The sequence below is a fragment of the Campylobacter sputorum subsp. sputorum genome, from assembly GCF_008245005.1.
Lineage (GTDB): Bacteria > Campylobacterota > Campylobacteria > Campylobacterales > Campylobacteraceae > Campylobacter_F > Campylobacter_F sputorum.
In genome coordinates this window covers 346,029-403,699 of sequence record NZ_CP043427.1, presented here as the reverse complement: position 1 = coordinate 403,699, position 57,671 = coordinate 346,029, and the positions used below count along the sequence as shown (strand labels likewise).

The window sequence follows — 57,671 nt, the reverse complement described above, 5'->3', positions numbered from 1 at the left end:
AAGCACATTGTCGCTTAATTTACCTTTTAGCAATAACACTTGTATTTTTAAAAATACAGCACTTAGCTCACCAAGAGGCTGTTTCCACTGATGAGCTATGCTAGATATCATCTCACCAGCTAATGCAAGCTTGCTTTGGTGCATCAAAATACGCTCATTTTGTAGATACTCTTCTTCTTTTTTCATTCGTCTTTTTATCTCATCTTTAACGCGTATTTCTAGACTTAAATTTAAATCTTCAAGGCGTTTTATAAGCACATTAAAGCCATAATTTATAACAAAAAATATCGCCAAAAGCACACAAAAAACTATAAAAAGTGTGCTATAAATCATATTTTTAACAACTTGCCTACTTTCATTTTTATCATAAGCTACTGCTATATAATTTTTATCATCTAGTTTTATTATTATGTCTTTGGTGTTTATAAATTTATCAGAAAACACAGCACTAGTATTTGATATAGATGATATTTTTTCTAAGAAATATTTTGCATCTAAAATAAACTCTATATAGCCTTTTATCATACCATTTTCAACAAGCGGTGTGCTAACTTTATAATATAGCTTTTGTTTAAATTTAAAAAAATCGCTAGTAAATTTTATATCTTTTAACTCATCGTTAAAACAATATATCAAATATAATTTTTCATCATAAAAACGCATATCTTTTAAAAAAGGATTTTCTTTTTGCAATATTTCCCACCTTTTAAAAGAGAGATTTTTGAGTGCATTTTGATCTTTGCTAATTATAGCTTGAGATATGCCTTGCGAGTTTAAATTTGCATAACCTCTATTTGTATAAAAAATGTTTGTATCGCTTAATGTTTTTTGTATTATGTTTTCAACTTGTGAGAGTAATTTTTGTTCTCTTATCGCGTCTAACTCGTTGATATCTTTATATAAAAAATATATAAAAATAAATGATTGCAATAAAAAAAGCACAATGACAAGTATCATTGTTTTAGCTTTTACGCTAAAAATTCTATCAAGATTTTGTTTGAAATTTATAACCGACTGCAAAAACATTTTCTATCTCAAGTGGAGCAATTTTTTTTCTTAATTCTTTTATCAATGTTTTTAAACTATCTTTAGAGCCGCTTTCGTATCCATAAATTTCTAAAATCAACTCATCAAATGTTAAAATTTTATCTCTGTTTTTTAGAAAATATTCAAACAAAATAAACTCTTTTTTGGATAGAATTTCACATTTTTGATTTGATATGATGCATTTTTTTATAGAGTTATAACTAGTATCTAATCCTAAATTTATCTCGCTTCCACCCATTTGTGAAATTAAAAATTTAGCAACCTCTTTTAGTGCATCTAAAAACTCATTTCTTGCAAATGGTTTAGATAGATAACGAAAAATATTTAACTCAACAGCCCTTTTTAGGCTATTTCTATCATCGTGTGCCGTTATCATTATGGCAGGAGTATTATAATCATTTTGACGAATTTCTTTAAGCATATCAAGTCCATCAATAACTGGCATTCTAATATCAAGGATTAACAAATCAGGCTTATTGGCATAATAAAGCTCAAGTCCGTCACGACCATTCGTAGCATAATCAACTTTAGAAAAAAGTAAATTTAAAATTTCGCAAATTTCTCTTGCTATATTTTCATCATCTTCAACATATAAAACATTTTTTGTTTCAAAATAATCTATATATTCCATTTAAGCCTAATATCATTAAATTTATTAATACCAAATACAAAAATCTATAAATCTATATTTTACTATGCATTTGCTAAATTAAAATATAAATAATGTTAAAAATAGACATTACTATGAGTATTTGAATAAAGTCAATAATACCATTTAAACTTTTTAATAACCATTTATTGATAAAATTAAGATAAAAATATAGTTAAATTTAGATGTGTGGTTGATAAGGAAGAGGGAGCACAACCGTCACGTACCTCTTCCTATAAATCAATTATAACATTCTACTCTGATAGAAATATTAATGAATAAAATGAAATTTAAAATCATCAAGTATAAGGATATTTTTCTAAAAAATCAATCATTTAAGAAATTAAATATTATAAAATATATTAGTTTTATAATATTATCGGACGACATTAAAATAGGAATAAATAATCAAAAATAGTTTAAAAGTCCCATTTTAAATACAAAACTATATATACAAATTGTTATAAATTACATCAAGTTACATAAAATTTAAACAGATTTTTTCAAATTTTATGTTATAGTATATTTTCAAAATTTGAAAGGAGCAAAAATGAAAGCTTTAGATGTATCAAAGTATATACTAACAAAATGCAATCTAGAAAACAATCCTATTAGCAATCTTCAGCTTCAAAAAACGCTCTATTATATACAATATGAGTTTTTAACAAAAATGGATAAACCACTTTTTGAGGATGATTTTGAGGCTTGGAAATTTGGACCAGTTATACCTAGTGTATACTATGAATATTCGCATATAGGTGCATTTAAAATAGGTGCAAACTATGAGAACTATGATAGTATTTTAAAAAACATGTCTTCATATGAAACTGAACTATTAAATAGTATCATAGAAGATAAAAGAACAAAAGATGCATGGTTTTTAGTTGACGATACTCATAAAAAAGGCAATGCTTGGGATTTGGTTTTTAAAAATGGCATAGGTTTTAGAGATACAATCTCTAAAAAACAAATAAAAGAAAATGCTTTCTGAAATTGACAACTTTTTAGATGAAGAGCATATAATAATAAAAGATGTTATATGCTCTCTTTCCAAATTTGGTTCTCTTGATAAAAAAAATGCACAACATAGACTAAATGGTAATTTAAAAAAATTAAGTAGTATTTATAAGCTTGATAGCTTTAGGCATAAATATTCAAAAATATTCATCATTATATCCGCTATAGATAAAGACAATGCATTGGGTCTAGATTTAGATTATTTAATGCAATCAATGGAAATCGCTATAGAACATGTATCAAAAAATTCTGCTATGTATTCAGAAGAGTTTAATAAAAATTTTTGCAAACTATATGACCATGTAATATTAGAAATTTTGCAAATTAAATATATGAAAGAAATAGAAATCAAAGGCGACCAAAATAATGAAAAAACAATTAAAGAACTTAAAGATGCAAAAAATATAGCCGAAAAAGCTAATAAAAATTCAGAAGAAGCTATTATAAATATTAAAAATGCAAAAGATAAATTAGACAATATACAAAAAGACTATATAACAATTCTAGGTATCTTTGCAGCTATTATAGTAGCTTTTGTTGCAAGTTTTACATTTTCAACATCAGTGTTAAATAACATTGATAAGGCAAGTATTTATAGGCTAATTACTGTTATATCAATATTAAGCATTTTTATAGTGAATGTATTAAATTCACTTTATATTTTTTTGAAACAAATACATTATCGCGAAGAAGCCAAAATAAACTATAAGTTTTTATTTATTTTTAATTGTTGTATGTTATTAATTATGATAGCGACGCTTTTAATATGGGTTGATTATCATCCATATAAAATATAAACTACATTTTATCTCTCCTATGGCTTTTCAATTTACTTATAGATATCCTTTCTATCGTCAACTCTTAAAATGAGTATGATTAAGCTATCAAATTCTTTTTTATAAAACACTCTATAACTTTTAAGTCTTAAGCGGTAGAAATCTTTGTATTCATCTCCTTTTAACCTTTTTATAGTCTGATTTATAAGTGGTTTTTCTTCATACTTATAGTTTTGTATTTAAATGTGACTTTTAAACTATTTTTGATTATTTATTCCAATTTTAAATACTAGTTAATCCCATTTTAATGTCGTCCGATACAATCCAAAGTAAGAAGACATAGGTAAAACAATGAAAAAAGACTATTTTTATTAATTATAAGCTTCACTTTTAGTTTTGCAAATTCCCCTAGCGCTTTATCAAACTTGACTTCAGAACATAAACAAGTTAATACTACTCACAATAATTTATTTGAGTTAGATAAATACAAATTTTTTTAAGCGACATATATAGCAAAAACTAGATTTGGGCACGTATAAATTTCTATTTAAACCCGCATCGTTGCGGATACAATGATAAGACACAAGCTTGAAAAATATATCCAAAACACCCTTCCAAAAGTCATCACAGATTTGCAAGGCTTACGTAATGAAACAGTCCACGCCAAGGCACCATCTCATAAAGATGTCAAAGAACTAAGAGAGAAAATCCTAGGTGTTGGTAGAGAAAGTGTGCTGATAAAACTTGCTAAGGCCAGAGTTGAGATTGGCAAAGGAATATATTAAAAAAATAAAATGGTGGCTCCGAATGGACTTTATATCATATTATACAATACCGATTTTATTGGCTTTTGATTATATAATATTAAAAAATAATTATTTGGTAACCCTACAGGCAACCTTAAAATTATATTTTAAAATTAAGTTTTTGAGTATATAAAAAATAGTTATGAAAATTACACTTTTCAAACTTTTTTTAATACAATCCCAATAAATCCATCTTTTGGAATGGTTAAGCTTTTTATTTTAAGTTTAGCAAACTTAAACATGCTAAAAAGTAGTTTTTTTATTTAAGAATTGATAAAAAATGAGTGTATTTTTATATAAAACTTAAATTAAGGTTTCCAAATGTTATTTTTGTAAATTCCTAATATCTCTATACAATTATTTTTTATAGCAAATGGTATAACATAATTTTTAAATATCAAATCTCTTATATTTTCATCATTAATAATTTTATTTTTGCTAAATCTATAAGGCATAAAAGTAGCATCTAAAATCCTATTATTTAAATCCCTTGCAAAATTAACGGCTCTTTCTTTGCTGTCAAGTGATATAAAATCAAGTATATTTTTAAGTTCAGTATTAAACTTCTTTGAATATCTTATTTCCATTTGTAGCCATTAGCTAATAAATCATTTTTAAACTCATCACTAGACATAAAATCTAATTTATTTTTTTTGTAAAGCTCGTAAGTGTTTAAAAAGTCTTGTGTATCATCTTTACTTAGTTTATAATCGCTTTTAAACTCGTTAATAATAGCTTCTTTATCACTTGCAAGGATAAGCGTTTTTATAGCTTCTATTATGCTTTTATCTGCATTTGTGTGTATAGTTATAGTTTGCATTGTAGTCCTTTTATTATTTTTACTTCCATAAATTAGATTTAAAAATACCTAATATAATAATTACCTCATCATCTACTAAGTAAGGAATTGTATAACCTTTGAATATCAAATCTCTAGCATTTGGGTTGTCAATGTAATAACTAGCTCGATACTCTTTAGGATTGTCTTTTAAATTATCTATTTTTGTAAATAAATCACTTTTAAATTTAACAGCTCTTTGTCTGCTATCTTTAGCGATGTAATCAAAAATGCCTTTTAACTCTGTTTTAAAGCGGTCATCTTGCTTTATTACCATTTTTCAGATTTCGCCTTTAACTCTTCAAAACTTGATGTTTTTAGGGTGCCTTTGTAGTATGCCTCCGCTCTTGCATTCATCTCTTTTTTTATGACTTCTAAGCTCGAGGGGTTAAGATTATCAAAATAATCGCCTTTAGTATCTATGTTTAGCGTTTCGCCTTTTGTTTTTGCTAGTGCTTGAGCTACTGCGATAATTTCAGTTATTAGGCTATTATTTGCTTGTATGGTTATGGTTTTCATTCTACACCACCTTAATAATTTTGTCTGATTTTATCAAAATAAAATAAATCTATTCTTTTGCTTAAAATTTGTGCCATTTAGTGAAATATTTCATTTTACTTTCATTTTGCATTAAAAATCTCTGTTATATTCTTGCTAAGTATTTCACTTAAATTATTTATTAGACGACTTAATTTTAAAGGCTGTAGGGTTACCTAAATCATTATAAAATAGATGATTTTTTATTCTAGGCAACCCTAAATCTTATATTTGGTTGAATTAGTTTATATTATATTAGCTTATAAAAGAATTATCAGTGGCTTTTTTGTATTTGTTTGAATTGTGTTGAATTTGGATTGGTGGCCCCGAATGGACTCGAACCATCGACCACTACCATGTCAAGGTAGTGCTCTACCAACTGAGCTACGGGACCAAAATTTGGATTTTACCATATACTTTTTTAAACTATCCTTGTGTGCGAACTATAAGACTTGGCGGCAAGTTAAAATGCTCTATAATTTTAGCTTCTTGTTGTCTCATTTCGCCACTATCTATCTCGTGATCAAAGCCTAAAATATGAAGTAATCCATGTATAAAAAGAAGTGCTATTTCATCATCATTTGTATGTTTTAGCTCACTTGCCTTTTTGCTAACTAAATCCAAATTTATAACTATACTTCCTAAAACTGAACCATAAACAAACTCCAAAGGAAAACTCAAAACATCCGTAGTTTTGTCTATATTTCTATTTTCTTTGTTTATTCTACGCATTTCATCGCAATCAACAAATACTAATTCGACATCATCATTGCTTAAAAATTTTAAAATTTCATCTAAAATTTTAGGGTATTTATCATCACAAATAATCATTTTTACACCTTTTAAAGTAAATTTTACTATAATTTTTATTAAATTTAACAATAGGAATAATATGAAAAAAGCACTTTGTATTATAAGTGGCGGAATGGATAGCACACTTTGTGCATATATGGCAAAAAATGAGGGTTATGAGATAGTTGCACTTCACTTTGATTACAATCAAAGAACTATGAATAAAGAAAGAGAGTGTTTTAACAAAATATGCAATGATTTAAACATCAAAAAAAGAGAAATTTTAGATGTTAGTTTTATATCACAAATCGGTGCCAATGCATTAACTGATACAAATTTAGAAATCCCAAAAACAGGCATTAGTGATGATATACCAATAACCTATGTCCCTTTTAGAAATGGGGTTTTTTTATCTATCGCAGCAGCACTTGCTCAAAAAGAGAATTGCGATGCGATATTTATAGGCGTTGTTGAAGAAGATAGTAGCGGATACCCTGATTGTAGTGAAGAATTTATAAAAAGTATGCAGCTTAGTATAAATTTAGGAAGAGGCACAAAAGATACAAAGATTGTTACACCTCTTGTTCATCTTAGTAAAGCAGATATCGTAAAAAAAGCAATATCTTTAAATGTGCCATTAGAATTAACTTGGAGCTGTTATGAGAGTGAAGATAAGGCGTGTGGCAAGTGTGATAGTTGTAGGCTTAGACTAAATGGCTTTAAAAAAGCTGGTTTTAAAGATAAAATTCCATACAAAGAGTAAAATAAATTTTTACTCTTTGGATTCTAGTGTTTTTGCTAGATTTTTAGCGGCTTTTAAATCCACTTTTCCGCTTCCAAGAAGTGGCATCTCTTCAAGATTATATATAGAAGATGGAAGCATTAATGGAGGCACATGTGAAGCCCTAAGTTTTAAACCTACTTCATTTGGCAAAATTTCCCCTTTATATAAAAGAACTATCTTTTCGCCCTTTTTATCATCTTCTACGCTAACACAAATAGCCTCTATATCTTCTCCTAATGCATTTGATACCTTTTCTTCAACACTAGCTAAACTTATCATCTCGCCGCCAATTTTAGCAAATCTTGAAACTCTATCTGTAATTTTTAAAAAACCGTCTTTATCAAGCAAACCTATATCGCCGCTTTTATAGTATCTAATCCCATCTATCTTAACAATAACATCTGATGTCTTTGCCACATCATCATAATAGCCTTCCATTACTTGATGACCGCCTATAAGGATTAATCCTTCTTCGCCTATGTCTAATTCTTCTAATGTTTTTGGATCAACTATCTTTATAACAGTTCCAGGAAGTGGCAAGCCAACAGTTCCAGGCTTATTAAAGACAAGTTCGGTAAAAAAGTCAGGATCTAATGAGTTTGGCATATTGCAACTAACTACAGGCGTAGTTTCTGTAGTTCCATAACCCTCATAAATTTCATGACCAAATTTCATCTTAAATTCTTTTTTGATATCTTCTTTTAGCTTTTCAGCTCCTGCTACCACTATCCTAAGATTGGCAAACATTAAAGGATTTATTTTTTTGCTTTTATTATAAAGTCTAAAAAATGTTGAAGTTCCAAGAAGTATAGTTGCGTTATATTTTGCAGCCATATTACCGATAGTTGAGCTATCTGTTGGATCTGGTATATGCACGCTCATTATACCTTCTGTTAGTGGTAAAAATGTAGTAACTGTTATACCAAAAGAGTGAAAAAGTGGTAAAGTAGCCATCATAACATCACTTTTTTGTTTGTTTAAAACACCAGCAATTTGCTTAATATTTGCCATTAAATTTCTATGTGTTATTTTTATACTCTTTGGCTCACCCTCACTGCCGCTACTAAAAACAATTGTGGCAGTCTCTCCTATATCAACTGGCTCAAAATGTGTAAGTTTTATAAGCCATGCTGGCATAAAAAATGCTTTTAAAAATGATAAAATTTTATCTTTTTTCTCTATACTTTTTGCAATATCTTCAAGATATATTAGTTTATCTCCAATGCTATTTTGCAGATTAAACCCACGATCTGCTAGTTTTTCAACAAATTTTTTAGAAGTTATAATACTTTTTATACCGGCTTTTTGGACGCATTTTATCATCATTTCTTCACTAACTGTATAGTTTAAATTTATAACAACCTTTCCTTTTATTAAAAGAAGTAAATTTATAGCACTTCCAAAAACCGAACTAGGCAGTATAACACCTATATGTTTTTCATTTTCAAATGAGTTTTTAAATTTAGAAAATAACACCAAAACAAGTGTTATAAATTTAAGATTATTTAATTTTAAACCCGTAGAATCAACAATAGCTCTTCTAAAAAGATGAGATTTTGCAACATTTATCCAATTAAAATGAACTGGATCTAGACTATTTACATACTCGCCCCAACTATAAAAAGAAAGCTCACTTACAGCTTTTTTAACGGCACTAGCAGTTGAGGTATTACTCATTTGCTTTCCAAAAGTTACACTTATTTGCTTATTTCCATCAATATTTGCTAACTCTTTGTATCCCTTACTAGCTCTTGAAAAAGTTGAACCCCAAAGTCCTCTTATAAAAAACGGGATAATAACACAATTTGCATTTTTAGCAGCTAACTCAAAACCTTGTTGAAATTCGCCCAAATGGCCATTATATGATATCCTGCCTTCTGGAAATAACGCAACTACTTCGCCATTATTAAGCCTTTGAGTTATAGCTTTTATGGCACTCTTGTTTATTCCATTTCCTATTGGAATAACTTTAAATAAATTAAAAAACCATTTTATATACCAGTGATCATAAAAACTTTTAAACATTACAAATTTAATAGGTCTTGGTGTAGCAATTTGCAAAACAAGCCAATCAATCCAACTAATGTGATTACCAAGAAGGAGAACACCGCCTCTTAATGGTAAATTATCAAGTCCATTAACATTTACTTTATAAGTCTGCTTTAGTATAGGCAAAAGCAGTATTCTGCTAAAAAGATGAGGCAACTCTTTTACACAATAAATTGCTGTAAAAAGCGTAGCTATGGCACAAATCAGATATAAACCAATGGTTGTAAGCCCAAATTTAACAAAAAATATTGAAAATATTATTGCAAAAACCATAGTTATATTTTGTAAAAAGTTATTGCCAGATAAAATTTTTCCCATTTGCTCTTCTTTTGCAAAATACTGAATAGCTGCATTTAAAGGAACAATAAAAACACCTCCGCTTATACCAAAAATTAGTGATGATAATACAAATAAAAAAATGTCTTTACTTCCCGATAATAAAAAAAGAGCTATAGAAATACCCAGTGCGCCAAATGGAACAATGCCAAGCTCTATATGTTTTTTAGAATAACTTGCCGCTATTGCCGAGCCTATGATTATTCCTATTGCACTTACTGAAAGTATTACTTGGATTATTACTACATTTGAATTCATTGTCATAGCTTTATAGTGTGCAGGAAAAGTCGCGACTATGATTTGTGAAATAGCCCAAAATACGGATAATCCAAGTATGCAAAGAAATATAGATTTATGAGATTTTATAAATTTCAAATTTTGATTTAAATATATTAAATTAAGATATTTTTTAATTTCAAAATTCTCTTTGGTAGAAACTGCTTTAAAATATGGTATTTTAAATGTAAAATATGCTTCTATAATCGATAATACAAATAAAATAACTCCTATAAACCATACAGAACTCATAATTTCACTAGGATTTGTGCCACTATATAGCATTTCAAAAAATATAGAAAACATAAATGAATTTAAGAGTATAGATACTATGGTAACGGCTTGTACAACGCCATTTCCACTACCTAAATTTTGAGTTCCTAGTAAATTTTTTATAAGACCGTATTTAGCAGGAGAATAAATTGCACTTTGCATAGCTAAAAATAGCGTAAAGATGAATGCAATATAAAACCATCCAAAAATATAGCTTACTAATATACAAAATGTCAATAACACCCCGATAATAGCACAAACTCTAGTAACAATCGTTTTGGAAAATTTATCGTTTAAAAAACCAGATGGTGAAAATAAAAATATAAAAGGAAGTAAAATCATCGCATTTACTAATAGGCTTAAGTATAACAAAGTATCGCCATCATAGTATTTTAAAATAATATTTTGTATTGTTATCTTATGACCTAAATCCACTCCCGCATTTATAAACATCACAACAAGATAAGGTATAAAACCCTTTTTTGAAAAAATAGAATCCATAATTCCCTTTACATTTTTATCTAAAAATTTATCCCCTTATTTGGGGATAAATTTTAATGCAAATCTTTCCAGATTTTTCTTTTCCAAAGTATAGCAAAAACAGAAAGTATAGCAAAATAAATCATGATTTTTATAGAAACAGATTCTCTTTCATCTTTTTTAGAATCTCCAACTTTTTGCATATATTCTACAACTTGTTTTTCTGCTTTTTCGTTAAGCCCAACTCTAGGCATTGCAGTTCCTGGAAGCATTTTTTGAGGATCATTTATAAATTTATGTAAATAAGTTTCACCTTTTGAGCGAATCATCATAGAAAGATCTGGTGGATTTGATCCTATATGGTTTTTAAGACTTAATCTATCTCCTAAAACATACATATTGTCATATTTTATATCATGACATCTTTGGCAAGCATTATCAAAGACTTCTTTATTGCTAGCTTCTTTTGGAGCAACTGAATTTAAATAAGCTATTATATCTGCAACTTCTTGATTTATATCTCCACCAAGACCAAAAAATTGAGTCATAGGAAAAGGCTTTTCATCATTAAATACATGTGATACTTTTAAAGCTACGGTTGGTTCTAGTATAAGAGCAGCTAAAAATTTATCATCATATAAATAACCAGCTAAACTAAGATCTGGCGGCACCACTCCCATAGCTTCACTTGCTGTTTTATCATCACCCATAGGATTAGGCAAACCTTTTACTTTTAAAGAGTGACAACTTGCACATGCCATAGCAAATGTTTGCTCTCCTGATGTAATATTTCCTTTTGAAAAGTCAATGCTATCAACTTTACCCCAAAGTTCATCATATTTTGTTTTTAAATTTGTAGCTTTTTCAAGCTCTTTATTTGCTAAATTTAGGTTAGCTTCATCATTGCCAGCTTTTTTAATATTAGCATTTGCTAAATCTACTTTTTTATTTACAAACTCTTTATCTGAAGATGAAAAATCATAACTTGCAGAAGATGTGTGCGGATTCATAACAGAGTGCGCCAAAGGCTCAACTCCCCAATATGTAACTAACACCATAAATAAAACTATAATTAATATCTTTAACTCTTTCATTTTCTACCCCCTTTTTCTTTCAGCTATAGTAATAAGAGGTAAAAATACAAGCAATAATGCTATATAGCTTATAGAAAGAACAAAACCTATATAAGTATTGCTAATGCCAAAAGTTACTCCATCGGCTGGCAACTTACCGTAAATAGTAAGCGCTATTAAAACTATCATTAATACCCAAAACCATATGAAATATGCTCTGTTTTTATGTGCAGGAGCAACAACACTACTTCTATCAAGCCAAGGTATAAATATAAGAGAAACTCCAGAAAATGCAAAAGCCATAAGTCCTATATCTGCGGCTTTAAGCGGTCCAACATCAAAGAAAAATCCGCGTAAAATTTCATACTGCCATAAAAAATACCATTCAGGATAAATATGTGGAGGTGTTTTTAAATGACTTGCAGGATCAAAATTTATAGGATCCATGGCAAAATTAAACTGAAATCCTACCAAATAGAAGAAAAATATCATAAATATGCAAACATACATGAAATCTTTTGCTAAAAATCCTGGCCAAAATGGTATAACTTTAGCTTCTTTCATATTGCCTTTTAGATATTTATCAGCTTCTAATTCAAAATCTATCTCTTCTCCATCAAGATTATTTACATGTGGAAAACGAAGTGCATAAAAATGTAGAGCAATTACGGCTATAATTACAACTGGAAGCAAACAAACATGAAGCATAAAAAATCTTGTAAGAGTTGGATCACTTACAGCATAATCTCCCCTTATCCACTCTACCACAGCTTCACCTATAACAGGAATACCTCCAAAAAGTTGAGTTATAACAGTAGCTGCCCAATAACTCATCTGTCCCCATGGAAGCATATATCCACTAAAAGCCTCGGCTGAAAATATCAAAAATAAAAGTATACCGCTAACCCATATCATCTCTCTGCCATTTTTATAAGATCTATAATAAACTGCAGTAAATGTATGAATATAAAGTATCAAAAATATAACAGAAGCGGCAACTGCGTGTATATGTCTCCAAAGCCAACCATATTCAACTTCTTGCATGATAGTTTTATTTACACTATCAAACGCCACAACAGCATCTGGTTTATAATACATTACTAGTAATAGTCCAGTAACAAAAAGCAGTATAAAAAGCGTTAATAAAATAACACCCATAGCCCAAAGGAAGTTTATATTTTTTGGTATCCAATACTCACTAACCATAACTTTCCAAAATTTATCTATATTCAATCTTTGATCAAACCAATCAAATAAACTTGTAGATTTTTTTATATGCGACATAACTTCCCCCTTATGCTTTAGACATCAGTTGTTTGTATTCAGGACCTTCTTCGCCAAGAACAAGCGTTGTTCCTTCTATTTTAAAAGGAGGAATATCCAAAGGTCTAGGAGGTGGTCCAAATTTATTTATGCCCTCAGCATTAAATACTCCTCCATGACAAGCACAAACAAACTCTTTTCTAGATGCACTCCAGCTTGGGATACAGCCTAAATGTGTGCATAGCCCAATTACGACAATATATCTAGCATCTCCAACAACAATATCTCTAGCTTCATTTGGTTTTGAATCAGCTGATTTTTTCATAACAAAAATAGGCTTTTTACGCCACTCTACATTATAAATTTCACCCTCTTTTATAGGACTAAGGTCAACAGTTGTAAAACCCGCTGCTTTTACGCTAGGGAGCGGATCCCAAGTTTTCTTAACAGCTCCAAGTGCAAATATACCGCCTATTGCGGCAACAGCACCAAAAGACATACCTATAAAATCTCTCCTACTGTTTTTTTCGGACATAATTTTCCTTTCTATAGACTTTAAACTCAAATATTTATTCTACAACAATTATTATTAAATTTAAATGATATTGTTTTTTTAATTACATTTTATGATTAAATTTATAAAATTAAGTTATTTTTTTTAATTTTTATTAATATTTTATATGATAGAATGAACGCTAAATAAATATTGTAATAATGGGGTTTAATAAACATTTCCATATATTATAAATTTATAAATATGCAACTAAATTCAACTTAATACTTACTAGAGGGGTTTTAATGACAGAAGGTGTTACTAAAATAGCTTTTGCTACTATTAGCAATGCAAACGAGATAACAACTATAAGCTTGGACTTTTATGCTACTTTTGTTATTGTATGTTTTGTTCTTTGGATTGGAACATTTTTAACTAAAAAGTCAAATTTTTTATACAAATATGACATTCCGGTGCCTGTAACTGGTGGTTTAGTTGTCGCTATATTTGTTTTTCTTTTATATTCATTAGGTGGTATAAGTATCAAATTTAACGAAGCTATAAAAGATCCGTTTATGCTTATGTTCTTTACATCAGTTGGTCTTGGTGCAGATTTTGCAAGTCTTAAAAAAGGTGGAAAACTTCTAGTTCTTTTTGGAATCGCTGTATGCTCATTCTTATTTGTTCAAAATGCTGTTGGTGTTGGACTTATGACTTTAATGGGCGAAAATCCGCTACTTGGTCTATTAGCTGGTTCTATTACACTTAGTGGTGGGCACGGAACAGGTGCAGCATGGGGTGATACTTTTATGAAAGCACCATATATGTTTGAGGCTGCAAAAGATATAGCTATGGCAAGTGCTACATATGGTTTAATAGCAGGAGGCTTATTTGGTGGTCCAGTAGCTGGTAGCTTGATTAGAAAATTTAATCTAAAACCTACAGAAAAAGAAAGCAATAGTCAAACTAGCGATGAGGTATTTTCAGAGCCTGAAAAACAACGACTTATAACAAGTTCATCATTTGTAAAAAGTTTGGGTCTTTTTGCCCTTGCTATGTTTTTAGGAACAACTATTAACTTTTTCTTAAAAGGCACTGCTTTTGCACTTCCTACATTTGTTTGGTGTCTATTTAGTGGAATTATAATTAGAAACTCATTCCATTATTTTGATATACATCAAGTTTTTGATAGAGAAGTTGGCGTTATAGGAAATGTGAGCTTAGCTATATTCCTTTCAATTGCTATAATGACTTTAAATTTAATAGAACTTACAAAATTAGCTGTTCCTTTGATAACTCTTCTTGCAGTACAAACAGTTGTACTTATTTTATGGTTAAGATATGTTACATTTAATATTTGCGGAAGAGATTATGATGCAGCTTGTTTGGTTGCAGGACACTGCGGATTTGGAATGGGTGCAACTCCAACAGCTATAGCAAATTTACAATCCGTAACAGATCACTTTGGCCCATCAAGAATAGCATTTATTGTAGTTCCTATAATGGGTGGATTTTTTGTTGATATAGCAAACGCTATAACTATCAAATTATTTCTATTTTTACCGGTATTTGGTGGTTAAAAAGAAATTTAGAAGCATTAATTTGCTTCTAAATTTATCTTACACTAAATTTACTTATATTAAGCTCTCCACTGCTCATATCTAGATAATAAAGCATATCTTTTTTTACTTCTAATCCTGCTAAATACCTAATAGCTAAATTTGCTTCAAAAGATGCCATAAACATTACTATAGGAGCAGCTATGCCGCCTGGCAATCTATCATTTATCTTTACAAAATCTAACTTTGCATTATGCATAAAACAAAGTTGTCCATTAAACCCCTCAACACTACTATATATCCAAGGTGTATTTGTATTTTTTGCAAAATCATCTATCAAAGCTCTTGTTGGCATATTATCAGTTGCATCTAATATAAGATCAAATTTAAGTCCTTTTTTACTCCAGGTCTCAAAATCTTGTAAATAAACATTGATTTTTACGCCATCATATCTTTTTTCTAACTTCTCTTTAAAAACTTCGGCTTTGTATTTTCCAATATCTTCCATACCAAAAAGTATTTGTCTATGGATATTATGCAAGCTTACTGTATCAAAATCAACTATAGAAATTTCTCCTATACCGCTTGATGAAAGTGCATAACCAAGAGAACTTCCAAGACCTCCACTGCCAATTATGGCTATTTTTTTATCTTTTAAAGAATTTTGCGTATCTTCACCCCAAAGTGCAATTTGTCTAAGAAAATACTCACTCATTAAAAAGCTCCAATATTTTTTAGCTGATCACTAAATTTCCACAAAGATCTAGCCTTATTTATTTCTTTTTTGTCTATATTAACTATAAGCATTTCTTCATCTTTTCCAAGTTCATTTACAATATCACCAAAAGGGTTTATTAGCATACTTTGTCCATAAAAATTCCATCTTTCATTTTCATATTTATGCTCTCCAACCCTATTTATTCTAAGAATATACACTAAATTTGTAAAAGCTCTTGTTTTTAAAAGTTCTTTCCATCTTGTTTCACTAAAAAATGTACAAGCACTAGGCACTATAACAACATCTACTTTTTTTTTCATAATCTCTTGCCAACATACATCAAAGTTTGTCTCATAAGCATTGATAATAGCAAATTTAGTCCTATTTATGTTAAATGTTGGAATATTTACTTTAGTTGGCGAATTTAAAAAAAAGCTCTTTTCATCCCAGTGAGAATAAGGCATAAGAAAATTTTGTTCATAAAATTTATTTTGGTTCTTAGAAAATTTAGCACAAACTTTTACAAAACCTCTGCCTTTTTGCAATATAAGCGGTGCGACTATGCTTATATCATATTTTTTACAAAGATCATTCATGATAGTTTTTCTCATATCACTTTGCTCTTTTATGAGATTTTTTGGCATTTTTACAAGATCTCTAAAAAAGTTATTTAAGACATACTCACCTATACAAACTAACTCTACACCCTCATTTGCACAAATTTGCAGATAATAATCCAACCTCGCTGAACTCATAGGAAGTGTTGGCAGTTGAAGAGCACAAATTTTCACTCTTCATCCTTATTTATATACTCAACTTCCAACTTTATATCTTCAAGTATTTTTCTACTTTCTTTTAAAAGTTTTATACCTTTTTTATAAATATTTACACTATCTTGTAAATTTATATCTTTACCATTTAACTCATTGAGTATTTCATCTATTTTTTTTAGTTTTTCTTCAAAATTATCATTTTCCATAGTTTTTTCCTTTTAAAACATTTTTTATATATGGCTCTATTTTATCTATCTCAACCAAAAAGGCATCATGCCCGTAATCACTATCTATCTGAACATAATTAACTCTGTTTTTATCTATTTTTTTCATAACTTCATACATTTCAAACATTAAATTTGGAGGAAATAAAATATCTCCTTTAAAAGAAATCAAAGTAAGGTATGATTCAATTTTACTAAATGCGTCATCAAGGCTATCATAGTGCCTTGTGCAATCAAAAATATTCATCATTTTTGCTATATATATGTAAGACAATGGATCAAATTTTTTTGAAAAACTAAATCCATTGTATTGCATATAATTATCCACTTGAAATCTTCCAAAAAGCTCATAAATGCCATCTGTTGGAACATAATTTCTACCAAATTTCTTATCCATTGAAGTTGGCGAAAGAAAGCTTATATGTCCAGCCATTCTACCAAAAGCAAGACCTTTTAAACCATTTTTTGATATCTCCTTTTCATCATAATTACCATCTTTAAACTCAGGATCATTTCTAATAGCTTCAATAGAAATTGTATTAAAAGCTATTGCCCATGGTTTAGTTTGATATGAACTAGCCAAAATGATAATATTTTTAGCAAATTTAGGATACTCTATAGCATAGCAAAGTGCTTGCATACCGCCTAAAGAGCCGCCTATAACTGCATAAACACTATTTATTTGCAATCTTTTAAAAAGATTGATTTGTGCTTTAACGACATCGCTTATAGTTAAAACAGGAAAGCTAAGAGCATATCTTTTTTTAGTATGCGGATCAATGCTAAGAGGCGAAGTTGAGCCAAAGCTGGAACCTAGTATATTTATACAAATAACAAAAAATTTATTTGTATTTATAGCCTTACCATCGCCTATTAAGCCATCCCACCAGCCAAATTTATTATCATTCTCATATTTACCGGCTGCATGATGAGATCCCGTTAAAGCATGACAAACAACTACGACATTATCTTTTTTTAAATTTAACTCACCATATGTTTCATAAACAAGATCATATGGTGCTAGTATTCGTCCACTCTCTAAATATAGCGGCTCTTCAAAGTGCTCTTTTTTAGTACGTAAATTTAGCACTAATTTACTCTATAATTCGGTGCTTCCTGTGTTATTATAACATCATGAACATGACTTTCTCTAAGGCCTGCACTTGTTATTTCTACAAATTCCGCTTTTTGTTTAAATGTAGCTAAATCTTTGCTTCCGCAATACCCCATAGAACTTCTAAGTCCGCCAATTAGTTGATGAACTATGGCTCTTATACTTCCAGCATAGGGAACTCTTCCTTCAATTCCTTCTGGAACTAGTTTTTCTTTCGCTGTTCCTTCTTGAAAATATCTATCACCACTTCCCCTTGTCATTGCAGCTATAGAGCCCATACCACGATAAACTTTATATTGCCTACCTTGAAGAGTAACAAGATCTCCAGGAGCCTCATCTGAGCCCGCAAATATACTTCCCATCATTACAGAGCTTGCACCAACTGCTAAAGCTTTGGCAAGATCTCCAGAGTATTTTATCCCGCCATCTGCAATAACTGGGATGCCGTATTTATCAGCTTCTTTTACACAATCATCAATAGCTGTAATTTGAGGTACACCAACACCAGCAACTATTCTAGTTGTGCAAATACTTCCAGGTCCAATACCAACTTTTATACCATCAGCACCAGCTTCCGCCAAATCTTTGATACTGGCATAATTTGCTACATTTCCTACAACTATATCAACATTACTAAATCTCTTTTTTAACTCTTTTAAAGTATCGATAATTCCTTTTGAATGCCCATGAGCAGAATCAATAACCATAACATCAACACCAGCTTCTACCAAAGCTTGTGCTCTATCATATTGTCCTACTCCAATAGCTGCTCCAACAACAAGTCTTCCAAATTTATCTTTATTTGAGTTTGGATATTCTATCCTTTTTTTAAGATCTTTTATTGTTATAAGACCGCTTAATCTACCATTTTCATCAACAATTGGAAGTTTTTCTACTTTATTGTTTTTAAAAATTTCCTCTGCATCATCAAGCGTGCAGCCCTTTGGTGCTGTTATTAACGGGGCTTTTGTCATCACATCACATACTAATTTATCAAAATTTGTCTCAAATCTTAAATCTCTATTTGTTAAAATTCCTATCAAAGTTTTGTTTTCATCAACAACAGGAACACCAGAAATCCTAACTTCTGACATAAGATCCAAAGCTTCTTTTATTTTAGCATCTGGTTTTATAAAAATTGGATCTATTATAACTCCACTTTCACTTTTTTTAACTCTTTTTATCTCTTTGGCTTGAGAAGCTATATCCATATTTTTATGAATAATTCCTATTCCTCCGAGTCTTGCCATCATTATAGCAGTTCTGTGTTCAGTTACTGTATCCATTGCTGCTGAAACCAAAGGTATGTTTAGTGATACATTTTTACTAAATTTAGTTTTTATATCAACTTGTTTTGGCAAAACATCTGAGTATTGCGGTACAAGAAGAACATCTTCAAAAGTCAAAGCTCTTTTTTCTCTTAATTTCATTTTATCCCCTTATAATTTTTTCAAGACTATATGCACCATCAAGAACGCTTTGTTCATCATAAGCTTTTCCTACTATTTGTGCACTTATACTTAAATTATCTGCATTTTTTCCAACAGGAAGACTAATAGCTGGAAGTCCTGCTAAATTTACGCCTATTGTATAAATATCACTTAGATAAGAAGTTAATGGATCACAAAGATCTCCAAATTTAGGTGCAACTTTTGGAGTTACTGGTAAATAAACAAGATCTGCGGTTTTAAATATATCTTCATACTCTTTTTTTATATAAGCTCTTGCTTTTTGAGCCTTTACATAGTAAGCATCATAATATCCACTACTTAAAACAAAAGCTCCAAGAAGTATTCTTCTTTTTACCTCATCGCCAAAACCATCACTTCTTGTTTTTATATACATATCAGATAAACTATCGCAATCAGCTCTATTGCCGTATCTGACACCATCATATCTACTTAAATTTGCACTTGCCTCAGCAGTTGCAATTATATAATAAGTTGCAACATCGTATTTTGAATTAACAAAATTTCTATAGACTATATTGTGTCCTGCTTCTTTTAGTTTATTTATGCTTAAATTCAGTGCTTTTTGAGTATCTTCGTCTGCTTCTTTTAAGTAATTTTCTATAACACATATTGTAAATTTTTTGTCGCTATTTAATTTATCAGAAGTGCTAATATGCTCTAAATTTGCACTTGTGCTATCTTTTGGATCATAACCAGCTATTATATCATACAAAATTGCAGCATCTTTTACATTTTGCGTAATTGGTCCTATTTGATCCAAACTACTAGAATACGCTGCTAAGCCATATCTACTTACTCTACCATAACTTGGTTTAAATCCAACGCAACCACAAAGTGCAGCAGGTTGCCTTACGCTACCGCCAGTGTCACTTCCAAGAGCAGCTATTGCAAGCCCTGCACCAACTGCAGCTGCACTTCCACCACTACTTCCACCAGGAACTCTTGAGCAATCAAGCGGATTTAGAGTTTTCCCATAAAATGATGATTCTGTCGTATTGCCCATAGCAAACTCATCCATATTTGTTCTGCCAAATGGAGATAAACCTGATTTTAAAATTTTATCTATAACAGTAGCATTGTATGGAGCAACATAACCTTGAAGTATTTTTGAAGCACAAGTTATACTCCAATTTTTTACTTGAATGTTGTCTTTTATAGCGATAGGAACACCATCTCCACTTTCATTTATAGGCTCATTTGTAAATTGCTCTATATAAGCACCGATTTCTTTATTTTTATTAATTTTTACAGCAAGTTCTTTTTTAAAGTTTTTTATATCTTCACTACTTAGTTTTAAAGCTTCTTCTAAAGTTATCACTAATTCTCCTTATGTTTATTTACAAACAATATGCCAAAATATATAATCGCAAATATAATTAGTAGCGTAAATACGATTATCCAGCTACTCATAGGCTTATCAAGCATTTTTCATCACTTTTTCACATCTATGACATAGCTCGCCTTCTTCTTTTGCTTGATATTTCCAACATCTTGGACATTTATGCAAGTTTGATTTTAGAAGTTTAAATTTATAATTATCTACTACAAACTCAGCCAACCCCTCGCTATTATCATAAGTTTTCATCTCACTAACCATAAACCAGTCCATTATCTCTTCTAAATCCAAACTCAAAAGCTCACTTGATGTTGTTTGCATACAAAGCTCTAGGGTTGAGCTTATAATTTTTTGTTTTTTTAATGAATCTATGATTTCAAAAAACTTAGCCCTTGCTTCTAGTCCTGAGCCTATATCACTATTAAACTCATATTCTAAAGGTTTATAAACTAGATCAAACGCATCATTTGCACCATTTTTTATGATATCTGGTGCATAATCCATAACCTCATCAACCGTGTATGTTAAAACAGGGGCAATAAGCGGTAATAAAGATCTAGTAATAATAGCCATTGTGCTTTGAGCACTTCTTCTTCTATCTGAATCTACTTTATCACAATAAAGCCTATCTTTGCATATATCAAGATAAATACCACTCAAATCAGAGCTTAAAAAATTTAAAAGAGCATTAAAACCTTTTGAATATTCATAATTTTTAAAACAGCTATATGTCTCATCAAAAACTACTTTAGCCCTAGTTAAAATCCACTTATCGAGTTCTGTAAAATTTGTATAAATATCATCTAAATCACAAACATTTGCTAGTAAAAATCGTATAGTATTACGCACTTTTCTGTATTGTTCGCTAATTTGTTTTAAAATATTATCGCTTATTTTTAAATCACTAGAATAATCACTCATTCCAACCCAAAGGCGTAAAATTTCTATACCGTATTGTTTAGCAACATCATCTGGAGCAACCACATTTCCCACCGATTTACTCATCTTTTGACCTTTTTCATCAACAGTAAATCCGTGAGTTAGTATGTTTTTATATGGCGCATGACCATTTATGGCACAGCTTACTAAAAGAGAGCTTTGAAACCAGCCTCTATGCTGATCACTTCCTTCTAAATACATATCGGCTTTATAACTTCCTGCATCATAATCATCTGTTGTTAAAACCGCATTCCAAGTTGAGCCACTATCAAACCAAACATCTAGTATATCAGTTACTTTTTCTAAATTTGAAGGATTGTAATTTGAATTTTTAGGTAAAAGTTCTGAAATTTCTTTACTCCACCAAGCATCTGCACCTTCTTTTTCAAAAATATCATAAACATGGTTTAAAATATCATCATCAAATATTGGCTCAAGCGTAGTTTTATCTATAAAAAATGCTATTGGCACACCCCAATCTCTTTGTCTTGATATACACCAATCAGGGCGGTTTTCTATCATAGAAGTTATGCGATTTTTACCAGCTTGTGGATAAAATTTAACATTATTAAGTTCGTTTAACGCAACCTCTCTTAATGTTTTACCATCTAATTTTGGCTCATCCATCGCTATAAACCACTGCTTTGTTGCTCTATAAATTACCGGTTTATGCGTTCTCCAACAAAATGGATATGAGTGTGTAAAGTTGCTTTGTTTTAAAAGATGATCTCCTAAAAGTTCCAAAATTCTCTCATTTGCTTTAAATATATGAAGTCCTATAAACTCATCACAAATATTTTCTGGTAAAAGCCCTTTGATTTTAAGAGTGTTATCATAGCGTCCTTCTTCATCAACAGGCATTATAACTTCTATGCCGTATTTTAAACTTACTTGATAATCATCTTCGCCATGTCCAGGGGCAGTATGAACCAAACCGCTTCCACCATCCATTAAAACATGTTCGCCTAAAATAAATGTTGATTTTCTTGCATTTAGAGGGTTGATAGCATATAAATTTTCTAGCTCTTTTGAAGCAAATACTTTTGCTACTTCGCCATTTGTGATACCTTCATTTTTAGCATTTTCAAGAAGTTTTTTTGCAAATATTAAATTATCAGATGTTAATACATACTCTTCATTAGGATTTAGTGATATTGCCTGATTTGCTACCAAAGTCCAAGGTGTTGTAGTCCATATGACGGCTTTTGCATTTTTTGCACCAATTTTTTCATTTGCTTCTTTTCCCAAATCAAATGCAACAAACACACTATAATCTTCTTTATCTTTATACTCAACTTCAGCCTCAGCTAAAGCACTTTTTGCAGCCCAACTCCAAAAAACAGGCTTACTTCTTTGTATCAAAAGACCTTTTTTTGCTATATCACAAAGTGATTTATAAATTCTAGCTTCAAATTTAAATTTAAGCGTCAAATAAGGATTACCCCAATCCCCAATAATTCCCATTGATTTAAACTCATCTTTTTGAATCTCTATAAATTTTTGTGCATGTTTTCTACAAAGTTCTCTTATCTCAACTTTTGAAACATCTTTTTTCTTTTCGCCAAGACTTACTTCAACTTGTTGTTCTATCGGCAAACCATGGCAGTCCCAGCCTGGTAAATAACGCACATTTTCACCAAAAAAGTAGTGAGTTTTTGTAATAATATCTTTTAAAATTTTATTTAATGCATGTCCGATATGAAGATGTCCGTTTGCATAAGGTGGGCCATCGTGGATATTAAATGTTACCGATGTTTTAGCTCTTTTTTCTTTTATTTTATCATAAACTTTTGGCTCACTATACCATTTTTTAAATCTCTGCTGCTCATTTTGAGGAAGATTTCCTCTCATTGGAAATTGAGTTGTAGGGAGCAAGAGTGTATCTTTGTACTCCATAATTTTACCTTTTTTTATAAAAATAGTAAATTTTATCCAAGTGGGCTTTAAGAAGTTATTAAATTTATATATTTTTTTATGTTTTTTGTTTTTTAAATACAGCATTTCCTATTTCACTTATCAAAATACCAATAATAATGAGAAATGCACCCAAAATTTGCCCTTTGCTTAAAATCTCTCCAAAAATATAACCAAATATCCCAGCACTAACTGGCTCAAATGTGAAAATCAGTGCTGTTTTGCTTGCTGTTGTGTATCTTTGAGCCAAACTTTGGATAAAAAATGCAAAAACAGTAGCAACAATGGATGTTAGCAACACAGCAAAAATAAAATTTCCATCTCTGCTTATTTCTAAGCCACCTAAAATTTTACTAGCTCCATAAGAGTTTTGAGAAAAAAGTATAGCCGCAAATAAACAAAGTATTGAAACTACGAAAAACTGCGTCGTAACCATACTATAAATATTGCATTTTTTGATAAATCTATCTGTAAAAGTTATATGAAGTGCATAAAAAATAGCACAAATAAAAGCTAGTGTTTCGCCTATTGCTAGACCTATTTCGTTTGCGCCGCTTAAAAAATACAAACCAAAAAAAGCTAATATCGCACCAAATATAGTAAATTTACTAACTTTAAATTTAAAAATTAACAGCATAAAAAATGGAACTATGATAACATTTAAACCAGTTATAAAAGCTACTTTTGAACTTATCGTGTATTTAAGAGCGTAAGTTTGAACGATAAATCCACCAAATAAAAATAAGCCTAAAAATGCACCGCAAATAAGACTATTTTTATCAAATTTTATACCAAATTTAAAAGAGATAACAAACATCAAAGCCGTAGCTAACAAAAATCTCCAAAACAAGAAACTAGAAACATTTACTAAACTTACAGCTTCTTGAACTATTAAAAATGTGCAGCCCCAGCTAATTGCAACAATTAAAAGTGAAATATCTGCAAGTAAGGTTTTATTTTTTATATTCATACTATTTTTTTAAATTTACCGCTTTATTTGCACTAAAACCAAAAGGATCGTTCATAAAATCTTTTTCATTAGTTTGTAAAAACTCAAAAAGTTCATTTAAAAAATCATCTATAAGATAATTTTCAAAGCCGCTTTTTGATTTATTTGCTAGCATAAAAGCGTGTTTATATTTAGGTTTTTTTGTAATGTTTTTTATGCTATTTTTAAAAGTAGTGTTTAATTTTAAATAGGTTAAATTTTTTAAATAAGTGCTTAAAAGTTCTCCATTCATAATTTTCATCGCTTGTTTATCACTCATAGAAGATATTGCATTTTGCAGTGTTTGTGAAATAAAAGGCACATTTTGTTTAAAAACTAAATTTAAAATTTCGCTAAATTTATCATTTAATCTTCCACTTTTATCAGTATTTTTCAAAATTTCATTAGATTTTTTTGGTAAATTTACTATAAAATCACCATTTTTTGGATTTAAAATCGCTTCTTCGCTCTGTTTTACAACTTCTAACAAAGATTTTTTATAATTTGCAACATCATAAGTATAGTAACTTTTTAGAGAAATCATTGCATTTGATATAGCCATATCCCAAGAAGCAAAAACCAAACTCTGAGCCAATATAAAAACGAATATCGGTTTTTTCATACAAGTTCCTTAAATTTAAAAATGGAATTATATCAAAATTTAAAAAATACTATAAATTTATCTAACGCTTAATCCTTCATCTAAATATTTAATAATAGGATAAACAAAAAGTTCTATAACTCTTCGTTTGCCTGTTTTTATCTCGGCACTTACGCTCATTCCAGGTTCTATACTTTTTTCTTCTCCATCCACTAAAAGCGTAGTTTGTTTTGGTTCTACTTTTATCTCATAAATTTCGCCAAGTTTCTCATCTTTTAAGGAATCATTTGATATATAAAATAATTTACCATCGAGTTTGCCATATTTTTGAAAATTAAAAGTATCTATTTTTATAGCAACTTCCTGACCTACACTTAAAAATCCAATGTCTTTATTTAATACATTTGCCTTTATTATAAGCGGTTCATTTGCCGGTATTACAGATAAAAGAGGCTCAGTTGAGTTTACGATACCACCTTGTGTGTTTATCATAAGTTTTCCTATATATCCATCAACTGGAGAAGTTATCTGCTGTTGTTTGCCTTGAAACATATAGGTATTGATTTGAGCTTTTATATCACTTGCTTCTTTTTGCTTATTTATAAGTTCATCTAAATATTTTGTCTTGATATTTTCTTTAAAAACACTCATTTCTTGTTTTATTTCGCCTATCTTTTTTGCTGATTCTAACTTTTGCTGTTTTGCAATATTAAGTTTTTCGGTAGTATCAAAAACCTCTTTTTGAGTATTTTCATAATCCTTGTAAGCTATTATATCTTTAACATTTTGAAGTCTATCAAGTCTATCGCTGCTTTTTTTTAAAAGTAAAGATAGTCTTTGTATCTCAGAGTCTATACCATTAGCTGAATGCTTTGCTTGAGCTAATTTAAATTCGTATTGTTTTATAGTGTCTTCATATGTATTTAATTGATGAAGATATAATTTTTTTTCATCCTGACTCAAATTATTCAACTCTTCATCGCTTAATTTTTTACCAAAACCAAGAGTTTCTAAACGCTTTATACTCATATTTATCGCATCTAATTCATCTTGTTTAGTTTTTAAATTTACCATAGAAACACTTGGATCTATTTGCATAAGAATTTCACCAGCTTTTACAACCTGACCTTCTTTAACAAATATTTTTGATACAACACCTGTTTCAAGTGGTTTTAAAATTTTTATCTCTCCTGTTGGTATAACTTTGCCTCTAGCACTAACTACAACATCAACTTTAGCAAAAAATAGCCATAAAATACAAGCTATAATAAGCGTTATGATTATCCATAAAACAGTTCTTCCAAGTGGATTTAATGGTCTATCTTCTATCTCAATAATAACGGGTTTAAATTCATAAGAGTCATCATCAATTTTTTTAAAAATTTTAAACATATTTATATTCCATCACATAATTTATCACTACTAATTATATCTTTTTTTACTTTTAACATATCAAGTTTTATCTTGCTTTGTATCAGTTCTATGTTTTTTCTCATATCTAAATTTATACTTTCTATTACGTTATTTAAATTTTCTTCGCCACTTTTGTTTAGTCTATTTGCGATGTTAAGTATATTTTTAGAATAATCTTTTGAATTAGCTAAATTTGATATTTTATTTTGCTCTTGATTGATATTTTCTTGCAAAGACTTAATATTTTGTTCATACTCTCTTTTTGCATCAACAAGTTCTAAATTTGATTTTAGATACTCAATCTTTGCATTTTCTATCCTAGATTCTCTTCTAAAGCCATCAAAAAGTGTATATGATATAACAAGTCCAAATTTATAACCATTTTTTTCTGCTTTATCTATAGATTCAATAATATCATTTCTATCATATCCGTAAAAATTATATCTAGCATATAAGCTTAAAGATGGAAAATAGTTTTTAAACTCACTATTTAAAAGATTTCTTTTTTCCTCAATTTGATAAAATAACTGTTTTGCCTTTGGTGTTTCATAAAAATTTATAAATTTAGTATTATTTAAAACATTTCTAAAATAAACAAGAACATTTATATCGGATATATTTGCGCCAGTTATATAATTTATATTTGAAAGAGTTTGGGTAATATCTTTTTGTATATAAGATAAATTTGAACTCTCATCGGCTATTTTCAAAGCTCCTTCAAAAATAGATGACTTTGGCAGTTCGCCTACTTCATTTAATCTCTTTTTATTTTCATAAATTTGTGTTAAATTTGAAAGCAAATCATTTGTGTATTTAAGGCGTTCTTTTAAAATCATTGCTTTATAATACTCATCGAGCAAATACAAAGCAACATCTTTATAAACCATGCATTCTTTTTGTTTTGAACTTTTTATTTTAGCCTTATAAGCATCTATCTTATCAAGAGTAGAGCCAAAATTAAAAATATTATAATTTAACCCTATAGACGCATAAGCTTGGTATCCAGTTGATTGTATTATACTATCATTACCAACACTTGTATTTCTTAATGGAAAATCATCATATCTTTTTGAATACTCTTCATTTAAAGACAAATTAAATGTCGGATAAAGCTCACTTCTAACAGATCTTAACTCAGCAGCAGATGAAGCAGTTTCAAGTTTTTGCAATAAAATCTTTGGGGCAAAAGTCTTTATATTATCTAATAAATCTTCGTAAGAATAGACATTTTTTTGTTTTAAAGTGTTATTTAAACTAGATTCTAATTTAAGATGATTTTGTTTAACATTATCATCAACACTCCAAATACTATCATCTTCACTTATTAAATCATATAAAGAATTTGAGAAATCATTTGCAAAAAGAGTACAAATAATCAAAAAATATACAATAAAAAACTTAAGCACAGAAACAACTAAATAAATTTAATAAAAAAGCTTGATAAAAATATCAAGCTTTTTTAAGTTAAGCATTTTGCCAACTATTCATAACCATATTCATCATATCTGCATTTTTTTGAATATTATCATGATTAGCAATAATCCAATGATCCCTACCATAAGCATTAAGATCTTGTGTAACTTTTGCAATTTGATCTTTTGTTATAAACTCGCCATCTGCAAGCTCAATTTTCTCAATAGCTCTTCTATCATCGCTAAACTGACCAAAAACAGTTATAGTTCCGCTATCTCCATCACCATATCTTATAGATAGGTTTCCAGCGCTTTTTACAAAAGTAATATCCTCCTTCTTAACACTTTCATCAAATTTGATAGTATCAAATCCGCCATCTTTACCAGAATGATTTATCAAAGGCATATCTTTTATGGTATCTACTCCATCATTTTTCTTAAAGAAATATGTATCATCGCCTATACCGCCTCTTAATATGTCTCTGCCATTTCCGCCATTTAAGAAATCATTTCCTCTACCGCCATCTAAAGTATCCCAGCCTTGACCACCAAATAGCGTATCATTATCATCTCCACCATACAATACATCTTGACCGGTTCCACCCATTATAATATCATTGCCGGCTCTACCATAAAGAGTATCATTTCCTCTTTCGCCAGCAATGATATTATCTCCAGCTGTTCCTCTAATTCTATCTGTATATTCTCCAGTTATGTCTTTCCATAATTGTTGTAAGCTTAGCGGAAGCTCATCTGGATTTATAAGGCTATTTGAAAAATCAACACCTTGAGATTCTAGAGAATTTACAATGTTATTAAAAATTCCAAGCGATGTATCTACAATATTTTGAACTATAGTTGTGTGTTTTAACAAACTTGCAGCTCCTGCAACACCTGCTGCAGCTAACCCTATGCTTATACCAAATATAGGATTTACTGAAGCAGCTGTATTTCCTATAGTACCTAAAACTCCACTAATAGCACCAAGTATATCTCCATCAGTAACTTTACCATTTTCATCAGTTAAAGCTTTATGTAAATCATCCATTCTACTATCTAAATCTTTGTAAGGAATATTTAGATCTTGAGCTGTTTTTTGAAGATACTTAAATATATCAAAAATTGTATTTACCACTTTATCAGCTGATGTTACGGTGCTGTTAACAGCACCTACTATATCTTTTAATGGAATACTTTCCATTGTTTTATCTCCTTGAAATATTTAAATTTAATTAAGCATTTTGCCAACTATTCATAACCATATTCATCATATCTGCATTATTTTGTACATTATTATGAGTAGCAATAATCCAATGTTCTCTAGCATAAGCATTAAGATCTTGAGTAACTTTTGCAATTTGATCTTTTGTTATAAACTCACCATCTGCAAGCTCAATTTTCTCAATAGCTCTTCTATCATCAGTAAACTGACCAAAAACTGATATCAAACCACTATCACCTTTGCCATATCTTATAGACAAAACACCTGCAATATTTAAAAATGTTATATCTTCTTTTCTAACACTTTTGTCAAATTTAATAGTATCAAATCCGCCATCTTGATTTCCTACATTTATCAAAGGCATATCTTTTATAGTGTCCATTCCGTCATTTTTCTTAAAGAAGTATGTATCGTCTCCAAGACCACCTTTTAGAGTATCTAGTCCATTTCCACCATAAAGAATATCATTTCCTTTATTTCCTTCTATATAATCCCAACCTTGACCACCATCTAAGATGTCATCACCTTCTCCGCCATATATTTTATCTTGACCAGTGCCACCTATTAGAGTATCATTGCCGCCTTTTCCACGCAATACATCATTACCTCTACCGCCATCTAAAACATTATCTTTATCATCCCCTATTAAAGTATCTTTATACTTGCCTGAAATTTCAAACCAAAGATCATTTAATGTTACAGGGAATTCTGCTGGATTTATAAGGCTATTTGAAAAATCAACACCTTGAGATTGAAGATTTTCTATAACTTTATAGAATATGCCAAGAGAAGTATCTACTATATCTTGAGCTATAGTTGTATCTTTTAAAAGAGTAGCAAGACCTGCTATGGCTGAACTTACTATACCAATTACATTTCCAATAACTGGATTTGCCAACATAGCAGCATTCGCAGCCATTCCAACTATATTTGAAAGAGCTCCAAGAATCTGGCCATCTGTTATTTTACCACCAGTTTCAAGAGTATGTTTCATATCGTCAAGTATTGAGAGAGTAGATCCAAATGGCCCTTTTGCTTTAGAAATAAGATCCATAAACTTATCAAAACTTATAGATGTATTATTTGCAGGAACTCCATTTGCAAGCTCTTTTTTGACAGAGTCAACCATATCAAAAATATTATTTATAGCTGAGATAGAAGTATCTATCACCTTACTTACATCAACATTAGAAGCATTTCTTGCTAGAACTTCAGTAGCTGTATTTACACTCATTTTGTCTCCTTTGTTTTATGTGTCAAACAACATTTTATTTAAATTATTATAATATTTTCATTAAATTATTATAATAATAAAACTCCATAAAAACAACCGTTACTTTTCGAACGAAAGTATACATAAAAAAGATATCTTTTTGGAAACATTTATCGCAAATCTTGTTTATCGTATAAAATTTTATAGTATCCATTAAGTGCAATAAGTTCGTCATGAGTACCTTTTTCTTTTATCTCTCCATTATCCATTACAATTATTTCATCGCAGTCTTTTACAGTACTTAACCTATGTGCTATAATGATAAATGTTTTATTTTCTTTAATTTGCGCTAAATTTTTTGTTATTATACTTTCACTTTCATAATCAAGTGCCGAAGTTGCTTCATCAAATATCAAAATTTTAGGATTATTGATAAGTGCTCTTGCTATTGCTATTCTTTGCTTTTGACCACCGCTTAAAGATGAGCCTCTTTCGCCGACTATAGTATCGTATCCGCTTGGAAGTTCTGTTATAAAATCATGTGCACCAGAAATTTGTGCAACCCTAATGATATGCTCCATACTAGCACCAGTTGAGGCAAAAGAGATATTATCTTTTATAGTTCCACTAAAAAGATAATTTTCTTGTAAAACTACACCGATATTTTGTCTTAATACATATGGATTTAGATGTCTTATATCTATGCCATCTATATAAATAGCACCTTCACTTTGTAAATAAAGTCTTTCTATAAGCTTAGTTATAGTGCTTTTTCCGCTTCCGCTTCGCCCAACTATACCTATACTTTTATTTGGCTTTATATGTAAATTTATATTTTTTAGTACCAAATTTGAACTTGTATTGTATTTAAAATTTATATTTACAAATTTTATGTCACCTTGAATTTGATTTAGAGTTATTGGCTTATCAGTAGTTTGTTCTGTTGGAGTGTTTAGTATATCACCAAGTCTATCAACACTTAAAAGTGCTTGTTGAAACTCATTCCATAAACCAACAAGTCTCATAATAGGAGCTGAAAACTGCCCTGCAAACATCTGAAAAGCTATTAGTTGTCCGACGGTAAGCTTATTTTCCATTACTAAATTTACGCCAAAATAAAGTATACTTAATGTCATTAATTTTTGAAGTGCATTTGCAAAGCCGCTTGCTACATTTGTTAGATTGCTAAGATTAAAACTTGATTTTACATATTTTCCAAGATACTCTTCCCACTGTTTTTGCATACTCCCTTCGATGGCAAGCGATTTAACAGTTTGCATACCAGTAACTGATTCAACTAAATAAGAATTTGAAGCAGCCCCCATTTGAAATTTTTCTTCTAATCTTTTTCTTAAAACTGGTGTTATAAAAAAATATATAGCGCCTATGACAACAACAAAACCAATTGCAATCAAAGTTAATTTTACACTATATAAAAGCATCATAAATACAAATACGAAGCTAAATAACACATCAAGCAATACAGTTACTGTTTTATTTGCTATAAAATCTCTAATAATATCAAGCTCTCTAACCCTGGCTACTATATTTCCAACTTTTCTACTCTCAAAATATATCATTGGAAGTAGTATTAAGTGCCTAAAAAGCTCACTACCAAGCCTCGCATCAATCTTTGTAGTAGTGTGTGCAAATATGTAATTTCTACAAAGCGATAGCAGCATCTCAAAGATTATAACTCCAAGAAATGCAACTGCAATAACATTTAGAGTGCTTATGCTATGATGAGCTAAAACTTTATCCAGTATAACTTGTGTAAAAAGCGGCGTTACAAGTCCAAAAAGTTGCATGATAAAAGAGGCTATCAAAATTTCAAAAACAATTCTTTTATAAGCAAGCATTCTTTTATAAAACCAAGCAAAGCCAAATTTAATCTGGGAATTTATAGATTTATGCGTTAAAACAATAAATCTTAAATTTACTAATTTATCAAGCTCATCAAAACTTACTTCCCTTGTTTCATTTCCACCATCGTAAATAACTGCTTTATTCTCATCTTCTAATACTTTTAATATACAAAAATACTCATTATTTTTTTTCTGTGCTATAAAAGGTGCGTCATATTTTAAAAGAGTTTTTATATTGTAAGTTTTTATCTTTGCCTTAAATTCGCAATCTTTTAATATCCTAACAAGTTCTTCCATACTAGGCTCATTATGTGTTAGTGCGAATTTATTTATAATAGCCTTTGTGTCTATTGGAATACGGTTTATAATAGAAATAAGCTGAAGGGAGCCTAGGGCTGTTTTCATAAAAATACCTTAATTTAAAATTTAAAATACCTTAAAATACCGAGTTGTCTATTCTATAAAAAATTATTAAAATATAGCTTAAATTTAATAATTTAATACTAATTAGAAACATAATAATCAAAAAATTATAAAATTTACATTTAAGTACTTATGCAATATAATTTTACTTTTATTCATCATCAAGGATAATCTTTGGAAATTTTCTTAATAGCTTTTGCTCTTGCTATGGATAGCGTTGCTCTAAGTATGGCGAGCGGTTCAAAGTGTGAATTTAAATTTAATGTAGTTTTAAAAATGGCTTTTATATATGGCTTTTTTCAAGCTTTAATGCCATTTTTAGGATATATTTTAGGACTTAGTTTTGTTAATTTTATAGAAAAAATAGATCATTTTATAGCGTTTTTAATACTCGCTTTTCTTGGAATAAAAATGATGAAAGAAAGCTTTCAAACGCAAGATAAAAATGAACAAAAAGATGTTTGCACTAAAGATTTTATCTTAGGTGGTATAGCTACAAGCATCGATGCTATGGCAGTTGGCGTTACTTTTAGTTTTGAAGAAAATAACATTTTATATCTAATTTCTATCATAGGAATAATCTGTTTTATTTTATGCATAATAGCTTTTTATATAGGTAAAAAAATGGGCGAAATTTTAGAGTCAAAAGCTGTGTTTTTAGGTGGTATTATACTTATTTTAATAGGCACAAAAATACTTCTAACTCACCTTGGTATATTTAGTTTATAAACTCCATTTTTTATCTTTCTTAAAACATCTTTGCTCTCTAAAAGTTTAAAAGTTTCTATGGCAGTTGGTTTGCTTATGTCAAGTTCTAAGCAAACATTTGTGATAGTTTTCATAAAAAGTCCAAATTCGTCCGTATTTGCTACGATATATTCTATGATTTCAAATTTTTTTTCGCCTAAAATAGCTTTATAAACATCAAGTGAATTCAATGCAAAATCCTAAATTTATAAATTTTTTTAAATATTTAGCTACAATTTTATCAAAAAAAGGATAAATTTGAAACTAATATCTTGGAATACAAACGGACTTAGGGCAACTATAAAAAACAATGATTTTGAATGGCTAAAAGAGTATAATCCCGACTTTTTAGCACTTCAAGAAACAAAAGTAAAAGATAGTGATATACCAAAAGAAATTTATAATCTTGGCTTTAAACAAATTGATACAAACGCAGCTATTAAAGCTGGATATTCCGGCGTTATGAGCTTATCTAAATTTGAAAATACCTGCTTTAAATCAAATTTCAACAATGATGAAGAAGGGAGAGTTTTAGAGCATAACTTTGATGATATCGTGCTTTTTAACATATATTTTCCAAACGGACAAAAAAATAATGAAAGATTAAGATATAAGCTTGATTTTTATGATAAATTTTTAGATTACGCAAACAATCTTGTAAAAAACAGTAAAAAAGTTATATTTTGCGGGGATGTAAATACGGCTCATAGAGAAATAGACTTAAAAAATCCCAAAGCAAATTCCCAAACAAGCGGCTTTTTAGACATTGAGAGAAAATGGATAGATAAAGTGTTGGAATGTGGATACATAGATACTTTTAGGCAAATTAACGGGGATGAGATAAAATACTCTTGGTGGAGTTATAGATTTAATGCTAGAAAAAACAACGCTGGGTGGCGGATTGATTACTTTTTTATATCACAAAATTTAAGAGACAGGCTAAAAGATGCATTTATACTAAATGATGTTTTTGGAAGCGATCACTGTCCTGTTGGTATAGAAATAGAAATTTAGTTTATACAGAAATTTTTGCTTTTTGGATTTATTTGTATATTATTGATATCTGTAAAGTTATTATTTTTATATTTTATAACAGCTGCTCTTGCTATCATTGCGGCATTATCAGAACAAAATTTAAGCGGAGCTAGATATAAATTTGAGTTATATTTAGAGCAAATTTTTTCTATATTTGAGCGTAAAAGTATATTTGCACTTGCTCCACCAACTACGCCAAATTTCTTAAATTTATAAATACTAAAAATTTTTTCAAGCTTATCGCATATATGCATGCACGCTGTTTTTTGAAACGATGCAGCTATATTTTCATAATCTTTTAAAGTAGGATTATTTAGATTTTCAACCACTAATCTAACTTGATTTTTAAGCCCAGAAAAGCTGTATTGTAGCCTTTTATCATGAAGCAAAGGAACTGTAAAACTATAACTTTTATCATCTCCATTTTTTGCCAAATTTTCTATGATAACACCACCTGGATAGCCAAATCCCATCATTTTTGCAACTTTATCAAAACTTTCGCCAAAACTATCATCGCTTGTTTTTGCTAAAATATCTATATTTGAATTCTCATCAATGTATAAAATCATCGTATGTCCGCCACTTACCAAAAGAACGCCCATTGGAAATTCTTCTTTTGTATCTAAAAAAAGCGAATAAATATGACCTATGAGATGATTTATAGCAATTAATGGCAAATTTAGAGATAAAGCAATGCTCTTTGCCATAGCAACGCCACTTGCTAAACTCACGCTAAGTCCAGGTTCATTTGTAACAGCTACGGCTTTTATATCGCTAAAAAATGGAGTTATTTTTTCTAGCATATCAGGAAGTGCTTTTGTATGAAGCCTTGCTGCAAGCTCTGGCACAACGCCACCATATTTTGCGTGCTGTATTTCTTGAGAGATTTTAGAATAATACTGTAACTCATAAGTTTTTATATCCATCAAGGCAAGCGAACTATCATCACAACTGCTTTCTATAGCAAGTATAAGCTCATTCATCATTCAAACTCAACCAAAATCATACCTATAAATTTATCTTTGGAATTTTTACAAAGCTCATAAAACTCTACTCTATAAATATTTCCTGCTTTATCTATAGAAAATTTCTTATCTAAATCTTTTTTTCTAATAAAAATACCGCTCTCATCATTTTTACCAGAATTATATCCTATTACATTTACTCTAACACCGTTTATATGTTCTATCTTTATGCTTTTAGCTTTTATTTTTGTGCCAAAATTTACAAATGAGTTAATATTTTCATCCACATTTATATAAATTCCATCTAAAATATCACTATACTCAAAATATTCTGGATTTAGCGTTGTTAAAACTTTGTTTTTATTATAAATTTTATATGAATAATTTTCTTTTTTTAAATTTAAACTATTTAAATTTGAACTAAATTTAACATCATTTTTTTGCATAGGAACGAAATTTAACTTAGATTTTATATCATCAATAAACGCAAAAAATTTATCATCTAGTCTGAAAATATTATTTTTTTCATCTTTTACAATAGTTATTTCAAAAGCTTTTTCTTTGCTAGGTTTTACATCTTTAAAATCAACTAAAATCATACCTATAAATTTATCTTTGGAATTTTTTCCAAGCTCATAAAACTCAACTCTATAAATTTCACCAGCTTTATCTATGGAAAATTTTTTATTCATATCTTTTCTAGTTATTAAAATATCAGCCTCATCAGATTTTTTTGAATCAAGCCCTATTATATTTACTCTAACGCCGTTGATAGGTTCTATCTTTATGCTTTTAGCTTTTATTTTTGTATTTAATGGCACTTCCAAACCAACATTATCAACACTAATATTAACTCTATTTATGAGATTACTATACTCAAAATACTCTGGTTTTATGGTTGTTAAATGCCTATTGCCATGATAAATTTTATACTCATCTTTATCTGTTTTTACGAATCCAACAAGCTTATCTGATGATTTTAAAGTAAATTCACTATTTTTTGACATTGGAACGAAATTTATTAAATCCCTTGGATTTTTAAGCGTTAAATAAAACTTATCATCAAATAAGCTTATACTAATCTCTTTTTGCAATATTTCACTTATATTTTGCGGTGTTATCTCAAAATTTCTTTTAAATTTAATACCCATTATATCCATATATTTTTCTATAGCCAAAAGATGATAAAAAACTCTATATTCAACTTTTAGACTCTTGCTAGCTTCATTTGCATAAGCAGCTTTATCATTTCTAATACTAAAATATGTTAAAGACTTTTGCATTTCTTTGTCATAATCTTTAGTTTTAGTGTTTTTTACATGAAACTTATGCTTATCATCAAGAATATAAGCATTAATACTTTTTGCGACATTGCTAGCGTTTTCATACAAATTTCCATAAGTAGAACCATTTAAATCATTTTGATCTATAATGGTACTATTTCCCCATCTTTTAGGATTTTCAAAATCATTTATATACTCATGCCTATAAAATCCACTTCCATCGTGCAAATTTAATACAAGAGAAACATTATCATCAAGTATTAGATTTTGAATTTTCATCACATTTTTATAATCTGGATCATTTTTATCTATTTGAGCAAATTTGCGATTCATATCGCCACTTAATCCACGCGAGTTTGCCAAAATACTTGATAAGTTTAAATTTGGCACAACCCAAACAGAGCCATTTAAAATTTCATACTCATTTATAATTATATTTGCAGCATTAAATCCACCCGGTTCATCGCCTTGTATGCCGCCTATTAAAAGCATAGTGTTATTGGATTCGAAGCTTCCTTTTTTAACCAAATCAAAATCCAAATCTTTAACATATATATCTTTTGGAAAGCAAGAAGTTAAAAATAATAGTAAAAAAAATGCGGTCTTAAATGCTAATTTATAACTCAAATGCCCTCCATTAAATGTCTAATAAAGGTGTGAATTATAACAAATTTAAACTTAATATCATAAAAATAGCATATTTAAATTACATAAAAATTTATATAGATTTTAATAATTTTAGCTATAATCTAAAAATTGTTTATTAAAAGGAGTACTAATGAGATTAATTTTAGCTATATTTTTGCCTTGGTTACAATTTTTTACTATTGGACGCCCATTTGCTGGGATAATATGCTTAATTTTACAAATAACATTAATAGGTTGGCTACCAGCTGCTATATGGTCTGTTTATGCATTAAGCCAATACAAATCAGATAAAAAAATAGAACAGGCACTAAAAAATCGTCAATAACTTTTAAAATTATTTGACAATATAATTTAAAATAAAAATTAATTACCTCTTTAAATTTATACAATATAACTATAGATATATTTTGTAATCGCTTTGTATCTTTTAGCGTGTATTATATGTTCTAAATTTGGAGGAAGTATGATAAATTTAGAACATATTATAAAAAACCATTATCCTGAAATTTTTGAAAAATATCCGCTATTTGTTACAAAATTTTTTCTTTATATACTCAAAAAACTTTTTAAAGAAAAAGAGATAAATAGTTTTTTAAATACACACGAACAAGATGACACCAAAGACTTTGTGGATAATGTATTAAAATATTTTGATTTTTCATATTATTGTAAATTTAAAGAAAACATACCAAAAAAAGGAAGAGTTGTATTTGTAGCAAACCATCCACTTGGTTCGCTTGATGCCTCTTTAATTTATAGCGTTAGAAAAAACATTAAAATACTAGCAAATGAACTGCTTTACGAATTAAAACCGCTTAGAGAAGTATTATTTCCTGTTGATAATTTAGGGCAAAAAAGTTCGTCAAATACTGCAAAAAAAGTTATTTCCGCACTTAATAATGAAGAAGCTATTATAATATTTCCAGCAGGAGAAGTTTCAAGATTAAAAGGATTAACTCCAAAAGATGGGGTTTGGAAAAGCGGATTTTTACATTTTTGCAAAATTACATCTTCACCGATAGTGCCTATTTTGATAGAAGCCAAAAACTCATCTCTTTTTTACGCCATTTCAACTATAAATAAACCATTATCATCATTAATGTTAGTTAGAGAAATGTTTATAAAAAAAGGTGGATCATTAACTATAAAAGTTGGAGAAACCATACCTTATAAAAATATCGAATCTGATAAGATAAATTTAAAAAATAGTGCAAAGCTAGTTAAAAAACATCTTTACAGAATAGGAACAAATAAGCCTAAAATTTTTGAAACACAGCAAAATATACCAGATGAACAAAATGTTACGGATATAAAAAAAGAGTTACAAAGTGCTATAATCTTGGGAAAAACTGGTGATGGAAAAATAATATATCTAACCAGTTTGCAAAAAGATAGCATTCTTTTAAAAGAGCTTGGAAGACTAAGAGAGATAACTTTTAGAAAAGTTGGCGAGGGAACAGGAAAGAGTTATGATGTAGATGAATATGATTTGTATTATAAACACATAATATTGTGGGACGAAAATGAAAATTTGATAGTTGGAGCTTATAGAATAGGAGAAAGTGATAACATAAAAAAAATTAAAAAAAGTTATTATTGCGAAAGTCTTTTTAAATTTAGTAATGATGCAAAATTTCTTTTTACAGATACGATAGAGCTTGGAAGAAGCTTTGTTAGGCCAAAATATTGGGGTACTTATGCACTTGATTATTTGTGGTTTGGCATAGGTGCATATATCTCAAAATATAAAAATATAAAATACATGTTTGGACCTGTTAGTATAAGCAATAACTACTCAAAAGACGCAAAAGATATGCTTGTTTATTTTTATAGTAGGTATTTTGCTGCAAGCAAAAATATAGTTATACCAAAAAACAGATATATGCTTAGTCAAAACAAAATAAAACATTTAGATACGATTTTTAATGCAAATGACTATAAAGAGAATTTTAAAATTTTAAAACAAAATTTAGCTACGCTTGGATTTAGCATTCCAACACTTTATAAACAGTATAGCGAACTTTGCGAAAATGGCGGAGTTAAATTTTTAGATTTTGGCGTTGATCCTGATTTCAATAACTCGCTAGATGGTTTTTTGGTAGTTGAAATTTCAAAGATAAAAGATACAAAAAGACAAAAATATATAGATAATTTCTTAACATAGCTCTTTGTTTTTATACAAAGAGCTATAAATATAAAATTTATTTCATTTCGCTTTTTAAAATTTTAGTTGGGACGCTTGTCAAGCCTGCATCAAAGTATTTTTTAGCACCAGTTTTTATACTATCAAAAACTTTGCCGTCTACTTTGCCGTCTACTTTAGCATCCTGTGCATAGTATTTTTTAGCAATTTCTATCTTTTCTTTATCGCTTTTTCCTTTTGATTTTTGAAGTATAAGAGCAGCTTTTTCTATAGCTAAATCACCATGAATCGAAGTAAAAATCATCTCTATGTTATAATTTTTTAGAGTTTCGTCAAGAGCATTTACTTCCATTTTGCAATATGGGCAATCAGGATCAGTAAATACAACCATGGTGTCTTTATTTTTATCGTTTCCTATTTTTAATATATTCTCAGATTTTTCTTGTTTATAAACACTAGCTATTGAGCTTTTTAGCAATTCAAAACTATAAAAGTTTTTATAAGATATCTGTTTTTTAAGATCTAAAATATCTGGATATATAAAACTATCTTTAGTAAAAACTATATCTTTTTGAGATTGGTCACCTTTTGTAAATTTAACAACAACTAAATCAATGCCATTAGTATCTGGTAAAGTTTTTCTACTTTCAATTTCAACTTTAACGCCATCGGCTTTTACACCATCATAAAGTGATAATATCTCTTCATTTGTAGCAGCACTAAGCGAGATCATACAAGCAATGATTGACATAAAAATTTTTTTCATTTTTACCCTTTTAAATATAAAATATGGCTTTGATTATAGCTAAAAATTAGTAAATATCGCTAAAATATACTTTTAAACAAAACAAAAAATCCGCCACTCATTATACAAGAAGCCGGTATAGTTATAATCCAAGCTAAAAATATAGGTCTAACAAGTTTCCAATTTGCTTGTTTGTTTACAAGACCTATACCAAGAACAGCGCCTATCAAAATATGCGTAGATGAAACCGGAATTCCAAGAACAGAAGCCATCATAACAACACTTGCAGCACTTATCTCTGCACTAAATCCAGATGCTGGATGTATTTTTGTTAAATTTGTTCCAACCGTTGCTATAACTTCTCTTCCTATAAACCAAAGTCCAGCTATAAGTGCAATACCAAATGTAACCATTATAGGCATCCCAACACCAACCATTGAGTTTATATTGCCGCTACTTAAAGTATCGATTATAGCAGCAAAAGGACCAACAGCGTTTGCTATATCATTTGAACCATGCGAAAAAGCAAAACCAGCAGCTGTAAAAACTTGCAACCAGCTAAAAAGCAAAAATGTGGATTTTGACAAATCCTTACTTCTTAATGTTTTAGCAAGTATAAAAATAGACATCCAAACAACAGCACTTATCATACATATAGTAAGAAAATTTTCTAACATACTAAGTCCAAGATGGAGATTATTAAGCCCTTTAAATAACATCATAGCACTTATCATAAAAGCACCAATAGCTGCTATGATAGGAACGCCATACTCAAGAGCATTATGAGTTTTAAGATCTTTTTGTTCTTGAGAAATTTTATGAAGTTCTTTATAGTATTCTGATTCTAAATCATTTGCATCATAAGAAATTTCACTCATAATGTCAAAATCACTTATCATAGTTTGATTTACTTTTATCTTTTCATCTTCATTAAGTGTTTCAAATTTAAGCTTAAAAGCTTTTTTAAGCTCTTTTTTTCTAGATTTTAATCTTTCTAATTTTGCCTGTGCTATATCGTTGTAGTTTAAAATATACTTTTTTATGAGCGAATAAACTATATACGATACCACGCCACCAAGAAGCGGAGAGGTTATCCAAGATAGTGCAATAGAGCCAATTTCAGACCATTTTACCAAAGAAATAGTAGAAATATCTGGATTATCCATAATATAACCAAGACTCAAACTTGATCCGACTATACCGCCTATTATTGCATGAGTTGTAGAAACTGGCATTCCTTTTTTTGTTGCTATAAAAAGCCAAATTCCAGCAGAAACAAGTGCACTCATCATTATATATACAAAATCCATAGGAGTGATTAAAAAAGCGTCTAAATTTACAATACCGCTTTTTATAGTCTCAGTAACTTCAGATCCAGCTAACACAGCTCCACTTACTTCAAATATTGCAGCCACGCACAAAGCTTGTTTTAAACTAAGAGTTTTTGCTCCAACGCTAGTTCCAAAAGAATTTGCAACATCATTTCCGCCGATATTAAATGCCATAAACATACCAAAAATAGCAGAAAGTAAAAATACCGCCTTAGAGCCATTTCCTATAAAATCAAATCCCCAATATACGAAATAAACACTAAAGCCTATGAGTAATCCACCAAAAACTAAATCAAGTTTTGAAATTCCTTGCCCCATGCAAACCTCCAAAATAAAAAACTGGTATTATATCGATATTTAATTTTATATAAAATAAATATCAAAAGTGCTCTTTTAAATCCTTTTAAACCATCCATATCGCTCTTCATCTATTTTGCCAAAATAAAGCGGTTTTAGTTTCAAATTTAAAGAAAAATTTATTTCATCAATACAATTCATAGAAAAAAATATCAAAATGTATTCCACAAAATCTGGTAAATTTTTAAGAAAATTTTCTCCGCCTTCTATCATGCAGATATTATAGTTTTTTATGAAATTTATATCTTGTCCTATGATAACTTTTCTATTTTTTACATTAAAAAGTGGGATATTTTTATCAAAATTATCTTGTTTTGAGTATATAAAAATATCAGGTGCTTTACCATCAACAAGCCTAGCATCAAGAAGCGGTCTATCTATCCTAACTGTATTGCCGCCGATTGCTAAAAGAGAAATTTTATCTCTTAAAGCATGTACCATTTTTCTTGAACTATCTGAGGTGATAATGCCTCCACTTATAACGCCATTTAAAGACGCTGCGAGCTTAAAAAAACTAAAATTTCCATTTTTCCAAGCCAAAAATGGTGCTAAAAGCTCATCACATCTTTGTTTTAATACTCCTTTTATAACATTTATATTTGCTTTTTTTAAAATCTCTTCACCACCACTTGCTTCTTTTGTATCATCATTTGATCCAATTACAACTTTTTTAAATTTAAGTTCTTTTAGTAAATTTGCACAAGGAGGGGTTTTTCCGTAATGAGCACAAGGCTCAAGTGTTACATAAGCACTAGCTCCTTCAAGCAAATTGTTATGATTTAAAATGGCATACTCATAAGCCTTTTTTACATCAGATGGGAAATTTAAATCTTTATTTAAACACTTAAGAGCAGATATCACAGCATTTAACTCAGCATGTGCAAATCCGGCTTCTTTGTGAGCTTGTATGCTTAAAATTTTGCCAAATTTATCACATATAACACAACCAACGGCCGGATTTGGATATGTTAAAATTTGATATTTCCAAGCTTCATTTATAGCTAAATCCATATAAAATTCATCATTCATTTTGTCATCTTTTAAAAATTTAAATAAATTATAGCAAGATGATACTAAATTTAATTTTGCTTCATATAAAAATTTAATATATTGTGTTAAAATCGTCATTTTATAAAAAGGTTTATTTATGCTTAAAAATGTAATTCCATTAGGTTTTATCGTAGCTTCAAGATTTTTTACACTATTTATAATTTTGCCAGTTATTAGTTTATACGCACTTGAACTTAGCGGTTCAAATGAGTTTTTTGTTGGTCTTTTGGTTGGCATATATGCCATTATGCAGATGATTTTCCAAGTTCCTTTTGGCTTAATGAGTGATAAAATAGGTCGCAAAAAAACTATGGTAATAGGTTTAGTTATTTTTACGATAGGCTCACTTATATGTGCTATGGCAAGTGATATCTACACTATGCTTTTAGGAAGGTGCTTACAAGGTGTTGCTGCTATTGGGGCTGTTGCAACTGCAATGATTAGCGATTTTACCACTGAAGAGCAAAGAAGCAAAGCTATGGCTATAATGGGCGGTATGATAGGAATTAGCTTTACTATATCAATGCCTTTAAGTCCGATTTTAGGGCATAAATTTGGACTTTCAAGTCTTTTTTATATAAGTGTTTTTATAGGTATTTTAAGCGTAATTTTATTATATACAACCGTAGAAAAAGAACCGAAAATACAAAATCAAACAAAACATAAAATTGATTTAAAAAAGATATTGTTAGATAAAGATTTGACAATTATGAACTTTACAAATTTTATGCAAAAAATGCTTATTAGTATCGCTTTTATATCAATTCCCATAGTATTAGTAAAATCTCTTGGATACGAAGAAGCAAATTTGTGGAAAATTTTCTCAACTGGTGCAATTTTTGGCTTTTTTGCTATGGGTTTAGCTGGTTTTTTAGGAGACGGTAAAGGCAAATCAAAGCAAATTCTTATAGTAGGAGTTTTGCTTTTTATACTATCTTACACTATATTTGCGATAAGCCAAACAAAAAATTTATTTATTTTTGGCGTTATGATATTTTTTATAGGATTTAATATACACGAGCCGATAATGCAAAGTTGTGCCAGTAAATTTGCCAAAGCAAATGAAAAGGGTGCTGTTTTGGGCGTGTTTAATTCTAGCGGTTTTTTTGGAAGCTTTGTTGGAGGGGTTGTTGGTGGAGCATTTTTACAAAACTACTCTTTGCACCACCTTGCAATTTGTGTTCTTGTTATATCTATAATTTGGCTTTTTTTACTTTATAAGCTCACAAATCCATCAAAATTTAAAAATATTTATTTAGATAGTTTAGAAAATATAAATTTATCTAGCGTAGAAAATTTAAACGGGATTATAGAAATTTACAAAAAAAATTTAAATTTTGTCATAAAATACAACTCGTCAATCATAACCGAAAAAGAAATTTATGAGAAAATAAGAGCTTAAAAATTGAAATTTATAACATTTTTTATATTGACATTTTTTTTATCAAATTTAAAAGCATATACAAATGATGATATAATGAAAGCCATAGCCGATGTATCCTATAAAAACAGAATAGAACCTGAAATTTTATACACCATAGTAAAAATAGAAAGTAACTTTGATCCATTTGTAATATCATTTATCACAACACAAAAAGAAGCTAAATTATTCAAAACATATGAAACTTCTTTAGCACCAATAAAAATAGGGAAATATAGTTTAAACAGATCAATGTGGATTGTAAATATATTTCCAAAAAGCGAAAATATAGCAAAGATTATGATAAAAAATCTACTAAAACTAGATTATAGTATAGATGTGGGCTTAGGTCAAATAAACTCGACAAATTTCACTATAAATGAAATAGATAAAATTCTAAATCCAACTTATAATCTTTCAAAATCAGCTAAAGTTTTAAGAGGGTGCTTTAATGGCAAAAAACAAAACATAAAACATACCATAGAATGCTATAATTATGGTATGAGAAAACGCAACTCTTATCCATATTTTCAAAAATTTATAAAAAATTATAGACAAGATTTTTTAAAAAAGTAGCCTAAATTTTATAAAATTAGAGTAAAATCAATGTTTTTAAATTTTAAAGGACAAATTTGAAAGAAGTAATTTCAGATAGAAAAACTATAAGAATATTGTCTATTGGCTATATCGCAATAGCTCTAATAGGTGCTTTTTTGCTAACATTAAATTTTGCACACAAAAACCATATATCATTTTTAGATGCACTTTTTACAAGCACTTCAGCTATAAGTATGACTGGGCTTATAGTTAAAAATACTGCAACGGATTTTACTTTCTATGGGCAAATGATAATTCTTGCCTTGATTCAAATAGGCGGTTTTGGGTACATAGGAATTGGGCTTTTTATATTTATAATAGTAAGAAAAAAAATCGGTTTTGAAGGTAAGAATTTATTAAAAGAGTCTTTGATATATCCGAATATGGATGGGGTGTTAAGATTTTTAAAAAAGATAGTAATCTTTGTAGTTTTGATAGAATTTATTGGTGCTATTTTGCTATTTTTTAAATTTATACTTATTTATGATTTTAAGCACGCTTTGTGGCACTCTATATTTCATGCAATATCGGCATTTAATAATGCTGGATTTAGCACGTTTGAAACAGGGCTTGTTGATTTTAAAACCGATCTTTATGTAAATTTAATCATAACATCTCTTATAATAACAGGTGGAATTGGTTATTTTGTTATATTGGAGCTGTATTTTTTTCAAAAAAAGAGATTAGCAAATTTAAGCTTACATTCAAAACTTGTTCTTAGCGGAACTGCTATACTGATAATATTTGCAACACTTTTGATATTTATTTTCGAATACCACAATACAAAAAGCATAGGCACTCTTTCTTTTTTTGATAAAATTTTAACATCTTATTTTACTGCCGTAAATTATAGAACTGCCGGTTTTAACACCATTGACTTAGGTGCATTAAAAGATGCTAGTTTGTTTTTTGGATCTCTTTTTATGATAATAGGCGGTGCTCCTGGCGGAACAGCTGGTGGTATTAAGATAACTACTATCATAGTGTTATTTGTTTATACATATTGGATTATTAAAGGCGGAAGGATAAGAGTTTTTAGTCAAGAAATACCGCAAGAAACTATAAATAAAGCATTTACCATCACTGTTTCTTCGATATTTTATATATTAGTTTGCGTTACGCTTTTGTCTTTTTTTGAAGATAAAATACAATTTTTGCCACTACTTTTTGAAACCTCATCAGCTTTTGCAACAGTTGGGGTTTCCATAGGGAATGGCGGAACATTATCACTTAGTGCTCTGTTTTCTACAAATAGTAAAATCTTAATTATAATACTTATGATGAGTGGTAGAATAGGAATATATGCATTTTTCTTGTTAATTTTTAGACAAGAAAAAGAAAAATTTATAAAATATCCACAAGGAAAGGTGTATTTATGAAAAATTTGTCTTATGGTGTGATAGGACTTGGGAAATTTGGTTCTGTTGTTGCAAATGAACTTTTATTGCAAGGAAAATCAGTTGTTATAGCCGATAAAGATGAAGAAGTTTTAAAAAAATTACAAGATTTAGCAAGCCATACTTATATACTTGATTCTACAAATATAACTGCTTTAAAAGAAGCTGGTTTTTCTAGTATAAATATGGTTATAGTAAGCATTGGTGCAAATATAGAAAACAGCATACTAACACTAATGGCATTAAAAGATATAGGCGTAAAAAATATAATAGCAAAAGCAAGCACGCCCATACATGGTCAAATTTTATCAAAGCTTGGTGCGACAAAAGTAATATATCCAGAAAAAGAAAGTGCCAAAAGGCTTGTAAAAGAGTTTTTAATACACCCAGAATTTGAAATATTTGATTTATCTGCGAACACACTTAGAGTTGTAAAAATTGCAATAACACAAAAACAAAATGCACAAACAATAAAATCAATAGCAAAAAATATGAAAACACTTGCATACAAAAAAGAAGGTAAAGAGTGGGAAATTTTTCCTGATGAAAATTTAGATGTTTTTGTAGGAGATAATGTAATTTTATTTGGCGGGATACAAGAATTTGCAAAATTTATAGATGAAATTTAATTTCATCTATAATCAAAATTTAACTCTTATTTTTCTTTCTCATAGCTATATTTATCATCTCTACAGCCAGTGAAAATGCCATAGAAAAATAGATATAACCTTTTGGTATATGAAAACCAAGACCATCTGCTATCAAAGAAACTCCAACAAGTATCAAAAAAGAAAGTGCTAAGATTTTTATAGTTGGATTATTTGAAACAAATCTACTTATTGCACCGCTTGCAATCATCATAACACCAACAGCAACTACAACTGCTGCTATCATAATCTCAATATGATCAGCCATACCAACAGCTGTTATAACACTATCTAGTGAAAAAACTATATCAAGAATAGCAATTTGAATTAAAACCGTTCCAAAAGTTGCTTTGGCAATATCTTTATTTTGTGTATGCTCTTCTCCCATAACACTTGAGTGAATTTCGGTTGTGGATTTAAAAAGCAAAAACAAACCACCCAATATCAAAATAATATCTCGTCCAGAAATTTCTATATTAAAAACACTAAAAAGCGGAGTAGTAAGTTTCATAATCCAAAACAAGCTAAAAAGCAATAAAATTCTACTAATCATAGCAAGTCCAAGCCCTAAAATTCTAGCTTTACCACGCTGAGAAATAGGCAATTTATCACACAAAATAGCTATGAATATTATATTATCGATTCCTAAGACAATCTCAAGTGAGGTAAGAGTTAAAAAACTTATCCAAGCTTCAGGAGAGGTAAAAAGTTCTAACATACATTTCCTTTGTTTTTAGTTTAAATTTGGATTTTACACTATTTTGTTTAATACAATTTAACTTAAAGCTAAAGTTAATTTACATTTAGATAAAATTAAGTTTGGTTCTTTTAATGTAAAAAAGACAATTTGGTAAAAAAGGAAAAAGATGAGCGATATAATCGCATATAAAGTTAATGATGTTATTATAGATACACAAAGTTACAGCGGAAATGGTGGCGAACCTATATATTTTGATAATTCAAAACAGGCTCTAGAAGTCATAAGACACTCATGTGCACATTTGATGGCTGAGGCTATAACAAAACTATATAAAGATGCTAAGTTTTTTGTAGGTCCTGCTATAGAAGATGGATTTTATTATGATTTTAGAGTAACAAAAGAAAATGGTGAAAAACTTGGAGAAAGTGATTTAGCTGACATTGAAAAAAAGATGAAAGAGTTAGCTGAAGCTAAAATTGATATTATTAAAATATGCTCTACTAAAAAAGAAGTAACTCAAAAATTTAAAAACGATGATCTAAAAATGGAAGTGCTTAAACGCATTCCAGATGGCGAAGTTAGCATATATTCGCAAGGAAGTTTTGAAGATATATGTCGTGGTCCACATGTGCCAAATACAAAATATTTAAGATTTTTTAAACTAACAAGAGTAGCTGGCGCTTATCTTGGTGGCGATGAAAATAAAGAAATGCTTACAAGAATTTATGGTGTAGCTTTTGCTGATAGAAATAGCCTAAACGAGCACATAAAAATGCTTGAAGAAGCTAAAAAAAGAGATCATAGAAAACTTGGTGTAGAAATGAAACTCTTTACATTTGATGAACAAATCGGAGCAGGTCTGCCTATATGGCTACCAAATGGTGCAAGAATGCGAAGCAAGCTTGAAAAACAACTTTTTAGTGCACATAGAAACAGAGGTTATGAACCGGTTAGGGGTCCTGAAATACTAAAAGCTGACGCTTGGAAAATTTCTGGTCATTACACAAATTACAAAGAAAATATGTATTTTACAAACATAGAAGAGCAAGAATACGGCATAAAACCTATGAATTGCGTTGGTCATATAAAAGTTTATCAAAACGAAATAAGAAGTTATCGTGATTTGCCACTTAAATTTTTTGAATACGGCGTAGTTCATAGACATGAAAAAAGTGGCGTTATGCATGGGCTTTTTAGAGTTAGAGAATTTACTCAAGATGATGCTCATATATTTTGTATGCCATCACAAATCAAAGAAAATGTGCTTGAAATTTTAAGTTTTGTTGATAATATAATGAAAATTTTTGGTTTTGAATACGAAATGGAAATATCAACTAAACCTACAAAAGCTATAGGTGATGATAAAGTTTGGGAAATCGCAACCAAGGCTTTAAAAGATGCACTAGATGAACACAACTTTAAATACGGAATTGATGAGGGTGGCGGTGCGTTTTATGGACCAAAAATAGATATAAAAATAACAGACGCATTAAAAAGAAAATGGCAGTGTGGAACCGTGCAAGTTGATTTTAACTTACCACAAAGATTTGAGCTTGCATATATAGATCAAAATAATGAAAAACAGCAACCTGTTATGATTCATAGAGCCATACTTGGTAGTTTTGAGAGATTTATAGGTATTTTGATAGAACATTGTGCTGGAGAACTTCCATTTTTTATGGCACCACAACAAGTTGTTATAATACCGATAAGTGAAAATCACGAAAATTATGCTAAAGAAATTCAAAATAAACTTCAAAATACCGATATAGATAGTGAAATTTACAATAAAAACGAAAGCTTAAACAAACGCATAAGAACAGCAGAAAAAGCTAGAGTTCCTATGATTTTAGTCATTGGAGATAACGAAGTAGAAAACAAAACAGTTGCTCTTAGAGATAGAAGAGCTAGAACTCAATCTAATATAAGTTTAGATGAGTTTTTAAAATTAACAAAGGAGAAACTTGATGAGGTGCATTTTTGAGTAAAGAAAAAGAAGTTTTGCTCAACGAAGAGATAGAAGCAAGGGAGGTAAGATGTATTGGGGATGATGGCACTGTTTATGGTGTGATATCATCAGATGAAGCATTAAATATAGCTTATAGAATGGGGCTTGATTTAGTTTTAATAGCTCCTGATGCAAAACCGCCAGTTTGCAAAGTAATGGACTATAGTAAATTTAGATACCAACAAGAAAAAAAGAAAAAAGAAGCTAAGAAAAAACAGAAAGTTATAGATATAAAAGAGATAAAGCTTTCTTTAAAAATAGCCCAAAATGATATAAATTATAAAGTTAAGCATGCTATAGAATTTCTTGAAGAAGGCAAACATGTAAGATTTAGGGTTTTTCTAAAAGGTAGAGAAATGGCAACACCTGAAGCAGGAGCTGAACTTTTAGAGAAAGTTTGGGCAATGGTTGAAAATATTGCACAAAGAGATAAAGCTCCAATCTTTGAAGGAAGATATGTAAATATGCTTGTATTTCCTAAAAAAGGATAAACATACACACAAACTGGATAAATTTATCCAGTTTGTGTGTAAAAATTTATTAGCTACATTACAAATTAAGCATTTTATTAGCTTTTTATATGTATAATTAAATTTCATTTAAATTTTGAATTGGACAGATGGGTGAGCGGCTGAAACCACACCCCTGCTAAGGGTGCAGCTCTTAATCGGGGCTCGAGAGTTCAAATCTCTCTCTGTCCGCCACTTCAAATTTATTACAAATTATAAAATTATTCACTTCATATAATCATTATCAAAACTTGCATATAATTTCTATAAAGGAAAAATAATGAAAATAGCAATTAGTGGTGGAACTGGTTTTGTAGGAACCGCGTTATACAAAGAACTTCAAAAAGAACACAATATAGTTCTAATAACAAGAGATGATTTTAATCAAAATAGACTTTCAGAAATTATAAAAAATTGCAATGCCATAATAAATTTAGCAGGTGCGCCTATATCTAAAAAATGGACAAAAGAGTATAAAAAAGAGCTTTTAAATAGCAGGATAGAAACTACAAAAGCTTTAATTGAAGCTATGAAAACTACAAAACCGCAGATATTCATATCAACTTCTGCTATTGGGATATATAAAAATGGCTACAGCGGTGGCGAAGAAAATGCCATTTATAATGATAATTTTTTAGGCGCTCTTGCTAAGACTTGGGAAGAAGAGGCTCTAAAAGCTACGAAATATAATATAAAAACAACTATATTTAGATTTGGTGTTGTTCTTGGTAAAAATGGCGGTGCATTAAATCAGATGGAAACGCCTTTTAAACTAGGGCTTGGTGGAAGTATAGGAGATGGTAAAAATATGATGAGCTGGGTTAGTCTTGAAGATGTAGTTTCTGCGATTAAATTTGCACTTAGTGGCCATACAAACGGGATTTATAATCTTACTTCGCCAAACCCCATAAGCAATAAAAACTTTAGCATGATCCTAGCAGATACTTTTAACAAGCCTATGTTTTTATCCATACCAACATTTATATTAAAACTAAAATTTGGCGAAGGCAGTGTTGTTATGACAGACTCACTTGAAATTTATCCTAACAAATTACTAAATGAGAATTTTGTATTTAAATACCCTACTTTAAAAGAATGTCTAGATAACATTTACAAATAAATTAAAAACTTTTAAAATCCTGCTGCAATTTTCAAATCCCCAGCACACAAAAAAACTCCAAGTGTCAAAAATAATAAAATTTTTTTCATTTTATCTCCTAAATTTCTCAAATTTTAACTAAATTTAAATTAAATGCCTTTGTGCTAATCATTACATTATCGCCAATTTTTATATCTTTTATGAAAGCTAATGCAACTTGCGTAATTTGCTGTCCGACAGATAGTGTAACTACAAAAATTGTGTCAATTTTTTCTATATTTAGCACCCTTCCCTTAAAAGCAAATTTCTGACTTCCACTTGTTTTTAGCAAAATTTCTTTTGGATTTCCACGCTTCTCAATCACTCCATTTTTTATGACAAAAAGTAAATTTGCCAACTTATAAATTTCATCTGGATCGTGACTAACTAAAATGGTTATCATCTCAAAAGTTGAGTGAATTTTAGCGATTTCATCTTGCAAATTTGAGCGTAAATTTGGATCAAGTGCTGATAATGGCTCATCTAAAAGCAAAATTTTAGGTCTTCTCATCATCGCTCTTCCAAGAGCAACTCGTTGTTTTTGCCCGCCACTTAATGTAGCTGGATACCTATCTTTTAGTTTTGAAAGATGAAGTATACAAAGAAGTTTTTCGCATAAAATTTTATCATTGTTTGCAAAAAGTAGATTTTTTTCAACACTTAAATTTTCAAACAAAGCATAATCTTGGAAAACAAAGCCGATTTTTCTTTTTTGTGGTGCTAAAAAAATTTTCTCATTTTGCCAAATTTCATCTTCAACTTTTATAACTCCGCTACTTTTTTCAAGACCAGCAAGAGATCTTAAAAAAGTGGTTTTACCGCTTCCGCTTTCACCACTTAATGCTAAAAAGTCGCCTGAATTCAAAGAGCCTTTTATCTCTAATGTCATTTTTCCATTCGCACCCAAAAGGGGCTTTTTTAAATCAAAACTTAGCATTTTTTTGATTAAATAAATACACGCTAAAAAGCACTAAAAAGCTAATAACTAGCATCAAAAAGCTATAAATATGAGCTGATTTGAAATCCATAATCTCGGCAAATTCATAAATCGCAATGCTTGCTACTTTTGTCTCTCCTTCTATACTGCCTCCAACCATCAAAACGATCCCAAATTCCCCGACAGTATGTGCAAAAGTTACGACAAGTGCCGTTAAAAGCGATGGTTTGATATTTGGCAAAGCAACTTTAAAAAGCGTAGTTGTTTTACTTTTTCCACATAAATACGAAGCCTCTATAATGTTTTTATTTAAGCTTTCAAATCCACTAAGTAATGGCTGAAACATAAATGGAAGTGAATACAAACAACTTGCAAGAATAAGTCCTTCAAAGCTAAAAACAAGTTCAAGCCCCAAATACTTATCCAAAAACCCTCCGATATATGAGGTTTTTGAAAATGCAAAAAGGAGATAAAATCCTATAACTGTCGGCGGTAATACAAGCGGCAAAGCACAAATACTCTCGATAAAAGGCTTAAATTTACTCTCACTTTGGCTTAATTTCCAAGCCAGTGGAAGCATAACAAAAAATAGCACAATAGTAGTGATAAAAGCTAATTTAAAAGAAACAAAAAACGGAGTAAAATCCACCATCTCTCACCTACTATTTGCTTAAATTATAAAAATATCGGTTGCTTTTATTAAAAAAATAGCTTCTTGCCCAACCTCTAAGCCAAGCCTTGTTAAAGATGAAGTAGTAATCATACTATTAATTGTAAATCCGTTTTTAACTCCACTTACAAGGCTTAAAATTTCACCTTTTTTTATAGCTGAAATTTCTATTTTTATCTGATTTGAAAAACTAAACTCACCACTTTTTGCAATGCCAACTACGCTTTCTTTAAAACCAATTTTAGAAATATCTAAATCCTTTACTTCTAATGTTACAAAAGCGATTTTTCCAACAATAGTTTCTAAAATAAATCTATGCAAAGAATCACTATTTTGACACTCTACTATCTTGGCGTCTAGCTCGTTCATCTATTCGTAACCATAAGTTGCAAAAATTTCTTTTGCTTTTTGGCTTTTCAAAAATGCATAAAAGTCTTTTGCTAATGCATTATTTTCATAATTTTTTAGCAAAATCATTCCTTGATCAAGCGGGGTATATAACGCTCTATCAACTTCTACAAAATTTTCACCTTTTTTATACTCATCTTTGCCAATTAAGGCTGATTTTGGTATAAATCCGATATCTGCTGCACCGCTTATTACATGAGGCATAACACCTGATATATTTCCTGCATAAACTAATTTTTTCTCAATATCAGCATAAATTCCAGCTTTTTCAAAAGCCTGTTTTGAAGCTATGCCATAAGGGGCGGTTTTTGTGTTTGCAACTGAAATTTTCTCAATGCCATTATCTTTTAAAATTTCTAAGCCTTTATTTAAATCTCTTTTTTCTTTACTAAACATCATCAAAACGCCACGAGTATAAATTTCAGGGGCGTTTTTACTAAATCCATTTTTATATAAGTCATCAGCAAAATCCATATTTGCTGCCATAAAAATCGCATAATCCGCTCCTGCTTTAATTTGTGCATTAAGTTTTCCACTACTTCCAAGCGTAACCTCAACTTTATCATTTGGTCTAGTTTTTAGAAATTCTTTTTTAAGTTCTTCAAAAACATAGCCTATATTTGCAGCAGCAGCCACACGAATCTCAGCACCAAAAAGCACACAAGCACTCAATACTAACAATATTAACTTTTTCATAAATTCTCCTTATAATCCTATCATAACTTCACTTGATTTTATCACGCCATAAACTACTTTTCCCTCTTTTAGTTCAAGTTTTTGAGCCGAGTTTTGCGTGATAATAGCTGTTAAAATTTGTCCGCCACCTATATCAAGCTGAGTTTCTGAGCTTATTTCATCTTTTACAACATTTACAATCTCGCCTTTTATGATATTTCTAGCACTTATTGCGATATCTTCGCTATTTGCTATCATAACTGAACTTGATTTTATTATAACTTTGACATCTTTTTTAACCTCAAGCCCAAGATTTTGAGCAGAAGTAGTTGTTATAGTTGACGAAATCTTTGCTCCGCCATTTAAACAAACTAACACATCTGAGTTTATGCTCCCATTTTTTATGCTTTCAACTTTACCGCTAAAAACATTTCTAGCACTTATTTGCATTGTTAATCTTTCTAAATTTATTATATTTCCACTATCAAAATCAACATTTTTCGAAATTTGTTCTAAAAATCTTTTTTGTATATCTACTATATTTTCATATGTTTTTATGAGTGTTTTTCCATATTCACTCAAAAAACTTCCTCCACCATTTTTTCCACCAGATTTACGCTCTATAAGTGGTTTTTCTGATAAGTTATTCATCAAATCAATAGTATCCCAAGCCGCTTTATAACTCATTGGTATATTTTTAGCAGCTTGCAAAATAGATCCTGTTTTATCTATTTCTTTTAAAAGATTTATGCGCTTTTGTAGCACAAAATCGTTGCTTCCAGATTTAATAATAAAATTTGAAACTAATTCCATTTTTTTTCCTTTTGGTGGAATTATAATAATTTTTTTCTTAATTATATATTATAATATATAACGATTTAGATATTTTATAAAATAAAACTTAAAATAAAAAATTTCCTAGTAATATTTATCTTTAAGTTTTATTATATTAATATGACAATTTTAAAAAATTTAAAGGAGCAATAATGGAATTTTTACAACTACTTTTAGTTTTAATAGCTTTAATAGTTATTATAGTAAAACCAAAGATGGAAAATATAGCACTTGGCATAGTTGCTTTTTCTTGGTTGTTTATGATTTATCTTTATATAGGGCATAAATCATCAGCACTACTAACAATAATGAATTTATAAAGGAAAGAGATGAACGAGATAAAAAAAGTAAAATTATTTTATGCTTTGATGTGTTTAGCTGGATTTTTAATCATACTTTTACCAGTTGGCATAGCAAATTTGTATTTTGGATATGTGTTAAAAGATAGTCCGTGCACATTGTGCTGGGGACAACGAGAAGCAATGATATTTATAGGAGTGCTTGCACTTTTTATAGTAAGATATGGTTTAAAACCAAAATATTTAGCAATGCTTCTTATAGTTACAGCATTTGGGCTTTGGCAATCATTTGCACATTTTGGAAACCACGCACACAGAGATCTTGATCAAGGTTTTGGATTAGCCGTATTTGGGATACACACCTATTTTTGGGCTGAAGTTGTATTTTGGGCAGTAGTTTTAATACTTGGTTTAATATTTTTATTTGCACCCAAATTTAGCTCTTTTGCAAAAGAAATGGGAGAAGACAAATATAGAAATTTAAACAAACTTTCTATAGGTGCATTTATAATATCAGCTTTTATTATAGCATCAAATGTCTTTCAAGCATTTGTTAGCACAGGAATTCCGCCATATTCTGGCCAAGGAGATCCAGTTAGATTTACTTTTGATAAAAAATATATCATTTGGGATAAAACAGGACATGATAATAACTTTAAAACAATATCATTTTTAGGCAAAAGAGATGTAAAAGCTCCGGATTATGCTTTTGCTCCAGCTGCAAAACTAGGGATTAGCTTTGATAACGATCCATCAAAAGCTCCTTTAAATATAGACAAAGACTTAAAAATATCTTCAAAGCAAGATATAAATTTATCAAAACCTATAAATTCTTTTGAGTTTGCAAATGGCGAGTTTATAGCAAGTTCAAAATGGAATGTTTATTTTATGGATACAAATTTTAATACTACAAGTGAATTACAGATAGATCCTTATTTTTCTGCAACCATAGATCCGATAATATCAGTTAATGCGCTTGGCGAAAATAAATTTATATTAATGGGCTCAAACAAAACTTTTTTAAAATTTGCTAAAAACGATAATGCAGACGAAGTGGCTGGTTATGCCGATTTTATAAAAGGAAGAGATAAATTTGAAACAAATAAACAAGATCTTGGTAGGGGTAGAATTAGCACAGTAAGAGCAAAACTAAATCATATCGCTAGTATGACAAATGATGGAAAATATATTTATATAGCAACAGTTCCAAACAATAAAGATAAAAAAACTTTTGTTATATCTAAAATTTTGATAAAAGATATGACCTTATCAGGTGAATTCACACCGGATGCAAATTTAAAAGACAATGCGAGTTTAGGAGATCTTTATATAACTTCTATGATATATGATAATGATAAAATTTATGCACTTAGCAAAAATCATAATGTGATAATATTAATTGATCCAAAAAGCGAAAAGATAGAACAAACTTTGTCTTATCCAAGCGAAATTACAAATGCAAGAAGCATAGTATTAAAAGATGGTAAATTTAATATATTATCTTACCAAGATGGTAAAAACATACTCTTTACACTAGAGTAATCTAATCTAAGCCTTAATAGGCTTAGATTGTGTTTAGTTACTTAAAAATTCTTCTATATCTTTATAAATTTTATGGGCTGCATTAACCGCTGTTTCGTTATAAACTTTATCAAAATTTTTGTCTATTTTAGAAGGTGATAGATTATTTAAGATACTAAATTTAGCAATCCTAGCATAACTTGCGACATCTAAAACCTCTCCACTTGAACCTATACAAACAAAAAGTTTCATCTCATTAAGTCTTTGAAACAAAATTTCATAAAAAGGCGCCATTTCTCCAAACATTACTACATGATGACGCAAAAATTCGCTTCTACACTTTGGACATTTTTTGCCATTCATTCCATCATATCCTATATCAAATATTTCGCCGCACCTTTCACACCTAAGTTTTGTTAGCTCGCCGTGTAAATGAATCACATCCTCACACCCTGCTCTTTCTAGCAAATCATCAACATTTTGCGTTAAAACAGAAATTTTATCTTTAAATTTTGATTTTAATCTAGCTATATTAAAATGCGCTTCATTTGGCTTTGCATCTTTAAGTTGTGCTCTTCTTTTATTATAAAAATCAAGTACTTTTTTTCTATCCTTTGCAAATCCACCAACAGAACAAACTTCCATAACATCATATTCTTCCCAAAGGCCGCCATTATCACGAAAAGTTTTTAATCCACTATCTGCACTAAGTCCGGCACCACTTAGTATCAAAACTTCATTCATACTAACTCCTTTTTATGCGATATTATGGATATTTTCTTCAAAGCCATCAGTAACTAAAAAATCAGTTTTATATATAAAATGTTGGCTTTTGGTTTGCACGATAAGAGTTAATTTTTTATCTCCGCCATTTTTATGCTCAAAATGAGCTCTTGAATAAATTTTATTTATAATATCTTGATTTAAATTTT

General features: G+C 29.6%; 58 protein-coding genes, 2 tRNA genes and 1 pseudogene (2 of these 61 cut by a window edge). 19 read left to right on the top strand and 42 right to left on the bottom strand.

Going from position 1 to position 57,671, the window contains the following annotated elements; all coding sequences use genetic code 11:
- Together CSPT_RS02020 and CSPT_RS02015 are read right to left on the bottom strand one after the other, a co-directional pair.
- A protein-coding gene (locus CSPT_RS02020; RefSeq protein ID WP_089182069.1) for a sensor histidine kinase crosses the window boundary here: on the bottom strand, positions 1-1,026 show its 5' portion. 537 nt of this gene lie to the left of the window's left edge; the window shows 1,026 of its 1,563 coding nt (coding positions 1-1,026); its start codon is at positions 1,024-1,026; its stop codon lies beyond the left edge, outside the window.
- Positions 986-1,678, bottom strand: a complete 693-nt coding sequence (locus CSPT_RS02015; protein ID WP_089182068.1) for a response regulator transcription factor — start codon at positions 1,676-1,678, stop codon at positions 986-988. The genes CSPT_RS02020 and CSPT_RS02015 overlap by 41 nt, the downstream gene beginning before the upstream one ends.
- 568 nt (positions 1,679-2,246) lie before the next feature.
- Between CSPT_RS02015 and CSPT_RS02010 the strand changes: the two genes are divergently transcribed.
- A complete protein-coding gene (locus tag CSPT_RS02010; RefSeq protein WP_089182067.1) occupies positions 2,247-2,687 on the top strand; it encodes a Panacea domain-containing protein in 441 nt (146 codons plus the stop codon).
- The gene (locus CSPT_RS02005) at positions 2,677-3,510 is read left to right on the top strand and encodes a hypothetical protein (RefSeq protein WP_089182066.1); all 834 of its coding nucleotides are present in this window, start codon (positions 2,677-2,679) and stop codon (positions 3,508-3,510) included. The genes CSPT_RS02010 and CSPT_RS02005 overlap by 11 nt, the downstream gene beginning before the upstream one ends.
- 32 nt (positions 3,511-3,542) lie before the next feature.
- Here the strand turns inward: CSPT_RS02005 and CSPT_RS09405 are convergent, their stop codons facing one another.
- The gene (locus CSPT_RS09405; protein WP_369406653.1) at positions 3,543-3,683 is read right to left on the bottom strand and encodes a type II toxin-antitoxin system RelE family toxin; all 141 of its coding nucleotides are present in this window, start codon (positions 3,681-3,683) and stop codon (positions 3,543-3,545) included.
- Positions 3,684-4,121: 438 nt separating this feature from the next.
- On the opposite strand from CSPT_RS09405, the gene CSPT_RS09035 reads away from it, so the two are divergent.
- The gene (locus CSPT_RS09035; protein WP_161492069.1) at positions 4,122-4,274 is read left to right on the top strand and encodes a hypothetical protein; all 153 of its coding nucleotides are present in this window, start codon (positions 4,122-4,124) and stop codon (positions 4,272-4,274) included.
- Positions 4,275-4,603: 329 nt separating this feature from the next.
- Here CSPT_RS09035 and CSPT_RS01995 read toward each other — a convergent pair whose 3' ends face one another.
- The 6 genes from CSPT_RS01995 to ybeY form a co-directional block, all read right to left on the bottom strand.
- Positions 4,604-4,882 (bottom strand): type II toxin-antitoxin system RelE/ParE family toxin, encoded by a 279-nt coding sequence (locus CSPT_RS01995; RefSeq protein WP_089182064.1) that lies wholly within the window; start codon positions 4,880-4,882, stop codon positions 4,604-4,606.
- Positions 4,873-5,115: a hypothetical protein gene (locus tag CSPT_RS01990; protein WP_089182063.1), complete on the bottom strand. Its 243-nt coding sequence runs from the start codon at positions 5,113-5,115 to the stop codon at positions 4,873-4,875. The genes CSPT_RS01995 and CSPT_RS01990 overlap by 10 nt, the downstream gene beginning before the upstream one ends.
- Before the next feature lie 19 nt (positions 5,116-5,134).
- Positions 5,135-5,410 carry a type II toxin-antitoxin system RelE/ParE family toxin gene (locus tag CSPT_RS01985; RefSeq protein ID WP_089182062.1) on the bottom strand — a complete coding sequence of 92 codons (276 nt, stop codon included), beginning with the start codon at positions 5,408-5,410 and terminating at the stop codon, positions 5,135-5,137.
- A complete protein-coding gene (locus CSPT_RS01980; protein WP_089182061.1) occupies positions 5,404-5,652 on the bottom strand; it encodes a hypothetical protein in 249 nt (82 codons plus the stop codon). Before CSPT_RS01980 ends, CSPT_RS01985 begins: the two co-directional genes overlap by 7 nt.
- Before the next feature lie 336 nt (positions 5,653-5,988).
- A tRNA-Val gene (locus CSPT_RS01975) sits at positions 5,989-6,064 on the bottom strand.
- 32 nt (positions 6,065-6,096) lie between these two features.
- The gene (gene ybeY / locus CSPT_RS01970) at positions 6,097-6,501 is read right to left on the bottom strand and encodes an rRNA maturation RNase YbeY (RefSeq protein WP_089182060.1); all 405 of its coding nucleotides are present in this window, start codon (positions 6,499-6,501) and stop codon (positions 6,097-6,099) included.
- 61 nt (positions 6,502-6,562) lie between these two features.
- Between ybeY and queC the strand changes: the two genes are divergently transcribed.
- Positions 6,563-7,225, top strand: coding sequence for a 7-cyano-7-deazaguanine synthase QueC (queC, locus tag CSPT_RS01965; protein ID WP_089182059.1), 663 nt, complete (start codon positions 6,563-6,565; stop codon positions 7,223-7,225).
- A 9-nt stretch (positions 7,226-7,234) separates the two neighbouring features.
- Here the strand turns inward: queC and CSPT_RS01960 are convergent, their stop codons facing one another.
- From CSPT_RS01960 to petA, 4 genes are read right to left on the bottom strand one after another with little or no spacing between them, the layout of a single operon-like run.
- Positions 7,235-10,681, bottom strand: a complete 3,447-nt coding sequence (locus tag CSPT_RS01960; RefSeq protein ID WP_089182058.1) for an acyl-[ACP]--phospholipid O-acyltransferase — start codon at positions 10,679-10,681, stop codon at positions 7,235-7,237.
- Positions 10,682-10,734: 53 nt separating this feature from the next.
- Positions 10,735-11,754 (bottom strand): c-type cytochrome, encoded by a 1,020-nt coding sequence (locus tag CSPT_RS01955; protein ID WP_089182057.1) that lies wholly within the window; start codon positions 11,752-11,754, stop codon positions 10,735-10,737.
- Positions 11,755-11,757: 3 nt separating this feature from the next.
- On the bottom strand, positions 11,758-13,017 hold the full coding sequence (locus CSPT_RS01950) for a cytochrome b (protein ID WP_089182056.1): 1,260 nt from the start codon (positions 13,015-13,017) through the stop codon (positions 11,758-11,760).
- Positions 13,018-13,027: 10 nt separating this feature from the next.
- Positions 13,028-13,531, bottom strand: coding sequence for a ubiquinol-cytochrome c reductase iron-sulfur subunit (gene petA / locus CSPT_RS01945; protein WP_089182055.1), 504 nt, complete (start codon positions 13,529-13,531; stop codon positions 13,028-13,030).
- Positions 13,532-13,848: 317 nt separating this feature from the next.
- Between petA and gltS the strand changes: the two genes are divergently transcribed.
- Positions 13,849-15,069 carry a sodium/glutamate symporter gene (gltS, locus tag CSPT_RS01940; protein ID WP_181892296.1) on the top strand — a complete coding sequence of 407 codons (1,221 nt, stop codon included), beginning with the start codon at positions 13,849-13,851 and terminating at the stop codon, positions 15,067-15,069.
- A gap of 34 nt (positions 15,070-15,103) precedes the next feature.
- Here gltS and CSPT_RS01935 read toward each other — a convergent pair whose 3' ends face one another.
- The 14 genes from CSPT_RS01935 to CSPT_RS01870 form a co-directional block, all read right to left on the bottom strand.
- Positions 15,104-15,763: a HesA/MoeB/ThiF family protein gene (locus CSPT_RS01935; RefSeq protein ID WP_089182053.1), complete on the bottom strand. Its 660-nt coding sequence runs from the start codon at positions 15,761-15,763 to the stop codon at positions 15,104-15,106.
- Complete coding sequence (locus CSPT_RS01930; RefSeq protein ID WP_089183292.1) at positions 15,763-16,521, bottom strand: carbon-nitrogen hydrolase family protein; 759 nt, start codon at positions 16,519-16,521, stop codon at positions 15,763-15,765. The genes CSPT_RS01935 and CSPT_RS01930 overlap by 1 nt, the downstream gene beginning before the upstream one ends.
- 32 nt (positions 16,522-16,553) lie before the next feature.
- Complete coding sequence (xseB, locus tag CSPT_RS01925) at positions 16,554-16,745, bottom strand: exodeoxyribonuclease VII small subunit (protein ID WP_089182052.1); 192 nt, start codon at positions 16,743-16,745, stop codon at positions 16,554-16,556.
- Complete coding sequence (metX, locus tag CSPT_RS01920; RefSeq protein WP_089182051.1) at positions 16,735-17,853, bottom strand: homoserine O-acetyltransferase MetX; 1,119 nt, start codon at positions 17,851-17,853, stop codon at positions 16,735-16,737. The genes xseB and metX overlap by 11 nt, the downstream gene beginning before the upstream one ends.
- The gene (guaB, locus tag CSPT_RS01915) at positions 17,853-19,307 is read right to left on the bottom strand and encodes an IMP dehydrogenase (RefSeq protein ID WP_089182050.1); all 1,455 of its coding nucleotides are present in this window, start codon (positions 19,305-19,307) and stop codon (positions 17,853-17,855) included. The genes metX and guaB overlap by 1 nt, the downstream gene beginning before the upstream one ends.
- Position 19,308: 1 nt before the next feature.
- Complete coding sequence (gene gatA, locus CSPT_RS01910; RefSeq protein WP_089182049.1) at positions 19,309-20,667, bottom strand: Asp-tRNA(Asn)/Glu-tRNA(Gln) amidotransferase subunit GatA; 1,359 nt, start codon at positions 20,665-20,667, stop codon at positions 19,309-19,311.
- Positions 20,668-20,766: 99 nt separating this feature from the next.
- Positions 20,767-23,520, bottom strand: a complete 2,754-nt coding sequence (gene ileS / locus CSPT_RS01905; RefSeq protein ID WP_089183291.1) for an isoleucine--tRNA ligase — start codon at positions 23,518-23,520, stop codon at positions 20,767-20,769.
- A gap of 76 nt (positions 23,521-23,596) precedes the next feature.
- Positions 23,597-24,508, bottom strand: a complete 912-nt coding sequence (locus tag CSPT_RS01900) for a DMT family transporter (protein ID WP_089182048.1) — start codon at positions 24,506-24,508, stop codon at positions 23,597-23,599.
- A 1-nt stretch (position 24,509) separates the two neighbouring features.
- Positions 24,510-25,148: a DUF4197 family protein gene (locus tag CSPT_RS01895; RefSeq protein WP_089182047.1), complete on the bottom strand. Its 639-nt coding sequence runs from the start codon at positions 25,146-25,148 to the stop codon at positions 24,510-24,512.
- A gap of 57 nt (positions 25,149-25,205) precedes the next feature.
- On the bottom strand, positions 25,206-26,519 hold the full coding sequence (locus tag CSPT_RS01890) for an HlyD family type I secretion periplasmic adaptor subunit (protein WP_089182046.1): 1,314 nt from the start codon (positions 26,517-26,519) through the stop codon (positions 25,206-25,208).
- Between the two features lie 2 nt (positions 26,520-26,521).
- Positions 26,522-27,946, bottom strand: a complete 1,425-nt coding sequence (locus CSPT_RS01885) for a TolC family protein (protein ID WP_089182045.1) — start codon at positions 27,944-27,946, stop codon at positions 26,522-26,524.
- Between the two features lie 58 nt (positions 27,947-28,004).
- On the bottom strand, positions 28,005-29,153 hold the full coding sequence (locus CSPT_RS09370; RefSeq protein WP_089182044.1) for a calcium-binding protein: 1,149 nt from the start codon (positions 29,151-29,153) through the stop codon (positions 28,005-28,007).
- Positions 29,154-29,184: 31 nt separating this feature from the next.
- Complete coding sequence (locus tag CSPT_RS01875; protein WP_089182043.1) at positions 29,185-30,408, bottom strand: calcium-binding protein; 1,224 nt, start codon at positions 30,406-30,408, stop codon at positions 29,185-29,187.
- 149 nt (positions 30,409-30,557) lie between these two features.
- Complete coding sequence (locus tag CSPT_RS01870) at positions 30,558-32,657, bottom strand: peptidase domain-containing ABC transporter (protein ID WP_089182042.1); 2,100 nt, start codon at positions 32,655-32,657, stop codon at positions 30,558-30,560.
- Positions 32,658-32,849: 192 nt separating this feature from the next.
- Between CSPT_RS01870 and CSPT_RS01865 the strand changes: the two genes are divergently transcribed.
- On the top strand, positions 32,850-33,404 hold the full coding sequence (locus tag CSPT_RS01865) for a manganese efflux pump MntP (protein ID WP_089182041.1): 555 nt from the start codon (positions 32,850-32,852) through the stop codon (positions 33,402-33,404).
- Here CSPT_RS01865 and CSPT_RS01860 read toward each other — a convergent pair.
- A complete protein-coding gene (locus tag CSPT_RS01860; RefSeq protein ID WP_089182040.1) occupies positions 33,380-33,613 on the bottom strand; it encodes a replication/maintenance protein RepL in 234 nt (77 codons plus the stop codon). The genes CSPT_RS01865 and CSPT_RS01860 overlap by 25 nt on opposite strands.
- A 67-nt stretch (positions 33,614-33,680) precedes the next feature.
- On the opposite strand from CSPT_RS01860, the gene CSPT_RS01855 reads away from it, so the two are divergent.
- Complete coding sequence (locus CSPT_RS01855; RefSeq protein ID WP_089182039.1) at positions 33,681-34,436, top strand: exodeoxyribonuclease III; 756 nt, start codon at positions 33,681-33,683, stop codon at positions 34,434-34,436.
- Here CSPT_RS01855 and tsaD read toward each other — a convergent pair.
- From tsaD to CSPT_RS01845, 3 genes and pseudogenes are all read right to left on the bottom strand, one after another.
- The gene (gene tsaD / locus CSPT_RS01850) at positions 34,433-35,440 is read right to left on the bottom strand and encodes a tRNA (adenosine(37)-N6)-threonylcarbamoyltransferase complex transferase subunit TsaD (protein WP_089183290.1); all 1,008 of its coding nucleotides are present in this window, start codon (positions 35,438-35,440) and stop codon (positions 34,433-34,435) included. The two genes, CSPT_RS01855 and tsaD, sit on opposite strands and share 4 nt — an antisense overlap.
- Positions 35,440-35,868, bottom strand: coding sequence for a M99 family metallo-carboxypeptidase C-terminal domain-containing protein (locus CSPT_RS09400; protein WP_309543852.1), 429 nt, complete (start codon positions 35,866-35,868; stop codon positions 35,440-35,442). The genes tsaD and CSPT_RS09400 overlap by 1 nt, the downstream gene beginning before the upstream one ends.
- A 132-nt stretch (positions 35,869-36,000) precedes the next feature.
- A pseudogene (locus tag CSPT_RS01845) lies at positions 36,001-37,332 on the bottom strand (M99 family carboxypeptidase catalytic domain-containing protein); the annotation flags it as partial.
- A gap of 151 nt (positions 37,333-37,483) precedes the next feature.
- On the opposite strand from CSPT_RS01845, the gene CSPT_RS01840 reads away from it, so the two are divergent.
- Both CSPT_RS01840 and olsF read left to right on the top strand, forming a co-directional pair.
- Complete coding sequence (locus CSPT_RS01840; RefSeq protein WP_033916587.1) at positions 37,484-37,678, top strand: YqaE/Pmp3 family membrane protein; 195 nt, start codon at positions 37,484-37,486, stop codon at positions 37,676-37,678.
- Positions 37,679-37,816: 138 nt separating this feature from the next.
- Positions 37,817-39,517 carry a bifunctional ornithine lipid synthase OlsF gene (olsF, locus tag CSPT_RS01835; protein WP_089182038.1) on the top strand — a complete coding sequence of 567 codons (1,701 nt, stop codon included), beginning with the start codon at positions 37,817-37,819 and terminating at the stop codon, positions 39,515-39,517.
- A gap of 37 nt (positions 39,518-39,554) precedes the next feature.
- Here the strand turns inward: olsF and CSPT_RS01830 are convergent, their stop codons facing one another.
- From CSPT_RS01830 to ribD, 3 genes are all read right to left on the bottom strand, one after another.
- Positions 39,555-40,262 (bottom strand): thioredoxin fold domain-containing protein, encoded by a 708-nt coding sequence (locus tag CSPT_RS01830; protein WP_089182037.1) that lies wholly within the window; start codon positions 40,260-40,262, stop codon positions 39,555-39,557.
- A 59-nt stretch (positions 40,263-40,321) separates the two neighbouring features.
- On the bottom strand, positions 40,322-41,890 hold the full coding sequence (locus tag CSPT_RS01825) for an inorganic phosphate transporter (protein ID WP_089182036.1): 1,569 nt from the start codon (positions 41,888-41,890) through the stop codon (positions 40,322-40,324).
- Between the two features lie 75 nt (positions 41,891-41,965).
- On the bottom strand, positions 41,966-42,958 hold the full coding sequence (gene ribD, locus CSPT_RS01820; RefSeq protein ID WP_089183289.1) for a bifunctional diaminohydroxyphosphoribosylaminopyrimidine deaminase/5-amino-6-(5-phosphoribosylamino)uracil reductase RibD: 993 nt from the start codon (positions 42,956-42,958) through the stop codon (positions 41,966-41,968).
- A 118-nt stretch (positions 42,959-43,076) separates the two neighbouring features.
- On the opposite strand from ribD, the gene CSPT_RS01815 reads away from it, so the two are divergent.
- The 4 genes from CSPT_RS01815 to CSPT_RS01800 are packed head-to-tail and all read left to right on the top strand — an operon-like array spanning position 43,077 to position 47,022.
- Entirely contained in the window at positions 43,077-44,381 is a 1,305-nt protein-coding gene (locus tag CSPT_RS01815; protein ID WP_089182035.1) for an MFS transporter, read from the top strand.
- Between the two features lie 27 nt (positions 44,382-44,408).
- Entirely contained in the window at positions 44,409-44,975 is a 567-nt protein-coding gene (locus CSPT_RS01810) for a transglycosylase SLT domain-containing protein (RefSeq protein WP_249040770.1), read from the top strand.
- A 56-nt stretch (positions 44,976-45,031) separates the two neighbouring features.
- The gene (locus CSPT_RS01805; protein ID WP_089182034.1) at positions 45,032-46,375 is read left to right on the top strand and encodes a TrkH family potassium uptake protein; all 1,344 of its coding nucleotides are present in this window, start codon (positions 45,032-45,034) and stop codon (positions 46,373-46,375) included.
- Complete coding sequence (locus CSPT_RS01800; protein WP_089182033.1) at positions 46,372-47,022, top strand: potassium channel family protein; 651 nt, start codon at positions 46,372-46,374, stop codon at positions 47,020-47,022. Before CSPT_RS01805 ends, CSPT_RS01800 begins: the two co-directional genes overlap by 4 nt.
- A gap of 19 nt (positions 47,023-47,041) precedes the next feature.
- Here CSPT_RS01800 and CSPT_RS01795 read toward each other — a convergent pair whose 3' ends face one another.
- Positions 47,042-47,758: a TerC family protein gene (locus tag CSPT_RS01795; protein ID WP_089182032.1), complete on the bottom strand. Its 717-nt coding sequence runs from the start codon at positions 47,756-47,758 to the stop codon at positions 47,042-47,044.
- Between the two features lie 148 nt (positions 47,759-47,906).
- Here CSPT_RS01795 and thrS point away from each other — a divergent pair, with 148 nt between their 5' ends.
- From thrS to CSPT_RS01775, 4 genes are all read left to right on the top strand, one after another.
- On the top strand, positions 47,907-49,724 hold the full coding sequence (gene thrS, locus CSPT_RS01790) for a threonine--tRNA ligase (protein ID WP_089182031.1): 1,818 nt from the start codon (positions 47,907-47,909) through the stop codon (positions 49,722-49,724).
- Entirely contained in the window at positions 49,721-50,239 is a 519-nt protein-coding gene (infC, locus tag CSPT_RS01785) for a translation initiation factor IF-3 (protein ID WP_089182030.1), read from the top strand. The genes thrS and infC overlap by 4 nt, the downstream gene beginning before the upstream one ends.
- A 122-nt stretch (positions 50,240-50,361) precedes the next feature.
- A tRNA-Ser gene (locus tag CSPT_RS01780) sits at positions 50,362-50,452 on the top strand.
- Between the two features lie 85 nt (positions 50,453-50,537).
- Positions 50,538-51,377 (top strand): TIGR01777 family oxidoreductase, encoded by an 840-nt coding sequence (locus tag CSPT_RS01775; RefSeq protein WP_089182029.1) that lies wholly within the window; start codon positions 50,538-50,540, stop codon positions 51,375-51,377.
- Positions 51,378-51,483: 106 nt separating this feature from the next.
- Here the strand turns inward: CSPT_RS01775 and CSPT_RS01770 are convergent, their stop codons facing one another.
- Genes CSPT_RS01770 through CSPT_RS01750 form a run of 5 tightly spaced genes read right to left on the bottom strand, consistent with a single transcriptional unit; the run spans position 51,484 to position 54,898 of the window.
- A complete protein-coding gene (locus tag CSPT_RS01770) occupies positions 51,484-52,332 on the bottom strand; it encodes an ATP-binding cassette domain-containing protein (protein WP_089182028.1) in 849 nt (282 codons plus the stop codon).
- Entirely contained in the window at positions 52,319-52,984 is a 666-nt protein-coding gene (modB, locus tag CSPT_RS01765; RefSeq protein ID WP_089187833.1) for a molybdate ABC transporter permease subunit, read from the bottom strand. The genes CSPT_RS01770 and modB overlap by 14 nt, the downstream gene beginning before the upstream one ends.
- An 18-nt stretch (positions 52,985-53,002) precedes the next feature.
- On the bottom strand, positions 53,003-53,371 hold the full coding sequence (locus CSPT_RS01760) for a TOBE domain-containing protein (RefSeq protein WP_089182027.1): 369 nt from the start codon (positions 53,369-53,371) through the stop codon (positions 53,003-53,005).
- Complete coding sequence (gene modA, locus CSPT_RS01755; protein ID WP_089182026.1) at positions 53,372-54,106, bottom strand: molybdate ABC transporter substrate-binding protein; 735 nt, start codon at positions 54,104-54,106, stop codon at positions 53,372-53,374.
- A 9-nt stretch (positions 54,107-54,115) separates the two neighbouring features.
- Entirely contained in the window at positions 54,116-54,898 is a 783-nt protein-coding gene (locus tag CSPT_RS01750; RefSeq protein WP_089182025.1) for a TOBE domain-containing protein, read from the bottom strand.
- 173 nt (positions 54,899-55,071) lie between these two features.
- Here CSPT_RS01750 and CSPT_RS01745 point away from each other — a divergent pair, with 173 nt between their 5' ends.
- Both CSPT_RS01745 and dsbI read left to right on the top strand, forming a co-directional pair.
- Positions 55,072-55,239 (top strand): dihydroneopterin aldolase, encoded by a 168-nt coding sequence (locus CSPT_RS01745; RefSeq protein ID WP_089182024.1) that lies wholly within the window; start codon positions 55,072-55,074, stop codon positions 55,237-55,239.
- Between the two features lie 9 nt (positions 55,240-55,248).
- On the top strand, positions 55,249-56,760 hold the full coding sequence (dsbI, locus tag CSPT_RS01740; RefSeq protein ID WP_089182023.1) for a disulfide bond formation protein DsbI: 1,512 nt from the start codon (positions 55,249-55,251) through the stop codon (positions 56,758-56,760).
- Between the two features lie 33 nt (positions 56,761-56,793).
- Here the strand turns inward: dsbI and CSPT_RS01735 are convergent, their stop codons facing one another.
- Together CSPT_RS01735 and dnaE are read right to left on the bottom strand one after the other, a co-directional pair.
- Positions 56,794-57,483 carry an SIR2 family NAD-dependent protein deacylase gene (locus CSPT_RS01735; RefSeq protein ID WP_089182022.1) on the bottom strand — a complete coding sequence of 230 codons (690 nt, stop codon included), beginning with the start codon at positions 57,481-57,483 and terminating at the stop codon, positions 56,794-56,796.
- A gap of 12 nt (positions 57,484-57,495) precedes the next feature.
- A protein-coding gene (gene dnaE / locus CSPT_RS01730; protein ID WP_089182021.1) for a DNA polymerase III subunit alpha crosses the window boundary here: on the bottom strand, positions 57,496-57,671 show its 3' portion. It continues 3,409 nt past the right edge of the window; the window shows 176 of its 3,585 coding nt (coding positions 3,410-3,585); its start codon lies off the right edge, out of view — the gene reads right to left on this strand; the stop codon is at positions 57,496-57,498.

Excerpts from the sequence above, each read along its gene's own strand:
- CSPT_RS01985 (WP_089182062.1), bottom strand. The coding sequence starts at position 5,410 with ATGGTAATAAAGCAAGATGACCGCTTTAAAACAGAGTTAAAAGGCATT.
- modB (WP_089187833.1), bottom strand. The coding sequence starts at position 52,984 with ATGGTGGATTTTACTCCGTTTTTTGTTTCTTTTAAATTAGCTTTTATC.
- CSPT_RS01890 (WP_089182046.1), bottom strand. The coding sequence starts at position 26,519 with ATGTTTAAAATTTTTAAAAAAATTGATGATGACTCTTATGAATTTAAA.
- CSPT_RS01950 (WP_089182056.1), bottom strand. The coding sequence starts at position 13,017 with ATGTCGCATATAAAAAAATCTACAAGTTTATTTGATTGGTTTGATCAA.
- CSPT_RS01955 (WP_089182057.1), bottom strand. The coding sequence starts at position 11,754 with ATGAAAGAGTTAAAGATATTAATTATAGTTTTATTTATGGTGTTAGTT.
- tsaD (WP_089183290.1), bottom strand. The coding sequence starts at position 35,440 with ATGAATGAGCTTATACTTGCTATAGAAAGCAGTTGTGATGATAGTTCG.
- CSPT_RS01980 (WP_089182061.1), bottom strand. The coding sequence starts at position 5,652 with ATGAAAACCATAACCATACAAGCAAATAATAGCCTAATAACTGAAATT.
- CSPT_RS01895 (WP_089182047.1), bottom strand. The coding sequence starts at position 25,148 with ATGAAAAAACCGATATTCGTTTTTATATTGGCTCAGAGTTTGGTTTTT.
- ribD (WP_089183289.1), bottom strand. The coding sequence starts at position 42,958 with ATGAATGATGAATTTTATATGGATTTAGCTATAAATGAAGCTTGGAAA.
- CSPT_RS01830 (WP_089182037.1), bottom strand. The coding sequence starts at position 40,262 with ATGAAAAAAATTTTTATGTCAATCATTGCTTGTATGATCTCGCTTAGT.
- CSPT_RS01995 (WP_089182064.1), bottom strand. The coding sequence starts at position 4,882 with ATGGAAATAAGATATTCAAAGAAGTTTAATACTGAACTTAAAAATATA.
- CSPT_RS01960 (WP_089182058.1), bottom strand. The coding sequence starts at position 10,681 with ATGGATTCTATTTTTTCAAAAAAGGGTTTTATACCTTATCTTGTTGTG.
- CSPT_RS01750 (WP_089182025.1), bottom strand. The coding sequence starts at position 54,898 with ATGGAATTAGTTTCAAATTTTATTATTAAATCTGGAAGCAACGATTTT.
- CSPT_RS01875 (WP_089182043.1), bottom strand. The coding sequence starts at position 30,408 with ATGAGTGTAAATACAGCTACTGAAGTTCTAGCAAGAAATGCTTCTAAT.
- CSPT_RS01990 (WP_089182063.1), bottom strand. The coding sequence starts at position 5,115 with ATGCAAACTATAACTATACACACAAATGCAGATAAAAGCATAATAGAA.
- CSPT_RS09400 (WP_309543852.1), bottom strand. The coding sequence starts at position 35,868 with ATGCAAAAAAATGATGTTAAATTTAGTTCAAATTTAAATAGTTTAAAT.
- CSPT_RS02015 (WP_089182068.1), bottom strand. The coding sequence starts at position 1,678 with ATGGAATATATAGATTATTTTGAAACAAAAAATGTTTTATATGTTGAA.
- CSPT_RS01840 (WP_033916587.1), top strand. The coding sequence starts at position 37,484 with ATGAGATTAATTTTAGCTATATTTTTGCCTTGGTTACAATTTTTTACT.
- dsbI (WP_089182023.1), top strand. The coding sequence starts at position 55,249 with ATGAACGAGATAAAAAAAGTAAAATTATTTTATGCTTTGATGTGTTTA.
- CSPT_RS01795 (WP_089182032.1), bottom strand. The coding sequence starts at position 47,758 with ATGTTAGAACTTTTTACCTCTCCTGAAGCTTGGATAAGTTTTTTAACT.
- queC (WP_089182059.1), top strand. The coding sequence starts at position 6,563 with ATGAAAAAAGCACTTTGTATTATAAGTGGCGGAATGGATAGCACACTT.
- guaB (WP_089182050.1), bottom strand. The coding sequence starts at position 19,307 with ATGAAATTAAGAGAAAAAAGAGCTTTGACTTTTGAAGATGTTCTTCTT.
- CSPT_RS01815 (WP_089182035.1), top strand. The coding sequence starts at position 43,077 with ATGCTTAAAAATGTAATTCCATTAGGTTTTATCGTAGCTTCAAGATTT.
- CSPT_RS09370 (WP_089182044.1), bottom strand. The coding sequence starts at position 29,153 with ATGGAAAGTATTCCATTAAAAGATATAGTAGGTGCTGTTAACAGCACC.
- CSPT_RS01745 (WP_089182024.1), top strand. The coding sequence starts at position 55,072 with ATGGAATTTTTACAACTACTTTTAGTTTTAATAGCTTTAATAGTTATT.
- CSPT_RS01930 (WP_089183292.1), bottom strand. The coding sequence starts at position 16,521 with ATGAGTTCAGCGAGGTTGGATTATTATCTGCAAATTTGTGCAAATGAG.
- modA (WP_089182026.1), bottom strand. The coding sequence starts at position 54,106 with ATGAAAAAGTTAATATTGTTAGTATTGAGTGCTTGTGTGCTTTTTGGT.
- CSPT_RS01800 (WP_089182033.1), top strand. The coding sequence starts at position 46,372 with ATGAAAAATTTGTCTTATGGTGTGATAGGACTTGGGAAATTTGGTTCT.
- ybeY (WP_089182060.1), bottom strand. The coding sequence starts at position 6,501 with ATGATTATTTGTGATGATAAATACCCTAAAATTTTAGATGAAATTTTA.
- CSPT_RS01870 (WP_089182042.1), bottom strand. The coding sequence starts at position 32,657 with ATGAAAACAGCCCTAGGCTCCCTTCAGCTTATTTCTATTATAAACCGT.
- CSPT_RS01825 (WP_089182036.1), bottom strand. The coding sequence starts at position 41,890 with ATGGGGCAAGGAATTTCAAAACTTGATTTAGTTTTTGGTGGATTACTC.
- CSPT_RS02010 (WP_089182067.1), top strand. The coding sequence starts at position 2,247 with ATGAAAGCTTTAGATGTATCAAAGTATATACTAACAAAATGCAATCTA.
- CSPT_RS01735 (WP_089182022.1), bottom strand. The coding sequence starts at position 57,483 with ATGAATGAAGTTTTGATACTAAGTGGTGCCGGACTTAGTGCAGATAGT.
- CSPT_RS01760 (WP_089182027.1), bottom strand. The coding sequence starts at position 53,371 with ATGAACGAGCTAGACGCCAAGATAGTAGAGTGTCAAAATAGTGATTCT.
- CSPT_RS02005 (WP_089182066.1), top strand. The coding sequence starts at position 2,677 with ATGCTTTCTGAAATTGACAACTTTTTAGATGAAGAGCATATAATAATA.
- CSPT_RS01775 (WP_089182029.1), top strand. The coding sequence starts at position 50,538 with ATGAAAATAGCAATTAGTGGTGGAACTGGTTTTGTAGGAACCGCGTTA.
- CSPT_RS01900 (WP_089182048.1), bottom strand. The coding sequence starts at position 24,508 with ATGAATATAAAAAATAAAACCTTACTTGCAGATATTTCACTTTTAATT.
- CSPT_RS01770 (WP_089182028.1), bottom strand. The coding sequence starts at position 52,332 with ATGCTAAGTTTTGATTTAAAAAAGCCCCTTTTGGGTGCGAATGGAAAA.
- olsF (WP_089182038.1), top strand. The coding sequence starts at position 37,817 with ATGATAAATTTAGAACATATTATAAAAAACCATTATCCTGAAATTTTT.
- thrS (WP_089182031.1), top strand. The coding sequence starts at position 47,907 with ATGAGCGATATAATCGCATATAAAGTTAATGATGTTATTATAGATACA.
- petA (WP_089182055.1), bottom strand. The coding sequence starts at position 13,531 with ATGTCCGAAAAAAACAGTAGGAGAGATTTTATAGGTATGTCTTTTGGT.
- CSPT_RS01935 (WP_089182053.1), bottom strand. The coding sequence starts at position 15,763 with ATGAGTGAGTATTTTCTTAGACAAATTGCACTTTGGGGTGAAGATACG.
- xseB (WP_089182052.1), bottom strand. The coding sequence starts at position 16,745 with ATGGAAAATGATAATTTTGAAGAAAAACTAAAAAAAATAGATGAAATA.
- ileS (WP_089183291.1), bottom strand. The coding sequence starts at position 23,520 with ATGGAGTACAAAGATACACTCTTGCTCCCTACAACTCAATTTCCAATG.